The following is a 47567-nucleotide window of genomic DNA, read 5'->3' on the forward strand; positions in this document are numbered from 1 at the left end:
GGCGAAGTAAAGGAGGAGGTGTCGGCCGCAGGCCGACGCCGGGGGACATTCGCCGGAAAGGGTGTGGCGCCCCGGCGCTCGATCCACCGGCAGCCGCGTCTGCAGCGCGCGAAAAAAACCCCGCGGCATTGCCGCGGGGTTCTTTCAACCGGTGTAACGACCAACGGTATGCCCACCGGGGTGGGCACCCTTCGGGCCGTCGACAAGCGACGTTAGGGCCGGCTGCGCCGTCCCTTGCGTTACCTACCCGTGAGGTTCAGTTCCTTGAGCAGCTGCGGAGCGGGAGCCACTTCCTGCATGATCCACTGCATGTAGCGGCTGTCCACGGCGATCATGCGGGTCATCACCGGGTCGAACACCCAGTTGGAGCTGACCGATTCCCAGTTGCCGTCGAACGCCAGGCCGACCAGCTTGCCGTGCGCGTCGAGCACCGGCGAGCCCGAATTGCCGCCGGTGATGTCCAGGTTGGACAGGAAGTTGACCGGCACCGAGCCGATCCGCTTGTCTTCCAGCCCGCCGTAGCGCTTCGCCTTGACCGCGTCCAGCAGGGCCTTGGGCGAATCGAACGGATCTTCGCCGGTTTCCTTGGCCGCCACGCCTTCCAGCGTGGTGAACGGCGTGTAGTTCACCCCGTCCTTGCCATAGCCCATGACGTTGCCGAAGGTGATGCGCAGCGACAGGTTGGCGTCCGGGTACACGAATTCGCCCTTGCTCTTCTTGTAGTCCGCCACCGCCTGCAGGTAGGCCGGGCGGGCCAGCAGCGATTCGCCTTCGCGGGTCTTCTTCTGCTCTTCCTGCTTCAGCAGGGCCGGCATGCTGGCCACGGCGTACTGGATGACCGGATCGGTGCTGGCTTCGAAGGCGGCGCGGTCGGCCTTGAACCAGGTCAGGCGCTCGTCCAGGCTGCCCAGCTTCGTGCCGGACAGTTTCCTGACCAGCCCGTCGACAGCGGCGGCATCGCTGCCTGCCAGCCACTGGTTCAGCACCTCGTTGCTGCGCTGGGCCGGCGGCAGGGCCACGTACTGGCTCAGCCAGTACTGTTGCAGCTGCTGGTCCATGCCCGCAACGTAGCGGCGGTCCATCTGGCGCAGGTTGCCTTCGATGGTCGGCAGGTCGCGCTCCTGGTAGCCGGCCTCACGCTCGGCGTCGGGCTTGGCGCGCTCGATCGACAGGCGGTACAGGGCCAGCGCAGCGCCCACCGCCGAGGTGGAGTTGAACTGGCCCACGAACAGGTCGCGCTCGCGGGTGCTCCTGCTGGTGTCGAGGTGCTTGACCAGCTGCGCGTGCGCGGCCAGCGCCGGCTTGCCGGCGGCGCCCTGCTTCTTCAGCCAGGCCAGCACCGCCGCTTCCTCGGCCTGCTTCTGGCCGGCGGCGTCGATGCGCTTGAAGCCTTCCAGCTGGCCCACGTAGTTCTTGGCCACGTTGTTCATGCTGGCAGCGGTGGCGGCGTACTTCACCTTCACGTCCGGATCGGCCTTGCCGGCCTTGTCGATCAGGTCCAGCACCGCGTCGTAGTGGCGGGCGATGGTCGGGTAGGTGAAGCGGGCGGTTTCGTTGAACTCAGCCGCCAGCGCGTAGCGGTTGGTGCGGCCCGGGTAGCCGGCCACCATCACGAAGTCGTCGGCGCCCAGCGGCTGGTCGGCGAATTTCAGGAAGTGCTTCGGCTGGTACGGCACGTTGTCGGCCGAGAACGCCGCCGGCTTGCCGTCCTTGCCCACGTAGGCGCGGTAGAACGAGAAGTCGCCGGTGTGGCGCGGCCACATCCAGTTGTCGACGTCACCGCCGAACTTGCCGACACTGCCCGGGGGCGCGTAGACCAGGCGCACGTCCTTGATTTCCATGTTGCGGAACAGGCGGTAGGTGTTGCCGCCGGAGAAGCTGTACAGGCGGCAGCGGAAGCCGGCATCGGCCTCGCAGGCGGCGGTCTGCGCCTTGTCGAAGGCTTCCAGCGCGCGGGTGCGGGCCAGCGGATCCTTGCCGGCGGCCGCGATCGCGGCCTTGGCCTGGTCGGTGACGTCGGTGATCTGGTCGAGCACGAACACGCGGGCATTCGGGCCGGCGCTGAGTTCGTCCTTCAGGGTCGGCGCGTTGAAGCCGTCCTTGATCAGGTTCTTCTCGGCGGTCGAGTTGAGCTGGATCGCGCCGTACGCGCAGTGGTGGTTGGTCACCACCAGGCCCTGCGGCGAGACGAAGCTGGCGGTGCAGCCGCCCAGCGCCACCACCGCGCCCATCGGGTCGCCGGTCAGGTCGGAGATCTGTTCAGGCGACAGCTTCAGGCCCGCCTGCTTCAGCGGCCCGGCGATCTCCGGCAGCTGTTGCGGCACCCACATGCCTTCAGCGGCATGGGCGGCCTGGACCAGCCCAAGGCTGGCGACGACGGAGAAAGCAAGCAGGTTCGAGCGCATGAGCAGCCCCTGGTGAAAGAACCGCCGATTGTAGCCGGGCCAATGGTTGGTTTATCCGGATCCCGGTCGGCCCGTAATAATTCGTAGGTCCGGCCGTTGGCCGGACACCGCGCGCAGCGCGGCGCAAGCGTCCGGAACCGGTTGCCCACCCGATCAAGGCCATCCGTACGACGTTCAGACCCACCGAAGCCACCCGTCAGGCGTTCATGGCCCCTGAACGAAGAGCAGCCGGCCAACGGCCGGCGCTACCGGCAGGTACGGCAGGTACGGCAGCGCAACATATGAATCCCCCGCCCCGCCCTATAATTCCCCCTTTCCCCCCAGACGAGTTCCACCCCGATGGCGCAGCAAACAATGAAGGCCCTGGTCAAGCGCGAAGCCGCCAAGGGCATCTGGCTCGAAGACGTGCCGGTGCCGGTGCCGGGCCCGAACGAGGTCCTGATCAAGCTGGAAAAGACCGCCATCTGCGGTACCGACCTGCACATCTACCTGTGGGACGAGTGGAGCCAGCGCACGATCAAGCCGGGCCTGACCATCGGCCATGAGTTCGTCGGCCGCATCGCGGAGATCGGCCCGGGCGTGACCGGCTACGAGATCGGCCAGCGCGTGTCGGCCGAGGGCCACATCGTCTGCGGCCACTGCCGCAACTGCCGTGGCGGCCGCCCGCACCTGTGCCCCAACACGGTGGGCATCGGCGTGAACGTCAACGGCGCCTTCGCCGAATACATGGTGATGCCGGCCAGCAACCTGTGGCCGATCCCGGACCAGATTCCCTCCGAACTGGCGGCGTTCTTCGACCCTTACGGCAACGCCGCGCACTGCGCGCTGGAGTTCGACGTGATCGGCGAAGACGTGCTGATCACCGGCGCCGGCCCGATCGGCATCATCGCTGCGGGCATCTGCAAGCACATCGGTGCGCGCAACGTGGTGGTGACCGACGTCAACGACTTCCGCCTGAAGCTGGCCGCCGACATGGGCGCCACCCGGGTGGTCAACGTGGCCAACACCTCGCTCAAGGACGTGATGAAGGAACTGCACATGGAGGGCTTCGACGTGGGCCTGGAAATGAGCGGCAACCCGCGCGCGTTCAACGACATGCTCGACTGCATGTACCACGGCGGCAAGATCGCCATGCTCGGCATCATGCCGAAGGGCGCGGGCTGCGACTGGGACAAGATCATCTTCAAGGGCCTGACCGTGCAGGGCATCTACGGCCGCAAGATGTACGAGACCTGGTACAAGATGACGCAGCTGGTGCTGTCCGGCTTCCCGCTCGGCAAGGTGATGACCCACCAGCTGCCGATCGACGAGTTCCAGAAGGGCTTCGACCTGATGGAACAGGGCAAGGCCGGCAAGGTGGTGTTGAGCTGGAATTGATTCCGCGCCGTCACGACCAACGGTCGTGACCTACCGGATGCGCGCCGTCACGACCAACGGTCGTGACCTACCCTGGTTGCATGGTGGTAGGTACCGACCGTTGGTCGGTACGAAAAAGGCACCCCTCGGGTGCCTTTTTCTTTGGCGGCCAAACGCGCGTTACTGCCCGACGGCGACCGTGAACACCACGCGGTTGTCGGCGAGCTTGCCGGAATTGTCGCGGCCGTTGCCGTCGGTGCCGTAGTAGCCCAGGCCCAGGGTGAACAGGCCCCAGCTGCGGTTCACGCCAATGTTCCAGTCGGTGTAATCCTGCGCGATGCCATCCTCGAACGTACTGCGGCCCACGTTCGCGGTCAGGTTGAATTCGTTCGGCAGCGCCCACTCGGTGCCCGCCGCGAAGTACCAGCCGTCGGTGTCGGTGTTCCAGACATCGTTGGTGTAGGCCACGGTCACGTTGTAATGCTCGGCAAAGCTGGTCTTGGTGATCAGCTCGGTGTAGGCCAGCTCGCTCGACCCCGGGTAGCTGTAGTGGTTGAGCATCACGTCGAAGTTGACGCTGTCGGTGACATCCACGCCGTAGCCGATGAAGTAATCGACCTCGGCATCCGGGCCGCCGTCGCCGAAGTCGACGCCCGAGCCCCACACACCGGCGTACAGACCCACCGGCGAGGTATAGGTGAAGCCGGCCTGCAGGGTCGGATCCTCATCGGTCTGCGACACGCCGCGGAACACGTAATCGGAAACGGCCGTGACGTTCCAGCTGAACGGAGATTCCGCCTCGTCCTGGGCGCTGGCGGCAAACGGGGCAAGCAAGGCGGCGCAGAGCACAGCGGCGGCAGTACAGCGCGTGGCGTGGTTCATGCGGGGTCTCTCCGGGGACGTGGGGGTGGATGCAGCGCGGTTTACGGTTTTTTAACCTGATTGATATTGCGATGCAACAATGTCATGCGTAACCGATTTCCGGGCCCCGGCCGGCCAATGCGGCAATGAGCGCCCCCTGCCCTGCGACGACAGGTAAAATCCCGGTTTTCCCGTGCCGATGACCGCCTGCCATGACCGACGCCCCGAACGCCCCGCTCACCCAGCACTACGTTGAAGAACTGGAGGCGATCCGCGCCCAGGGCCTGTTCAAGTCCGAGCGCGTCATCACCAGCCCGCAGTCGGCCGAGATCACCCTGGACGACGGCCGCACCGTGCTGAACTTCTGCGCCAACAACTACCTGGGCCTGGCCGACCATCCGGACCTGATCCAGGCAGCCAAGGACGCGCTGGACAGCCACGGCTTCGGCATGGCCTCGGTACGCTTCATCTGCGGCACCCAAGACCTGCACAAGCAGCTGGAGCAGCAGATCGCCGGCTTCTTCGGCAAGCAGGACACCATCCTGTACGCGGCCTGCTTCGACGCCAACGGCGGCCTGTTCGAACCGCTGCTGGGCGAGAACGACGCGATCATCTCCGACGCGCTCAACCACGCCTCGATCATCGACGGCGTGCGCCTGTGCAAGGCCAAGCGCTTCCGCTACGCCAACTGCGACATGGCCGACCTGGAAGCCCAGTTGCAGGCCGCCGATGCGGCCGGCTGCCGTACCAAGCTGATCACCACCGACGGCGTGTTCTCGATGGACGGCTTCATCGCGCCGCTGGACGAGATCACCGCGCTGGCGAAGAAGTACAACGCGCTGGTGCATATCGACGAATGCCATGCCACCGGCTTCCTCGGCGCCACCGGCCGCGGCTCGGCCGAGGTCAAGGGCGTGCTGGAGAAGATCGACATCATCACCGGCACCCTGGGCAAGGCCATGGGCGGCGCCCTGGGCGGCTTCACCACCGCCAGCGCCGAGGTGATCGAACTGCTGCGCCAGCGCTCGCGCCCGTACCTGTTCTCCAATTCGCTGCCGCCGCACGTGGTCGCCGCCGGCATCAAGGCCTTCGACATGCTCGCCGCGGCAGATGACCTGCGCACCACGCTGCAGCAGAACACCGCCTATTTCCGCGAGAAGATGACCGCCGCAGGGTTCGACGTGAAGCCCGGCGTGCACCCGATCAGCCCGGTGATGCTGTACGACGCGCCGCTGGCACAGAAGTTCGCCCAGCGCCTGCTGGAAGAAGGCATCTACGCGATCGGCTTCTTCTTCCCGGTGGTGCCCAAGGGCCAGGCGCGCATCCGCACCCAGATCAGCGCCGCGCATACGCGGCAGCACCTGGACCGCGCGATCGATGCGTTCACCCGCATCGGCGTGGAACTGGGTGTGATCAAGGGCTGATGCCGACGGGGGGCGAAATGCCCCCTTGAACCGCAATTTCCGCGAGGAGCAGCCGACTGACAGTCGGCTCTACTTCTTTTTGCCTTTCCGGGTTTCCTTGCTGGCCACCACCACCGGCTTGGGCGCCACGGCCGCGTTGGGGTTGCCCTTGGCCACGCGGATGCCGTTGGCCTTCATCCAGGCGTCGAACTCGTCGGCGCTCATGCGCTTCTCGCCATTGCTCATATGGAAGCGATAGGCGCCGCGGCCATCGCGCTCGGAAGCCGGCAACTGCACCTCGACAACCTTGTCGGTCACCGGTGGCGGGGCCTTGGCCGCCTGTTTATGGCCACCGCAGGCACTGAGCAGCAGGGCCGGCAGCAACAGGCAGGCACCGCCCAGCAGGGGGCGGCGAAGGATGACGGTTTGCATGACACTTCTCCCGGTAGTGGTCGGTCAATGAACGACAGGCCATCCCTTGCCCGGTGGTGCGCCCGCTCCCCGGCAGGCCACGCACTATGGTGCGACCACGGCATGTCCAGCCGTGGCATAAAGCAGCTCCAGGTCCTGCGCGTGCAGTTCGCGCCAGGCGCCCTTGCCCAGCGTCCCCAGGGCCAGCTGGCCGATCCCGACCCTGACCAGACGTAGCACGTTGATCTGCAGGGCGGCCAGCAGGCGCCGGATATGCCGGTTGCGGCCTTCGTCCAGCACCACCTCCAACCAGGCGGTCTTTTCACCGCTGCGCAGCAGGCGCACCTGGCGCGCGCGCAGCAGCTGGCCTTCGTCTTCGATGCCGGCGCACAGCGCGGCGAGCTGGGCCGCGTCGGGAACGACATCCACCTGCACGTGGTAGGTCTTGTCCGGGCCGGTCTCCGGGTCGGTCAGGCGCGCCGCCCACTCGGGGTCGTTGCTGAACAACAGCAGGCCCTCGCTGGCCTTGTCCAGCCGCCCGACCGGGGCCAGCCACGGCAGCCCGGCGCCATCGAAGCAGCGGTAGACGGTATCGCGGCCCTGCTCGTCCTGCGCGGTGGTGACCAGCCCGCGCGGCTTGTTGAGCATGAGGTGGATGCGCCGGGCACTGCCCAGCGGCTGGCCGTCGACGCGCACTACGTGGCGGCCATCGACGATCGGGAACTCGGGGTTGTTGATGGTGCGGCCATCGACCGTGACCCGGCCGTCCGCGATCCAGCGTGCGGCTTCGGTGCGTGAACACAGCCCCGCCTTGGACAGCACCCGCGCCAGCCCGTGGCGCGGCGCGTCGGTGCTGCGCGCGGCCGGACGGGCCGGGGCCGACGCACGCCGCGGATCGCGGCGTGGTCGATTGCCGGGCGCTGCGGGGGGCCGACGGGTGCTCATCGGTCGCAGCGCACGGGTCTTACTTCTTGCCGTCCGGCTTGGTTTCAGCCGGTGCTGCTGCCGGAGCCGGTGCCGCGGCGGCGGCAGCCGGGGCGGGGCGCGCCTTGACCACGCGCACGCCCTTGGCCTTCATCCAGGCGTCGAACTCCTCGGCGGTCATGCGCTTGCCGTTCTGGCTCATGTCGAAGCGCCAGGGCGTATTGTCGAATTCGGTCTGCGGCTTGTACGCGGCTGGATCATTCGGCTTCACCGCGGGCGCGCCGGGCATGGCCTTGGCGATGTTCTGGCAGCCGTCGATGCGCAGGCGCTGCAGCACGCGATCCAGCGACTGCTGCTGGTCGAAGTTGGAGGTCAGCACGCCGGCAGGCATGCCCAGCTGCACGTTGCGGATGTACAGCTCGTTGGCCACCGGCGCGATCGCCGTGGCCGGCAGCGGCAGCGGAGCCACGCTGGTGGCCGTTGCCGAGCAATCCACGGCTGCGTAAGCGGTGGGAACCAGGGCCAGGCCGAGTGCGGCGGCCAGTGCGATACGCAGCATGGGATGCATCCAGGAATGAGGGCGACGCACCGAGTTTAACAGCGCCACAACGCCTTTCAAGATCCCACATTCAATGAATACGGCAACTCGTTGGATTTATTGTTGATTTTTGCCGGAGTGCCGACCAACGGTCGGCACCTGCCGTCAAAGAAAAGGGCCCGGCAATGCCGGGCCCCTTCTTTGACTGATGTTCCGGAACGATTAGTTCTGGACGTTCAGCTCGGTACGACGGTTCTTCTCGCTCTTGCAGGCCGGGAAGGTCTGCGGGGTCTGCTCCAGCGGACGGCTCTCGCCGTAACCGATCGGACCGGTGAGACGGCTGGCAGCCACGCCGTTCTGGGTCAGATAGTTGTACACCGCGGTCGCACGACGCTCGGACAGCTTCTGGTTGTAGTCGTCCTTGCCGCACAGGTCGGTGTGGCCAGCCACTTCGACGCGCAGGTCCGGGTAACGAACCAGGATCTGGGTAGCTTCGGACAGGATCGCCACGGCGTCCGGACGCAGGTTCGACTTGTCGAAGTCGAAGTTGACGCCCTTCAGGTCGATGGAGACCGGCACCGGGCAACCGTCCGGACCGATGGTCTGACCCGGCTGCGAATCCGGGCACTTGTCGTCGCAGTTGTTGACGCCGTCGCCGTCGTCATCCAGGTCGGCGCAGCTCGGAGCGGCCGGAGCCGGAGCAACGACAGCAGCAGTCGGAGCCGGGCCCAGCGGGATCACGACGCCGACCGAGGCCAGCACGTCGCCGAACCAGCTTTCGTCCGGAGCGGAAACGCTCTTGTCGTCGAAGTCACCGCGGTAGGCCACTTCGGCGCGAACAGCGACGCGCTTTTCGAAGGTGGTCTGCAGGCCGACGCCGAGCTTGGCGGCAAAGTTGCCGTCCTTGCGCTCACCCGGGCTGTCCGGCGACGGGAAGTTGTTGTATTCCTCTTCCGACTTCTGGTAACCCAGGCCCATCAGCAGGTACGGGTTCCAGCCGCGGCCTTCGGAGATGAAGTGGCGACGCAGGTCGATCGACGCGCCGTACTGGCTCCAGTTCAGGTCCTGGTTGTCGTCGAAGTTCGGGTTCTGATAGTTCAGCTCGCCGTCCAGCGACCAGTTGGGGCTGATGAACTTGCCGAGGCCCAGGGTAACGAACGGAGCGTCGTTGGTCAGGCGGTCGCTATCCTGGAAGTTGAAGCCGGCCGAACCGGTCAGGTACCAGCGGTCATCAAACGACGACTGCGCGGACGCTGCCTGGGCAAACGCCAGGCCGCCCAGCAGTGCGGCAGTGAGGATCTTCTTGTTCATGTAATACAGCTCCTATTTCGGGGGTATGAAACCGGTAGAGGCATGGGCCAGCACTACTGCGTCGTTTAAGACTGCCGATTCAGCACGCCACCGCCGCGAACATTATGCTCAGGGGAGTGAAGGCGATGTTAACGGTCACGTAACATGTGAAATCGACTACCGCGTCTCCGCCGGGACGGCTGGACGCACCCTATACAGGTTGGTGAATTTCCGCAAGAGCCAACAATGGCAAGGGTTTCAGCCACTTTCCCAAAGAATTCAACGACTCGCCACAGTATTTGATGCAATCCGACCCTGTGTCGCGATTCAGCTGAAAAACAGGTTTGAAAACGTCTTTATGATGAACGTGTTCGTCCCCCACAGGAGTCGATATGAATGCTGTTGGACTGACCCGTTACCTGCCCATCGACGACCCCGACGCCCTGCTGGACCTGCAGATTGCTGAACCGGGCGCGCCACAGGGACATGACCTGCTGGTGCGCGTCCAGGCGGTGTCGGTGAACCCGGTAGACACCAAGCAGCGCGTGCCGCGTGCCGGCGACGTCTCGCCGCCGCGGATCCTTGGTTTTGACGCTTCCGGCATTGTTGAAGCAGTCGGCGCGCAGGTGTCGGCGTTCGCGCCTGGCGATGAGGTGTATTACGCCGGCGACGTCACCCGCCCGGGCAGCAACGCGCAGCTGCAGTGGGTGGACGAGCGTATCGTCGGGCGCAAACCCACCACGCTGGATTTCGCCGAGGCGGCGGCGCTGCCGTTGACCGTGTTGACCGCCTGGGAACTGCTGTTCCAGCGCATGCCGCTGCATTTCGACGACCGCCGGCATGTCGGCCAGACCCTGCTGGTGATCGGCGGTGCCGGTGGCGTTGGCTCGATCGCGATCCAGTTGGCGCGGCATGCCGGCTTTACCGTGGTGGCCACGGCGTCGCGCGACGCGTCGGCCGAGTGGTGCCTGCGGATGGGCGCCGACCACGTGGTCGACCATCGCCAGCCGCTGCCGGCGCAGTTGCAGGCGCTGGGCATCGCGCAGGTCGAGGTGGCACTGAACCTGGCCGACACCGACCACTACTGGGAGGTGCTGGGGGAACTGCTTGCACCGCAGGGGCATGTCGGACTGGTGGTGGAACCGCGCGCTCCGCTGCGCATCGGCGACCCGTACAAGGCCAAGTGCATCGGCATCCACTGGGAATTCATGTTCGCGCGTTCGCGCTTCCAGACCGCCGACATGATCGAACAGCACCGCATCCTCAGCCGGGTGGCCAGCCTGGTCGATGCCGGCGAGCTGCGCAGCACCGCGCATACGTCGCTGGGCACCATCAACGCGCAGAACCTGCGCGAAGCGCACCGCCTGCTGGAAGGCGGTGGCGTCACCGGCAAGCTGGTGCTGTCCGGCTGGGACGATTGAAACGGCGTTGAACCGGGAATCCCCTTGCGTGCAGGGGCATTCCCGGGCACCCTTTGCGCATCCATACGCAAGCGTATCTTCATGTCGCCAGCCACTGATTCCACCGCCTACCCGCACCTGTTCGCCCCGCTCGACCTGGGCTTCACCACCCTGCGCAACCGCGTCCTGATGGGCTCGATGCATACCGGGCTGGAAGACCGTGCCAAGGACTTCCCGCGGCTGGCGGCGTACTTCGCCGAGCGCGCAGCGGGCGGGGTCGGGTTGATCGTCACCGGCGGCTATGCGCCCAACGTGGTGGGCTGGCTCAAGCCGTTCGGCGGCAAGCTGTCCTGGCCCTGGGAAGTGGGGCCGCACCGCCAGTTGACCAGCGCGGTGCACGCCCATGACGGCAAGATCTGCCTGCAGCTGCTGCACGCCGGACGCTACGCCTACCACCCCCTGTCGGTGGCGCCGTCGAAGAAGAAGGCCCCGATCAACCCGTTCACCCCGCGTGCGTTGTCGGCACGGGGCGTGGAGCGGCACATCGCCGATTACGCACGCAGCGCGCGGCTGGCCCGCGAGGCTGGCTACGACGGCGTGGAAGTGATGGGGTCGGAAGGCTACCTGATCAACGAGTTCATCGCGCCGCGCACCAACCTGCGCAGCGACCGCTGGGGCGGCGATGCCAACCGGCGCATGCAGTTCGCCGTGGAAATCGTGCGCCGCATCCGCGAAGCCTGCGGCCCGGACTTCATCATCATCTACCGGTTGTCGCTGGTCGACCTGGTCGAAGACGGCAGCAACTGGGAGGAGATCGTGCAGCAGGCCAGGGCGGTCGAAGCGGCCGGCGCCACCCTGATCAACTCCGGCATCGGCTGGCATGAAGCGCGGGTGCCCACCATCGCCACCTCGGTGCCGCGCGCGGCATTCGCCGGGGTCACTGCCAAGCTCAAGCCGCACGTACGGGTGCCGGTGATCGCCACCAACCGGATCAACATGCCGGACGTGGCCGAGCGCATCCTAGCCGGGGGCGGCGCGGACATGGTGTCGCTGGCGCGCCCGTTGCTGGCCGACCCCCAATGGGCGAACAAGGCCCGCGCGGGCCGTGCGCACGCGATCAACACCTGCATCGCGTGCAACCAGGCCTGCCTGGACCACGTGTTCGAGAACAAGACCGCCAGCTGCCTGGTCAACCCGCGCGCGGTGCATGAAACGGAGCTGGTCTACCGCCCTGCCCTGGTACCGAAGAAGATCGCCGTGGTCGGCGCCGGCCCGGCCGGCCTGGCCGCCGCGACCGTGGCCGCCGAACGTGGCCATGCGGTGACCCTGTTCGATGCCGGCAGCGAGATCGGCGGTCAGTTCAACGTGGCCAAACGCATTCCGGGCAAGGAAGAATTCCACGAGACCCTGCGTTACTTCCGCCACAAGCTGGAGGACACCGGGGTGACCGTGAAGCTGGACACCGTGGCGGACGCAGCCACCCTCGGCGGCTTCGATACGGTGGTGGTGGCGACCGGCATCACCCCGCGCCAGGTCGATTTTCCCGGTGCCGACCACCCCAAGGTGGTCACCTACCTGGATGTGTTGCTGGGCAAGGTGCAGGTCGGGGCCGAGGTCGCGATCATCGGTGCCGGCGGGATCGGCTTCGATGTCGGCGAATTCCTGGTCCACGAAGGCCCCTCGTCGGCGCTGGACCCGGCGCGCTGGATGGCCGAATGGGGCGTGGACCCGACCTTCGAGGCCCGCGGCGCCCTGGCCCGCCCGCAGCCGGAGGCCCCGGCACGGAAGGTCTGGCTGCTGCAGCGGAGCCCGGGCAAGCCGGGCGCGCGGCTGGGCAAGACCACCGGCTGGATCCACCGCGCCACGCTCAAGGCAAAGGGCGTGAAGATGCTCGGCGGTGTCGAGTATCTGGGCGTGGACGACAATGGCCTGCGGATCCGCATCGACGGCCAGGAGCAGACGCTGCCGGTCAGCCACGTGGTGATCTGTGCCGGCCAGGAACCGCGTCGCGACCTGCACGCTGCGCTGCTGGCGGCCGGCGTGGACGCGCACCTGATCGGCGGCGCGGACGTTGCCGCCGAGCTGGACGCGAAACGCGCCATCAACCAGGGCAGCCGCCTAGCGGCCGCCCTGTAACCCGTGTGCCGGCCAACGGCCGGCGCTACCTCGTGCGGTGAAATGTACCGGTCCTGGACCGGTAGCGCCGGCCGTTGGCCAGCCCTCGCAGACCCAATCACTGCACCTGAACAGGGCTTTCGGCATTCCTACTGAACCTGAATGTCAAGCCTTTCGATTCAGGATGCATTGCGAAATCCCCCCCTATCGTGCGCCGACTTTCCCGCTCACCACCCAGTTCGAGTGAGCGCGCGGCCCCCGACTTCTTTGGGTGCCGCTCCCGGGCGGCCCCGATGGCCGCCTCCCCATGACGCCAAGCAGTACCTTCACGCCCCCGTCCCCACACTCGGACGGAGCAGCCAGGTGCGGCCCATACGGAGCAAGGAGATTTATGAAACTGGCCTGGATACTCTGGCTGTCGCAGTTGTTGCCGCAGCCGGCCGCCGATTCGTTGTGCCTGAGCACGACCGTCTACCTCGAAGCGCGTGACCAGACCCTGCGCGGCCAGCAAGCCGTCGCGGAAGTGGCGTTGCGCCGCCTCGACAGCGGCCTGTGGGGCGACTCGATGTGCAAGGTGGTCACTGCACGCAAGCAGTTCGCGCCGACCATCGTCGCCCCCGGCACCCAGCTGGGCAACAGCGACGCCTGGGAAGAAGCCATGAGCGTGGCCTTCGACGCCGAGCGCAACTGGGCGCTGCCGGTGGGCGAGCGCAAGGAGATCGTGCCCGGCGCCAGCCACTTCGCCGCGCTGTCGATCGCCAGCCCCAGCTGGCGCAACGCCTACCAGGTGGCCACGATCGGCGACCACACGTTCTACCGCGTGCAGAAACTCAAGCCGCGCGCGTCGTAACGATCTGTTACGGGCATACCGTTGAGGATGCGGGGCCGGCTCTGGAATAGTGTGCCGTTGCCCAACCTTCCATCTTCACGGAGTTCCGCATGAAGCTGTACAGCAAGCCCGGTGCCTGTTCCACCGCCGACCATATCGCCCTGCAGTGGACCGGTCAGCCGTTCGAGGTCGAACTGCTCGACAAGGACACCATGAAGGCCCCGGCCTACCTGGCGATCAATCCAAGCGGCGCGGTGCCGGCGATCGTCGACGGCAGCTTCGTGCTGACCCAGAACGCGGCGATCATGGGCTACATCGCCGACAGCTTTCCGCAGGCCGGCCTTGCCGGCGACGGCAGTCCGCAGCAGCGCGCCGAAGCCAACCGCTGGCTTGCCTTCGTGAATTCGGACCTGCATCCCGCATTCACCCCCCTGTTCGGACCGGGCCGCTTCATCGATGATGAAGGCCAGTACGATGCGGTGCGCGATGCAGCACGCAAGCGCCTGCGCGGCCTGTTCGAAACCGCCAACCGCCAGCTCGCCGACAAGCCCTGGCTGGCCGGCTTCCGCAGCTACGCCGACCCGTACTTCTACATCACCCTGCGCTGGGCGGCGGGCGCAAAGATCGACCTGAGCGGCCTGGACAACCTGGCCGCGTTCAAGACCCGCATGGAAGCCGATGCCGGCGTGCAGGCGGCCCTGAAGGCCGAAGGCCTGCACTGAGAATGGCGTAGAGCCGGGCTCTGCCCGGCTTGCGCTTCAGCGCATGGCGTAGAGCCGGGCTCTGCCCGGCTGGCGTTTCAGCGAATGGCGTAGAGCCGGGCTCTGCCCGGCTGGCGCTTCGCCCGGCATCGCGCAGCCACGCAGGGCGTGGCTCTACGTTTTCCCGATGGCGGTCAGACCGCTTCGGGCTGGCTGCTGAGCAGGGCGCGGGTCTCTTCGAGCCAGCGGTTGGCCAGCGCCGGGCTCTTGGCCTTGGACACCGCGGCGGCCATTTCCGGCCACAGTTTCTCCAGCCCGGCCGCGTCGGTGCAGCGTTCGATCTTGAGCTGCATGAAGTAACCCTTCAGGCCAAGGTGCCTGCGCACCGATTCGCTCATCCAGTCATACAGCTGCTTGTACAGCGCCGGGTCCTGTTCGCGCCCGGCGGTCAGCGCGCGCGGCGCCGCCGGTGCCAACGCACCGCCGACGATCTCGATCAGCCCCATCTCCTGCAGCTGTGCCAGCGCGTCGTCCGGCGCGCGCAGCCCGGGCAGCATCGCGGTCAATTCATTGTCATCGCGCTGACCATCGACCATCAGCAGGATGGAGCGCAGCCCCGGCAGCAGCCGGCGCGCGCGGTCTTCGATTTCCTGACGGCCAGCGGCCGTCTTGGCATGGATGTACGCCATGTTTGTTTCCCCTGTTGCCTTTGCTGCACGCAGGATCGCCTGACATCGCGGCAGCCCCTGCGCCCCCTTGCGTTCGTTGCCCGCGCGCGCCATCCCCGGCGCATCCCGCGTCCTGCAACGATAACCCGCCCAGCTTACCCGAGCCGCCCCCCGGCCTGTAACGCACTGCAGCATCCGCCGCCAGCGGCCGCGGAGCGGCCCCTCGACGGCCAGGACCGCGGCCCTGCGGCCCGGCAGAGGCGTGCCGCCTCTTGAATCAGGGTCCGGATCAGCGCGGGTAGGAGGTAAACCGTACATCGCTCAACCGCGGTGGATCAGCTGCCAATTCTCCCTGTCAACGAGTACAGCGGCTCTAATATCCACTCATAGATTCGGCGCCGCTCTCCCATGATGTCAGCCTCAAGCCTCATCCCCGGCTTGAGCGCTTCAGGCTTTCCATACGCGAGTACGCTCTGACGGTTTAGCGAGACTATCACCCGATATACCGGATCCCCTGGTCCACTATCGGTCGAGAGAGCGCTATGGGAAACCAGTACGACGACTCCCTCGTGACTTCCGAACCTCTGGTAAGGGTAAGCCTGATATCGCAACAGCACACGATCGCCAGGTTTGACGAACCCCACAGCAGCGCTTGGTACAAGCAACTGTGCCCGCAACGAGGAACCTCTCGGCAGCAAGGTGAGTATTGGCTGTCCCGCTTGCACTGACCGTCCCGCTTCGACGAGATGACTTGCAACAAGACCAGCAACAGGGGCGCGCAGCAGCAACTCGCCCTGCGCCTCAATCTGCACCGCCTCCTGTCTAAGTGCAGCCTCTTCGCGCGCGGCTGCAGCTCGAGCCGCACGACGTGCCTCTGGAACCTCCGCCAAAGCCTGCTCCAACTGCATGAGGTTCCGTCGCATAGAGGCTTCCTGCCGCTGCAGTGCTTGTTTGGCATTGAGCAGCTCGAGCACGGCCTGCTCCTGCTCGTCTCGTTGAACCAAGCTCACGTACTGCTGATCCGCCACCAGCCGATAGCGCTGTAAAGTTTCACGGGCGATGCGGACCTGCTCGCCACGTGTGCGGACCTCGCGCTCAATCTGAGAAATCTCACGAATCAGAGCGTTACGCTGCTTCCATATTCCCGACTGCTGCACTCGAAATTGCTGGTCCTGAGAGTCCTGCAGAGCCTTATGGCTATCTAACCGCAGGTGCTGGCCACTGCGCATTTCCTTCAACGCATCATCTCCAGCAGCCGTGACGCGAGGAGACTGGAAAAGAAGAAGCGATGCCTCACGCTCAACGCGATCCCCTTCCTGCGCATACAGTGCCGCAACTATGCCCGACGATGGCGCAAACACAGTTGAAAGGCCAAGATCCGGCACCAGCACTCCAGATACCCGCGACCTGCGCGTGTAATCGCCAAACGCTATGAAACCCAAAACTGTGGCTGCGGCAATGCCCCCGAGAATGGCCAACACCCATAGCCGCACAGGTTGCGCCAGCGCAATACCGCCCAGCCAGCTAGCCCGCTTTGCCTCGACAGCCTCACGACGGAACAGTCCGTTCATGCCAGTACACACTCATCAAAGGAGCTTCCGGTCCTCAGCTCCTGAATGATTTCACCGGAACGCATCACCAGTACTCGATCGGCACTGGCGATTGTCTCCGGCCGGTGTGCAATGATCACGCATGTTAGCCCCAGTCCCCGGACTGCGTCATTAACCAGCCGCTCGCGCTCCACGTCGAGATGACTCGTAGCCTCGTCCAGGAACAGCAATCGAGGGCGCCGATACAACGCCCTAGCAAGCATCACACGCTGCTTCTGACCACCCGATAAGCTGGTACCCATGTCACCAATAAGGCTGTGGTAACCCATTGGCAATGCGGAAATGTCGTCGTGCACTTCGGCTAACTTCGCGACTTCCTGAACGCGCACTTCGTCCGGACCGTCTTCCGCGAAGGCAATGTTGTCACTAATGCATCCCGCGAACAATTGATCATCCTGCATGACAGCACCGATGACGCGCCGGTACTCGTCCATGCCGATCCGCGTCAGAGGCCTGCCTCCAACCCAGATCTCACCCTCAGTTGGCAGAAGCAAACCCAGCAGCAACTTCAGCAGCGTGGTCTTTCCGCAGCCAGAGGCGCCAACTATAGCGATTGACTCTCCAGGCTCAACTACCAGATTACAATTGCGAATTACCCATGGATCACTCGACGAGTAGCGAAATCCCAGCCCGCGCACCTCGATGCGCAAGACTGCGGGCAAGGGCTCTCGTGGTTTGAGGTCATGACCAGCTTCTGGCTCCGTCAGCACTATGTCCGACAATCGTTCAGCGTGCAGTCGCAGCATTCTGAATTCCACCCATCTGTCAATGAGGCCAGCGATACGTTTGGAAAATTGATCCTTATATGCCAGATAGGCGATGAGCATGCCGACCGAAAACACGTTCTGCATCGCCAGCGCCGCCCCGATCCAGACAACCACAAGCCGCTCGACGCCGAATATCATCTGATTCGCACTTCCAAATGCGAGTCCGAGGCGCGCCAGCCGCACGTCATGATTGACGGTCTCATTCACGAGGTTGAAGTAGCCGCATCGCCGAAGCGTCTCTCGCCCTGCAAGCTTTATCGACTGAGCCCCTCGAATAGACTCGAGAAGATGGCTCTGCTGGTGAGCGGCCGCCACGAGCTGCCGTTCCGATCCATCTCGGAGCTCACGGAATGCTACGGTGCGCAGGAGCAGGTACAGCCCAACGGCCAGCGACGTCACCAGCGCCAACTTCCAGCTATACAGCAGCATCATTGCCAAGGTGACCAGAGCCATTAGGCCGTCGACAATGGCCTCTATGAAGCTAGTCGTCAGCGTGTGTTGAATCGCCTGCACACTACCCATTCGCGAACTGATGTCTCCAAGGTGGCGCTTTCCGTAGAACTCCATGGGCAGCCGAATGAGATGGAAAAACACATTTCCGGTCCATTGCACCCCAAGGCGACTGGATAGATGGATAACCGCCCAACCTCTAACCGCCCCAATGCCCAGCTGAAGAACGAGCGCAAGACCAAAACCAAGGCAGAGCACGGTGAGCAGATCGCGGTCCGCCGCGACCAGTACTTGATCCACAACCCACTGAATGAAGAAGGGCGCCATCAGCACGAACACCTGCAGAGCCAGCGAAAGAATCAGAATCAGACCGATTGCGCGCCGCAACCCACCCACCTTTCCGGTAAGTCGGGAAATCGCGACAGCTGGCGGACGGCGCGAACGGCGAAAGTCCGCGCCCGGAATCAACTCCAATGCGACACCCGTAAAGCTTCTGGAGAACTCACCCATCTTCATCTTTCGTTCGCCCACAGCTGGATCGAAGACGGTTACCACCTTTCTTCCAACGGCTCGAAGCACGACGAAGTGGTTTAGATCCCAGTGCAGGATGCACGGCAACTGCAGATTCCGAATATGCTCGAGGTCGAGTCGCAGAGGACGACACACGAGACCCATTTTCCCACCAATTTCCATGACCTGGGCCAACGTAGAGCCGTTCAATGAAATGGAAAAGAGACGTCGAAGTTCGCTGAGCCGCGTTCGATGTCCGTGGTGAGTGGCAACCATAGCAAGGCATGCAAGTCCGCACTCCGCGGCCTCGGATTGAATGAATGCTTCCATGCATCTTCCTTGCAAAAATGGAGCGCGAATCTACGCCGCCGAATACTCACTTACAAGCAGCGACATCACGAAAATCCACATTTGTCCGAGCTTCCGGCCGCTTGTGGTCATTTGCTGTCGCGTCCAACACACAGCTGGACTGAAGCCTCGCCAGGTCCAAACACAAACATGCATTCAAGCCGACTCGCTCGCTCGCGAAACTTGCGCTTACCACGCCGGCGCCTTCAAACAGAAGTTGGACAACGAACTACTCTCTGCAGACCATTGGCATCGATACGTCGAACAGCGTCGCATGTGGCATGCGCATACCTTCGCTGGCGAGCAACTGAGACGTCGCGCACACTTGACCCGTCACCGCAGCGAGTAAATTCCAACCCCCCAATTCGGGGATCACAAGGAAAAATTCAATGCGTGAAATGAGCAACGAAGAAGTGATGCAGGTATCGGGTGGAGGCATCTACAACAGCGGGAACCGGCAGCAACTTCGGGATATGGCGGTTGGTGCCATCGCTGGCGGCATCATGGGCGGCCCAATTGGGGCTGCAGTTGGGCTGATCGCAGGCTCCATTACGGGCTTCAGGCGACAGACGAGCGCCAAGTAATCTGCGGAGCGCCGCTCATTCGAGCGGCGCTCCCGGGCCACCATTCCAACATCGCTTTGAGCCACTCATGAAGCATCCAGCACACATACTTGCGACCTTGGTGTTCGAAAGGCTCGCAAGACCAACTACAGACCACTCCACCGCGCCAACTTTCAGCATCAGATGGATCGTTCATGCACTTAGTTTCTTCGTGACGTGGGGATCTGCAGTGATGCTGGCATGGACTTGGCTTGGCACTTATCTTTCGCCTTTCGGAATAGCATTCGTGGCAATCCTTTCAATGCTGTATGGAGCTATCACGGCGGGCTCGCGACAGCGTTGAATGGATCACATCATCTGCGTCTCTAGGTAGCCAGCTTTCAGGATCATGGCGATGCATGGGAATGCGTCGCTACTTCCTCGCTCTATGACTGCCGCCCGAGCGCTCTTCGGATCTCATCCAGTGCCCCTGGATCATCCAAGGTGGACAGGTCGCCCGGGTCGCGCTGTTCCGCCAGTGCCTGCAGCGAGCGCCGCAGCAGCTTGCCCGAGCGGGTCTTGGGCAGGGCGTTGACCAGGTGGATGTGCGCCGGGCGGGCCACGGCGCCGAGGGTCTCGGTCACGCGCTTCATCATCTCGGCCACCACCGCGCTGCCATCGCCGTCGACCGCCTGCCTGAGGGTGACGAACACCAGCGGCACCTGGCCCTTCAGCTCGTCCTTGACCCCGATCACCGCCGCTTCGGCCACCAGCGGGTGGCCGGCGATGCACTCCTCGATTTCGCGCGTGCCCAGCCGGTGCCCGGCGACGTTGATCACGTCGTCGGTGCGGCCAAGGATGAAGGTGTAGCCGTCCTCATCGCGGATTGCCCAGTCCAGCGAGCTGTACAGCAGCTCCTTGAAGTGGCTGAAGTAGCTCTGCAGGAAACGCGCGTCGTCGTTCCACACCGTGCTCATGCAGCCCGGCGGCAGGGGCGGCACCATCACCAGCACGCCCTTCTGCCCGGGCTGTACTTCTTCGCCTGTATTCTCGTCGATCACCTTCATGCGGTAACCGAGGTTGGGGAACCCGGGCGAGCCGAAGCGGACCGGCTTGAGGTCCACGCCCGGCAGCAGGGTCAGCGCCGGCCAGCCGGTTTCGGTCTGCCAGTAGTTGTCGATGATCGGCTTGCCCAGCGCATCGTTGATCCAGTGCGCGGTGGGCTCGTCGAGCGGTTCGCCGGCCAGGAACACGTACTTCAGCGCGGCCAGGTCGTGGCGCTTGATGAAGTCGGCGTCGTGTTTTTTCAGGACGCGGATCGCGGTGGGCGAAGAGAACAGCGTGCGCACGCCGTACTGTTCGCACAGCGCCCACCAGATGCCCGGATCCGGGTGGGTCGGCAGGCCTTCGTACAGCAGCGAGGTGCAACCGCCGATCAGCGGGCCGTACACATTGTAGGAGTGCCCCACCGCCCAGCCCACGTCCGAGGTGGAGAACATCACCTGGCCAGGCTTGCAGTCGAACACGGTTTCCATCGACTGCGCCATCGCCACCGCGTAGCCGCCGACATCGCGCTGCACGCCCTTGGGCTTGCCGGTGGTGCCGGAGGTGTAGAGCAGGTAGCTGGGTTCGCTGGATTCCAGCCACACCACCGGTACGTCCTGGTCGCCCACTTCCTCGCGCAGCGTGGCGTAGTCCACATCGCGCCCCGGCACCTTCGGTTCGGCCGGGTCCAGGCCGCGCGAGACGATCAGCACGTGCGGCGGCGGCGACTGCGCTTCGGCGCAGGCGGCGTCGACCATCGCCTTGTACGGAATCACCTTGCCACCGCGCTTGCCGGCGTCGGCGGCGATCAGCAGTTTGGGCGCGGCATCATCGATGCGCAGCGCCAGGTTGTGCGCGGCGAATCCGCCGAACACCACTGAATGGATCGCGCCGATGCGCGCGCAGGCCAGCATCGCGAACACGGCCTCGGCCATGTTCGGCATGTAGATGACCACGCGGTCGCCGCGCTGCACGTCCAGCCGCTGCAACACCGCGGCAAAGGCGTTGACCTCGCGGTAGAGCTCCCGGTAGGTGATCTCGCGGGTGACGTTGGTTTCGGTGGAGATCGCCACCAGGGCGAGCTGGTCCGGCCGGTCGACCAGGTGGCGGTCGACGGCGTTGTAACACAGGTTGGTCTGGCCGCCGACGTACCAGCGCCGGAATGGCGGGTTGCTGTAGTCCAGCACCTGCGCGGGGGGAACGTGCCAGTAGATGCGGTGCGCTTCCTCGGCCCAGAAGGCTTCGGGTTCCTCGATCGATCGGCGGTAGACCTCTTCGTAACGCATGCCAGCCCTCCCAGACAAAGACATGGGTCCGAGCATAGTCCGATGCCGGGCCGCGGGCCGTCCGACCTTGGTCGTACGCGCAGCCGTGGGCTAGAACGGCACCGTCGAGTCGAAGCGCATGGCCTGCCCGCTCCGCGGATGGATGAACTGCAACCGGCACGCATGCAGGTGCACGCGTGCCGCCGGCGCCGCCCCGTACAGCACGTCGCCCACGATCGGATGGCCCAGGCTGGCCATGTGCAGGCGCAACTGGTGGCTGCGCCCGGTGACCGGCTCCAGCTCCACCCGGGTGCGCCGGCCGTCGAGGTCGCGGGCCAGCACCTGCCAGCGGGTCAGGGCCGGCTTGCCGGCGAGCAGGTCCACGCGCTGCTTCGGACGGTTCGGCCAGTCGACGATCAGCGGTAGGTCGACCTCGCCCGCATCGGCATCCAGCAGCCCCTCCACCACCGCCAGGTAGCGCTTGCCGACCTGGCGCTGCTGGAACTGCACCGACAGCGCGGCTTCGTTGGGCTTGCCGCGTGCATGCAGCAGCAGTCCGGAGGTGACCTGGTCGAGCCGATGCACGGTGAGTGCGTCGGGATACAGCGCCTGCAGGCGCGCGATGACGCAGTCCTGGTTTTCCGGAAGGCGACCGGGAACGGACAGCAGGCCGGCGGGTTTTTCCGCGACCAGCAGCGCGTCATCGATGTAGTGCAGCTGGATCATGGTGCCATGGTATGACGGATGCGAAACGGGGACGCCGAAGCGTCCCCGTCCAATGCGCGGTAGGCGATGACCGTTGGTCATCGCATGCGGTCAGCCCAGCAGGTGGGCGACGCCGGCGCGCTCTTCTTCCAGCTCGGCCAGGGTCTTGTCGATGTACTTCTGGCTGAAGTCGTCGACCGGCAGGTCCTTGACCAGGGTGTACTCACCGTTCTCGGTGGTCACCGCGAAGCCGAAGATCACGCCTTCCGGAATGCCGTAGGAACCGTCGGACGGCACGCCCATGGTGACCCACTTGCCATTGCTGCCCAGCACCCAGTCGCGCACGTGGTCGATGGCTGCGTTGGCGGCCGACGCAGCCGAGGACGAGCCGCGGGCTTCGATGATCGCCGCGCCGCGCTTGCCCACGGTCGGGATGAAGGTGCTGGCGTTCCATTCCTGGTCGTTGATCGCATCGGCGATCGAGGCGCCGTCGGCGGTGGCGAAGCGGTAGTCCGGGTACATGGTCGGGCTGTGGTTGCCCCACACCACCAGCTTCTCCATGCCACCGACCGGCTTGCCCAGCTTGGACGACAGCTGGCTCAGCGCACGGTTGTGGTCCAGGCGCAGCATGGCGGTGAAGTTGCGCGGGTTCAGGTCCGGCGCCGACTTCATGGCGATGTAGGCATTGGTGTTGGCCGGGTTGCCGACCACCAGCACCTTCACGTTGCGGCTGGCCACCTTGTTCAGCGCCGCGCCCTGCGCGGTGAAGATCTTGGCGTTTTCCAGCAGCAGGTCCTTGCGCTCCATGCCCGGGCCGCGCGGACGCGCGCCGACCAGCAGGGCGATGTCGGCATCCTTGAATGCCACTTCGGCGTCATCGGTACCGACCATGCCGGCCAGCAGCGGGAACGCGCAGTCTTCCAGTTCCATCATCACGCCGCGCAGCGCGGCCTGGGCCTTGTCGACCGGCAGCTCGAGCAGCTGCAGGATGACCGGCTGGTCCTTGCCCAGCATTTCGCCGGAGGCGATGCGGAACAGCAGGGCGTAGCCGATCTGGCCGGCGGCGCCGGTCACGGCAACACGAACAGGTGCTTTCATGGGGATTTCCTCTGCTAAGAAGCGGTGTGGGAGTGGCCACCGGGCGGGGAGAAACCTGGCGGGGCGGCCGTAAACGCGAAACGGCCTCCCGTCGAGGGAGGCCGTTATAGGGAATTACTGGGCCGGGATCAGCTTGTTCCACTCGGCCACGCGCTCGGCCTGGGCGGCCAGCACGGCGTCGGTGTCGCCTTCCAGGGTGATCGAGTGGATCACGTCGCCCTGCTTGACCGAGTCGACGATCGCCTGGCCGTCCAGGACCTGGCCGAACACGGTGTGCTTGCCGTCCAGCCAATCGGTCTTGATGTGGGTGATGAAGAACTGGCTGCCGTTGGTGTTCGGGCCGGCATTGGCCATCGACAGCGAGCCGACCTGGTGCTTCACGCCATTCTTCTCGTCCTCGAACTTGTAGCCCGGGCCGCCAGTACCACGACCCTGCGGGCAGCCGCCCTGGATCATGAAATCGGGGATGACGCGGTGGAAGATGAGGCCGTCATAGAAGCCCTTCTGGACCAGGTTCACGAAGTTGGCGACGGTCAGCGGCGCCTTGTCGGCGAACAGCTCGACCTTGATCGGGCCCTGCGTGGTGTCGAAAGTGGCGATGAGGGACATGTGGATCCTTGATTTTCGGGGGTTGTCGTCAGCCCATAAGGATACACCGGAGGGCCACGCCGGGCCCGCCTGACCATGGTCGAACCCGCCCGGTAGCGCCGGCCGTTGGCCGGCCCTCAGGTAGCCCCGGGCCACCCAGCGGCCGGCATTACCTGAATGGGCGAAAGGGAGTTTTCGCGTTTGGTCACGTTGCCCGTATAATGTTGGACTTCTTTTTCCAAATCCGGCGCCGACTGGCCCCCTTTCGCATGTCTATCGAAAATCTTCGCAACATCGCCATCGTCGCCCACGTCGACCACGGTAAGACCACCCTTGTGGACCAGCTGCTGAAGCAGTCCGGCACCCTCTCCGAGCGCACCGTGCTCGCCGAGCGCGTGATGGACAGCAACGACCAGGAAAAGGAGCGTGGCATCACGATCCTGGCCAAGAACACCGCCATCACCTGGGAAGACAAGCGCACCGGCGTCAAGAACCGCATCAACATCGTCGACACCCCCGGACACGCCGACTTCGGCGGTGAAGTGGAGCGCGTGCTGTCGATGGTCGACACCGTGCTGATCCTGGTCGACGCGATGGACGGCCCAATGCCGCAGACCCGCTTCGTGACCCAGAAGGCGTTTGCGATGGGCTTCAAGCCGATCGTGGTGGTCAACAAGGTCGACCGCCCGGGTTCGCGTCCGGATTGGGTGATCGACCAGGTCTTCGACCTGTTCGACAAGCTCGGCGCCACCAATGAGCAGCTCGACTTCCCGATCGTCTACGCCTCGGCCCTGAACGGTTACGCCGGCCTGGAAGACACCGTGCGCGAAGGCGACATGACCCCGCTGTACGAAGCGATCATGCAGCACGCGCCGAAGCCGGAAGTGGACCCGGAAGGCCCGTTCCAGATGCGCATCAGCCAGCTGGACTACAACAACTTCGTGGGCGTGATCGGCATCGGCCGCGTCCAGCGCGGCACCCTGAAGAAGAACATGCAGGTCGCGGTCATCGACCGTGAAGGCAAGAAGCGCAACGGGAAGGTCGCGCAGGTGCTGGGCTTCCTGGGCCTGGAGCGCATCGAGCAGGACAGCGCCGAAGCCGGTGACATCGTCGCCATCTCCGGCATCCCGGAGCTGACCATCTCCGACACCCTGTGCCACCCGGACACCCCCGAAGCGCTGCCGGCGCTGACCGTGGACGAGCCGACCATCTCGATGACCTTCCAGGTCAACAACTCGCCGTTCGCCGGCAACAAGGACCTGTCCGGTGGCAAGTTCCTGACCAGCCGCCAGATCAAGGACCGCCTGGACCGCGAACAGGTCCACAACGTGGCCCTGAAGGTCGAACAGCTGGAAGACGCCGACAAGTTCCTGGTCTCCGGCCGTGGCGAACTGCACCTGTCGGTGCTGATCGAGAACATGCGTCGCGAAGGCTATGAACTGGCCGTGTCGCGCCCGGAAGTGATCATCAAGCAGATCGACGGCCAGGCCATGGAGCCGATCGAGCAGCTGGTGGTGGACATCGAGGAAATCCACCAGGGCGGCGTGATGGAAAAGCTGGGCACCCGCAAGGGCGCGCTGAAGAACATGGAGCCGGACGGCAAGGGCCGCGTGCGCCTGGAATACATGATCCCGGCCCGTGGCCTGATCGGTTTCCAGAACGAGTTCAAGACCCTGACCCAGGGTTCGGGCCTGCTGTTCCACGTGTTCGACCACTACGGTCCGAAGGAACAGGGCGCGATCGCCAAGCGCATCAACGGCGTGATGATCGCCAATGCCCCGGGCGCCACCCCGGCGTACTCGCTGGGCCCGCTGCAGGAACGCGGCAAGCTGTTCGCTGCTGAAGGCGACAACGTGTACGAAGGCCAGCTGATCGGTATCCACTCCAAGGACAACGACCTGACCGTCAACGCGATCAAGACCAAGCCGCTGACCAACATGCGCGCTTCGGGCAAGGACGATGCGATCCAGCTGTCGCCGGCGATCAAGTACTCGCTGGAACAGGCCCTGGACTTCATCGAAGACGACGAGCTGGTCGAGATCACCCCGAAGGAGATCCGCCTGCGCAAGAAGTTCCTGACCGAAAGCGACCGCAAGAAGGCGTCGCGCGGCGGTTGATCGGACACTCGTGACCGACACTGCCTACAACCCGGATCCGCATCGGCATCCGGGGCTTCACCTGATCGCCTTGCTGGAAGCCAGCAAGGCGGTCCTGGCGCTGTTGGCTGCGACCGGGCTGGAAGTGCTCGGCCCGCAGCCCCTGCGCGATGGGGTCAATGCCCTGATCCGGCGTTTCAGCCTGGACCCGGATCACGGCACCCTGCCCTCGCTGCTCAACATGATCAGCCCTGATGCCGTCCACCTGGCCGCTGCGGCCATGGTTGCCTACGGCATCCTGCATCTTTTCGAGGCCTGGGGCCTCTGGCGCGCCAAGGCCTGGGCCTCCTGGCTGGGCTGCGTCACCGCCGGCATCTACCTGCCGTTCGACATCTACGCGATCATCCGCCACCCGGGCTGGGCCTCGTGGTCGGTGCTGGTGATCAACCTCATCGTGGTCGGGGTGCTCGCCCGCGACATCCGCAAACGCCATGGCCCGGCCGCACCGCTGGCCTGATAGTTGCCAAGCGCGGCGGACGCTGGTTAGCCTGAGCGCGGGTACCGGGGATACACGGATGCGCGTACCACTGACATCGCTTGCACTGGGCCTGGTTCTACTGGGCTGCACGCCCTCGCCTGGGCGGCTGTTCAACCAGGCGCACGCGGCCGCGCCGGCCGGGACGCCCTTCGTCTATGCAGAAACCGACATCACCCAGCTGCAGGCGGCCATGGCCGCGGGCGAGCTGGACAGCGTCACCCTGACCCGCGCCTACCTGGAGCGGATCGCCAGCCTGGACCGTGCCGGACCGCGCCTCAACGCGGTGCTGGAGCTCAACCCGGATGCGCTGAAGGAAGCCGCCGCGCTGGATGCCGAACGCCGCCGTGGGCAGCTGCGCGGCCCCCTGCACGGCATTCCGCTGCTGCTCAAGGACAACATCGGTGCCCGCCCGATGGGGACCAGTGCCGGCGCGCTGGTGCTGACCGGGTTCCGCCCCGACGATGCCTTCCTGGTCACCCGGCTGCGCGCGGCCGGGGCGCTGATCCTGGGCAAGGCCAACCTCAGCGAGTGGGCCAACTTCCGCTCAAGCGCGTCGGTGTCCGGCTGGAGCGCACGCGGTGGCCAGACCCGCAACCCTTACCGCCTCAATTACAGCCCCTGCGGTTCCAGCAGCGGCAGCGCGGTGGCGGTGTCAGCGAACCTGGCCGCGGCGGCGGTAGGTACCGAAACCGACGGCAGCATCGTCTGCCCGGCGGCGATGAACGGCGTGGTGGGCCTGAAGCCCACCGTGGGGCTGGTCAGCCGCGATGGCATCGTGCCGATCTCCTTCAGCCAGGACACCGCCGGGCCGATTGCACGCAGCGTGGCCGACGCCGCCGCGCTGCTGACCGCGATGGCCGGCCGCGATGATGCGGACCCGGCCACCGCGACCATGCCCGGTCGCGCGGTATACGACTACACCGCGCGCCTGACCCCCGATGGCCTGCGCGGCGCCCGCATCGGCGTGCTGCACGGCCCGCTGGACCAGCAGCCCGGCGTGGCGCCGGCCCTGCAGCACGCGATCGGCGTGCTGCGCGATGCCGGTGCGGTGGTGGTGCCGGTCGAACTGCCGACGCAGGGCCAGTGGGAAGACGCTGAACGCGTGGTGCTGCTGCATGAGTTCAAGGCCGGCCTGCAGCGCTACCTGGTCCGCCACCAGGCGCCGGTGCGCGACCTGGACGCGATCATCGCCTACAACCGTACGCATGCCGACAAGGAGCTGGTGCTGTTCGGCCAGGACCTGATGGAAAGCGCCGCGCAGGCCGACGGACTGGGCAGCCCGGCGTACATCGCCGCGCGCACCCAGGCGCGCCGGCTGGCTGGACCCGAGGGCATCGACGCGGTGCTCAAGGCCGAACGGCTGGACGCGCTGGTGGCGCCGACCACCGGCGCCGCGTGGCCGATCCGTGCCGGCAAGGGCGATGATTTCCCGGGTGGAAATTACAGCGCCGCCGCGGTGGCAGGCTACCCGAGCCTGACCGTGCCCATGGCGCACGTAAACGGTCTGCCGCTGGGGTTGCTGTTCATGGGCACGGCCTGGAGCGAGCCCAGGCTGATCGAACTGGCCTACGACTACGAGCAGCGCACGCGGGCCCGGCGGCCGCCCAGGTTCGGGACCGAGGCGTCGTTGCCGTAGCAATGCGTACCGACCAACGGTCGGCACCTACCGCATGTCGCCGACATCTTCGGTCGCGCACGACCGATGGTCGCCGACCTCGTCGATCGCCCACGGCCATGGGTCGCCGATACCTCGGTAGCGCACGACCGTTGGTCGTGCGCCGCATCAACGCACGGGTTCCTCCGTCGCCACCACTGCCGGCGGACCATCTTCGGCACCCGGCGAACGCACGTCGTCGGCCGGCTGCGACCGCGGACCGCGGGTGGCCGGGTCGGGGCGATCCAGTATCTCCGCCCGCGTGCGCGGCAGCGCCTGCGGGTACTCGCGGGCGAGGAAATCGAGCATGCGCTCGCGCACGATGCAGCGCAGGTCGAAGGCGTCGCCGGAATTGCGCGCGCTGACCAGCAGGCGCACCTGCAGTGTGTGTTCGCTGGTTTCGGTCACCTGGGTCACGCAGACGCGGCCATCCCACAGGCTTTCGCCTTTGCAGATGCGCTCGAGCTCGGCGCGGATGGCCACGATCGGGGCGCGGTAGTCCAGCCACAGGAACGCGGTGCCCAGCAGGTCGGCGCTCCGCCTGGTCCAGTTCTGGAACGGGTTCTCGATGAACCAGGTCAACGGCACCACCATGCGCCGTTCGTCCCAGATCCGCACCACTACGTAGCTGCTGCCGATCTCTTCCACCCGCCCCCACTCGCCTTCGACGATCACCACATCGTCCAGCCGGATCGGCTGGGTCAGCGCGATCTGCAGGCCGGCGATCAGGTTGCCGAATACGGGCTTGGCCGCGATGCCGGCCACCAGGCCGATGATGCCGGCCGAGGCCAGCAGTGCGGTACCGATCTGGCGCACCATCGGGAAGGTCAGCAGCACCATCGATGCGCCGACCAGGATGATCGCGCCCATCAGCACGCGACTGAGCACGCGGGTCTGGGTCTGGATGCGACGCGCGGCCAGGTTGTCGGCCACTTCCATCGGGTTGTCGCGCAGGATGGCCTGTTCGCCGGCGGCGACGGCACGCACCAGCAGCCAGATGAAGCACGCGGTCAGGCCGATGTGCAGGAGGCGCAGCGACTGGTCGAGCCAGCGGCCCTCCAGGGGCGTGGCTTCGAGTGCCGGGATCAACACCAGCAACGGCAGGGCGAAGGCCAGCGGCCGACTGATCACGCGCGCGATGCGCGCGCGGCGGTAGTCGCGCCCCTTGAGCCGGCGGGTGAGCAGCATCAATGCCCACCACCCGCTGATACCGATCGCAAGCGCGATCCCGATCGGCCACAGATACGCGGCCGCCATCTGCCAATCCACGTGCATGCACGCTCCCGTGTTGATCACAAAGGGAGCCCTAGCGTGCCAGACACGACATGACCGGAGCGTAGAGCCAAGCCCTGCGTGGCTGCGCGGCGCCGGAACGGAGAGCAGCAACGCAGGGCGTGGCTCTACGCTTCGTTCTGGCACCGCGGGGACACGCATGGCGTGTCGCTACGGCACGAAGACCTTACCCGGTCAGCCGCCCTGCTTGCGCACGATGGCCATGGCGATCTCAAGCGACTGGTCGTAGTTCAGGCGCGGATCGACCGAGGAACGGTAGGCGCGCTCCAGGTCGCGCTCGGTCAACTCGCGTGCGCCACCGGTGCACTCGGTGACATCCTCGCCGGTCAGCTCCAGGTGCACGCCACCGAGACGCGTGCCTGCGGCGGCGTGCAGGTCGAAGGACATTTCCACTTCGCTGCGCACGTTGTCGAAGCGGCGGGTCTTGAAGCCGTTGCTGGTGCTTTCGGTATTGCCGTGCATGGCGTCGCAGACCCACAGCACGCGCCGCCCGTCGCGCTTTACCGCGTCAAGCAGCGGCGGCAGTTTCTCGGCGATCTGGGCGGCGCCCATGCGGTGGATGAAGCTTAGGCGGCCGGGCTCGTCATCGGGATTGAGCACGTCGATCAGGCGCAGCAGCTGGTCGGGCTGCACGGATGGACCGACCTTGATGGCGATGGGATTGCGCACGCCACGCAGGTATTCAACGTGGGCGCCATCGAGCGCGGCGGTACGCATGCCGATCCACGGGTAGTGCGTGCTCAGGTTCAACCAGCCATGCTGGCGCGGGACCTGGCGGGTCAGCGCCTGCTCGTACGGCAGCAGCAGGGCTTCGTGCGAGGTGTAGAAATCGATCCGGTTGAGGTTGTAGACCTGGGCGCCGGACAGGGTTTCCATGAAGCGCACGGCATCGCCGATGGACGAGACCATCTTCTGGTAATCGGTGGCCAGCGGCGAATGCCGCACCCACTCCAGGTTCCAGTACTCGGGGTGGTGCAGGTCGGCGAACCCGCCATCGATCAGGGCGCGCACGAAGTTCATGGTCATGGCCGAGTGCGCGTGGGCCTGCAGCATGCGCCGCGGGTCGGGCAGGCGCGCGGCTTCGGTGAACTCGGGGGCGTTGATCACGTCGCCCCGGTAACTGGGCAGGGTCACGCCATCGCGGGTCTCGGTGTCGGCCGAGCGCGGCTTGGCATACTGGCCAGCGAAGCGGCCGACGCGGATGACCGGTTTGCGCATGCCATGCACAAGGACCAGGCTCATCTGCAGCAGGACTTTGAGCCGGTTGGAGATGGTGGTCGATTCGCAGTCGCTGAAGTTTTCGGCGCAGTCGCCGCCCTGCAGCAGGAAGCGCTTGCCCTCCTGGGCGTCGGCGAGCTGCTGCTTGAGCGAGAGGATCTCCCAGGACGTCACCAGCGGCGGCAGGCGCTTGAGCTCATGCAATGAGGCATCGAGCGCGACCGGATCCGGGTAAGTGGGCATCTGCAGCGCGGGCCGGCCGCGCCAGCTCTCGGGCGACCAGTCGGTCGGCACGGAAGCGTTGGGGGTGGCGCGGTCGGAGGCAGTCATCGGAATATCCAGGAGAACAACGGAAAGGAATCAGTGGCGACGGGCAGGACGGCGGAACGAGACCACCAGCGCCCACAGGCCCAGCAGCGAGAACCACACCAGGCTCCACATCGGCATGGTCAGGCCGAGGAAGGTCCAGTCGATGTTGCCGCAGTTGCCGGTACCGGTAAGCACGGTGCGGAACACTTCGAACGGCCCCATGGTCTCACTCAGGAACGACAGCGGCGGGCCGCAGCTGGAGCCCATGTCCTGCGGCAGCATCTGCACGTACACATGGCGCCCGGCGATGCCGATGCCCACGGCGGCGGCAATGAAGGCCAGCACGCCATAGGTGATGCGCCCAGGCCGGTCGCGCGGCCCATGCAGGGCGCCGATCAGGAACAGCAGGCCCAGCGCGGCGAAGGCGATGCGCTGGAAGATGCACAACGGGCACGGTTCCAGCCCCATCTTCAGCTGCAGCCAGATGGCATAGCCAAGCAGTGCGGCACAGACCAGGAACCCCAGCAGGAACTGGGCGCGGTAATTCCAGCGCAATGGATTCATTGCCAACACTCGTGAAAGTCCAGGAAGCAAGATTAACAGGGTGCCGCGCGGTTCATGCTGCGGCGGGTGGCCGTATATCGGCCCGGTGGGCCATACGGTCTGTTTCAAACACCGGGGTGAACTACCGGTCGTATCGCCGGGCTCCGCCCGGCTGCTGTTGGTTTTGGGCGAACAGCCGCGCAGCCGAAGCGTCCACTGCCCGGCCGTGCCGGGTGCGGGTTTGCGGGGTCGCCGCAAGTACGTCCTTGTAGGCTAAGCAGCGCCATCCATGGCGCCGATTCCCCCGCAAACCCGCCCCCGCCACGGCCCCGAAGTAGCGTCGGTATGCACAGGGCCCATCGACCGGGCGTGGGAGGTCGCGGCCTGATGGATGCCGGGCACGCCCGGCCCTGCTTCGATGACGAACAGCCGGCGGCGAAGCGGCAACCGGGACCAAGACCAACACCGGGATCGGTACCGGGACTGTGACTGGACTTGCGACTTCGATTCGGGGAACGACGCTGACTGGGACTGCGAAGGGACCTGACAACCGGGAACCGGCGCCGGGCATCGCGAGAACGCGAGAACGCAAATCCGCGAATCCCAGAAAACCCCACCAAGTAGCGCCGGGCTCTGCCCGGCTGCCTGCCGAAGACGAAGGCGGGCGCAGCCCGAGCCTCCGCCAGATTGCGGCCTCCCCTGCCCGGCCATGAGGCCCTATGCGCACCGACCAGCTTGAGGGTCCCGGCCGGGGCGGGTTTGCGGGGGAATCAGCGCCATGGATGGCGCTGCTTAGCCTACATGGACGTACTTGCGGCGACCCCGCAAACCCGCACCGGCCGGGGCCGGGCCAGGGAGTCGTCGCCGCGCGGCTGTTCGCCTGAAAGCCAGAGCAGCCGGGCAGAGCCCGGCTCTACGCAGGCCTGCTAGTCCCGCCGTTTGCCACAAAAGAAAAACCCGGCGCAGGGCCGGGTTCTTCAGCAAAACTTGGGGTGCAGCGCGTCGATTATTCTTCGACGGCTTCAGCCACGGCGGCCGGACGGTCGACCAGTTCGACGTAGGCCATCGGCGCGTTGTCGCCGGCGCGGAAACCGCACTTCAGCAGGCGCAGGTAGCCGCCCGGACGGTTCGCGTAACGCGGGCCCAGGGTGGTGAACAGGTTGCCGACGGCTTCGTTGTCGCGCAGGCGGGCGAAGGCCAGACGACGGTTGGCGACGGAGTCGACCTTGGCCAGGGTGATCAGCGGCTCGGCGACGCGGCGCAGTTCCTTGGCCTTCGGCAGGGTGGTCTTGATCAGCTCGTGCTTGAACAGCGACGCGGCCATGTTCTTGAACATTGCTTCGCGGTGGGCGCTGGTGCGGCTGAACTTGCGGCCGGACTTCATGTGACGCATGGGACTATTCCTTCAAAAATAATGTTGGATCGGTTGGGTTTCGCTGTCGCCTTCCCGGCGTTGCTGCTTGGACTGCGGATGGTCCGGTGCCGGCCCTCCTGGCCGACCGTCACCGCAGGCTGGTGCCTGTCGGTGCGAGGTGCTGCGGGTAAAGCCCCCGCACCCGAAGGTGCGGGGTGAAACGTCTGCTTCGCTGGATCAGCCGAGCATGCCGTGCTGGGCGACACCGGCCGGCGGCCAGTTCTCCAGCTTCATGCCGAGCGAAAGACCGCGCTGGGCGAGGACTTCCTTGATCTCGGTCAGCGACTTCTTGCCGAGGTTCGGGGTCTTGAGCAGTTCCACTTCGGTCTTCTGGATCAGATCGCCGATGTAGTAGATGCTCTCGGCCTTCAGGCAGTTGGCCGAACGCACGGTCAGTTCCAGGTCGTCGATCGGGCGCAGCAGCACCGGATCCACGCCGTTGTTGGCCGGCTTGGCCGCACCGCGGTCGCGGTGGGTGAAGTCACCGAAGACCGACAGCTGATCGCTGAGGATGTCGGCGGCGGTGCGCACGGCTTCCTCGGCATCGATCGTGCCGTTGGTTTCGATGTCCAGCACCAGCTTGTCCAGATCGGTACGCTGTTCGACGCGGGCCGCTTCCACCGAATAGGCGACGCGACGGACCGGCGAGAACGAAGCGTCCAGGACCAGACGACCGATGGCACGGGTTTCTTCATCCGGACGACGACGCGCGGCGGCCGGCTGGTAGCCGAAACCACGCTCGATCTTCAGGCGCATGTTGACTGCCGTGTCCTTGGTCAGGTGGCAGATGACATGATCCGTGTTGAGGATCTCGACGTTGTGGTCGACCTTGATATCGGCAGCGGTCACGACACCCGGACCCTGCTTGGACAGCGACAGCGTCGCGCTGTCACCGGTGTGCATACGGATCGCCACGTCCTTCAGGTTGAGCAGGACTTCAAGCACGTCCTCCTGCAGACCTTCAAGGGTGGTGTACTCGTGCAGAACGCCGTCGATCTCGACTTCCGTGATGGCGAAGCCCGGGATGGACGACAGCAGCACGCGACGCAGGGCATTGCCCAGCGTATGCCCGTAACCACGCTCCAAGGGTTCGATAACGACCTTGGCGCGGGTGTCGGTAAGGCGTTCGATCTGCGGACCACGAGGACGCAGAACCTGGTTGGCGGTAACCGTCATGTTGCGGGTTCTCCTAGTGAACCCCCGGCCGTCGCCGGGGGCTCTCCAATGTGAATTACTTCGAATACAACTCGACGATCAGCGCTTCGTTGATATCCGCAGGCAGGTCCGAACGATCCGGCACGGCCTTGAAGATGCCGGCGAACTTGCCCGCATCCACTTCGATCCACGACGGGCGCAGGTCATGCGTGCTGGACACGGTCAGCGCTTCCTGCACGCGAAGCTGCTTGGCAGCCTTCTCGGACAGGGCAACAGCATCGCCAGCCTTGACCTGGTACGAAGCCAGGTTGACCGACTTGCCGTTGACCGTGACACCGCGGTGCGAGACCAGCTGACGGGCAGCCGGACGGGTCACAGCGAAGCCCATGCGGTAGACAACGTTGTCCAGGCGGGTTTCCAGCAGCTGCAGGAGGTTCTCGCCGGTGTTGCCCTTCTTGGTCGAGGCCTTCTTGTAGTAGTTGCGGAACTGACGCTCCAGCAGACCGTAGATACGCTTGACCTTCTGCTTTTCACGCAGCTGGGTGGCGTAGTCGGACAGCTTGCCCTTGCGGGCGGTCGCGCCGTGCTGGCCGGGCTTCTGCTCCAGCTTGCACTTGGAGTCCAGCGCACGGGCCGGGCTCTTGAGGAAAAGGTCGGCGCCTTCGCGGCGGGCGAGCTTACAGGTAGGACCGATATAACGAGCCATTTCTTATCGCTCCTTTAGACGCGACGCTTCTTCGGCGGACGGCACCCGTTGTGCGGGATAGGCGTCACGTCGATGATGTTGGTGATCTTGTAGCCCACGTTGTTCAGCGAGCGCACGGCCGACTCACGACCCGGACCCGGGCCCTTGATGCGGACTTCCAGGGACTTGACGCCGTAGTCGAGCGCGGCGCGGCCGGCCTTCTCGGCAGCCACCTGGGCAGCGAACGGGGTGGACTTACGCGAACCGCGGAAGCCAGCGCCACCGGACGTCGCCCACGACAGAGCGTTGCCCTGGCGGTCGGTGATGGTCACGATGGTGTTGTTGAAAGAAGCGTGGACGTGGGCAACGCCGTCAGTGACGACGCGCTTGATCTTCTTCTTGGTCTTAGCGACGGGCTTAGCCATTTCTTAGGTCCCTTACTTCCTGATCGCCTTGCGCGGGCCCTTGCGGGTGCGGGCGTTGGTACGGGTGCGCTGACCACGCAGCGGCAGGCCGCGACGGTGACGCAGACCGCGGTAGCAGCCCAGGTCCATCAGGCGCTTGATCGCGATACCGATTTCACGGCGCAGATCGCCTTCCACGATGTACTTGGCCACTTCCGAGCGCAGACGCTCGATTTCCGGCTCCGACAGATCGCGGATCTTGGTGGTCGAGGTCACGCCTGCAGCGTCGCAGACCTTCTTCGAACGGGTACGGCCGATGCCGTAAATGCTTTGCAACCCGACCCAGACGTGCTTCTGGGCTGGCAGGTTGACGCCTGCAATACGCGCCATGACGCGGTTCTCCAGCTGAGTGATGGCCGACAGCGCACCCGGGGGGCGCCGATCCGGCAGGATGTATCCAAAAGTGAACTAGCGATACTAACAAGGTTCCGGTTTACATGGAAGCCCGTGAAACCTGAAAGGTTTCATGGACCCGGCCCAGGGAGTGTGCCCAGGCTCCGGCGCCGGACCAGGTTGACCGCGGTGAAAAGGCCCTTGCGAGCCTTTCCCCGGTGTCGCCCGCGCTACTCCAGCGCGGAACCACCCGATCTCACCCCCACCCGGAACCGCTGCAGGGGCCGCCCTTCGTTTGTGTGGCCAGGTCCGCGAAGCGGAGGACCATCACGTCAGGAAGACGAAAGTATAACAGGCCAATCAGCCGCGGGCAAAACCGCCGCGGTTGCCGCCCTTCAGGTTGGCCTTCTTCAGAAGGCTCTCGTACTGGTGCGACATCAGGTGCGCCTGGATCTGCGCAATGAAGTCCATCACCACCACCACCACGATCAGCAGCGAGGTGCCGCCGAAGTAGAACGAGGCATTCAGCTGCGTGCGCATGATTTCCGGCAGCAGGCAGACGATCACCAGGTAGGCCGAGCCGGCCGCGGTCAGGCGGGTCAGCACGCCGTCGATGTAATCAGCGGTGGCCTTGCCCGGACGGATGCCCGGGATCAGCGCGCCCGACTTCTTCAGGTTGTCGGCGGTTTCCTGCGAGTTGAACACCAGCGCGGTATAGAAGAACGCGAAACCGGTGATCAGCGCCGCGAACACGATCATGTGCAGCGGCTCGCCCGGACCCAGGGCGTTGGCGACCTTCTGCAGCCAGGTAGCCGAGCTGGCCTGGCCGGACCACATGGCCAGGGTGGTCGGGAACGCCAGGATGCTGGAGGCGAAGATGGCCGGGATCACACCCGCCATGTTCAGCTTCAGCGGCAGGAACGAGGTCTGGTTCATGTACGCGTTGCGGCCGCCCTGGCGACGTGCGTAGTTCACCGTGATGCGGCGCTGGCCGCGTTCGACGAACACCACGAAGAAGGTGAAGGCCAGCACCACCAGCGCGATCAGCAGCAGCTGGATGAACTGCAGGTTGCCTTCGCGGAACGCATCGAAGGTGTGGATGACCGCGCCCGGCAGGCCGGCGACGATGCCGGCGAAGATGATCAGCGACACACCGTTGCCGATGCCACGCTCGGTGACCTGCTCGCCAACCCACATCAGGAAGATGGTACCGGCGGTCAACGCGACCACCGCGGTGAGCACGAAGCCCATGCCCGGGGCGTAGACGACCGGCGCACCGGTCGGGGACAGCTGGTTCTGCAGCGCCAGCGCAATGCTGCCGCCCTGCACCACCGCCAGCAACACGGCGCCGATGCGGGAATATTGGGTGATCTTGCGGCGACCGGACTCACCTTCCTTCTGCATCGCCTTGAGCGCGGGGAAGATGTGGACGGCCAGCTGCATCACGATGGACGCCGAGATGTACGGCATCACGTTCAGCGCGAAAATGCTGAAGCGGTGCAGGGCGCCGCCCGAGAACATGTTGAACATGTCCACGATACCGCCGCCCTGCGCCTCCATCAGCGCAAGCATGGCATCGGGATTGACGCCCGGCACCGGCACATAACAGCCGATGCGGTAGACGATCAACGCCCCGACGACGAACAGCAGACGCTGGCGAAGTTCCGTGAACTTGCCGAGCCCGCCGCCCAGGTTACCAATGCCCGCTTGCGCCATGTCTTACTCCTGTACGCTGCCGCCGGCAGCTTCGATCGCGGCCTTGGCACCGGCCGTTGCTGCGACGCCCTTCAGGGTGAAGGCCTTGGTCAGGCCGCCCTTCATGACGATCTTGGCCTTCTTGGCCGTGCTCGGGACCAGCTTCGCAGCGCGCAGCGCGGCGAAATCGATCTCACCGGCTTCCAGGCGATCCAGCTGGTAGGACAGCACTTCCGCGGTGTCCTTGGCCATCTTGGAACGGAAGCCGATCTTCGGCAGACGGCGCTGCATCGGGGTCTGGCCGCCTTCGAAGCCAGCCTTGATCTTGCCGCCACCCTTACGGGCGAACGAGCCCTTGTGGCCGCGGCCGGCAGTCTTGCCCAGGCCAGAGCCGATACCGCGGCCGACGCGGGTGCGTTCGGTGCGGGCGCCCGGTGCCGGGCTCAGTTCATTGAGACGCATGGTCATTGGATTATTCCTCAACCTTGACGAGGTAGTGGACCTTGTTGATCAGACCGCGAACCTGCGGGCTGTCCTTCAGTTCACGCACATCGTTGAGCTTGTTCAGGCCCAGCGCCTTCACCGACAGGCGGTGACGCGACTGGGAGCCACGCAGGCCACGCACCAGGCGGACCTTGACAGTCTTGACGGTGTCATTAGCCATGGTTGAGATCCTCCACCTTCTTGCCGCGCTTGGCCGCGATGCGGGCCGGCGACTGCATTTCGGACAGACCCTTCAGGGTGGCACGAACCAGGTTGATCGGGTTGCGCGAACCGACGGCCTTGGCCAGCACGTTCTTCACGCCCACCGCTTCCAGCACGGCGCGCATGGCACCACCGGCGATCACACCGGTACCTTCCGAGGCCGGCATCATGAACACGCGGGCTGCGCCGTGGCCGGACTTCACCGGGTGCCACAGGGTGCCGTTGTTCAGATCGACGTCGGCCAGGTTCTTGCGGGCCTGCTCCATCGACTTCTGGATGGCGACCGGCACTTCGCGCGCCTTGCCATAACCGAAACCGACCTTGCCTGCGCCGTCACCGACCACGGTCAGTGCGGTGAAGGTGAACTGGCGGCCGCCCTTGACGGTCTTGCTGACGCGGTTGACCGCGACCAGCTTTTCGATCATGCCGTCGTCGACTTTCTCTTCGCGGTTACGGTCGCGATCGCGACCCCGCTGATGACGTTCTTCTGCCATGTTGATTCCTTGATTGATTGGGTATGTACGGCTCGGGGCCGCTTATAGCTGTGGAATGAAGCGGTGGATCGAGCGCCCCTGCAGAAGAAGGACGTCGCCCGGCACAACCCGTGCCGGCAGGCAGGCGGAAGCGGGGACCAGCCCCGCTTCCTTATCCCTTAGAACTGCAGGCCGCCTTCGCGGGCTGCATCGGCCAGTGCCTTGATGCGGCCGTGGTAGCGGTAGCCCGAGCGGTCGAACGCGACCTTCTCGATGCCCGCAGCCTTGGCGCGCTCGGCAACCAGCTTGCCGACCTTGGCGGCGGCGTCGCTGTTCTTGCCGTTCTTCAGGCCTTCCTTGACGTCGGCCTGGGTGGTGTTGGCAGCTGCCAGCACCTTGGAGCCGTCGGCGGTGAAGACCTGGGCGTACAGGTGCTGACCGGTGCGCAGCACCGACAGACGCGGCACGCCGAGGACACGGATGTGTGCGCGGGTGGACTTGGCGCGACGCAGGCGAGCAATGTTCTTGTTCATGATATTTATCCTTGAAAGCTGAAGACGTGGCTACTCCCCCATCAGGGGACTCGCGCTTAGGCCTTCTTGGCTTCCTTACGAATGATGACTTCGCCGGCGTACTTCACACCCTTGCCCTTGTAGGGCTCCGGCGGACGGTAACCACGGATCTTGGCGGCGACTTCGCCGACCAGCTGCTTGTCGGTGCCCTGGACCAGGATTTCGGTCTGGGTCGGGGTCGACAGCGTGATGCCTTCCGGCGCCACGTACAGGACCGGGTGCGAGAAACCGAGCGACAGGTTCAGGTCCTTGCCCTGCATGGCGGCACGGTAACCGACGCCGACCAGCTCGAGCTTGCGCTCGAAGCCTTCGGTGACGCCCTTGACCATGTTGGCCAGGATGGCGCGCACGGTGCCGGTCAGGGCAACCAGGTCGTCATTGCTGGCGGACAGGGTGGCAACGCCGTCGGCGACGGAGATTTCGATACCGGCGACCTTCGGCAGCGACAGGGTGCCCTTCGGGCCCTTCACGCTGACGGATTCCGGCTGGATGTTCAGTTCAACGCCCTTGGGCAGGTTGACCGGCTTCTTGGCTACGCGGGACATAGGTTTCTCCTTCTCGCCTTAGGCCACGAAGCACAGGACTTCGCCGCCGACGCCCAACTGGCGCGCCTGCGCATCAGTCATGATGCCCTTGGAGGTGGAAATGATTGCGATGCCCAGGCCGTTGAGGACCTTCGGCAGCTCGGACTTGCCACGGTACTGGCGCAGACCCGAACGCGAGAAGCGCTTCAGGGTCTCGATGACCGGCTTGCCCTCGAAGTACTTCAGGACGATTTCAAGCTCGGCCTTGTTGTTCTCGGTCTTGGTCACGCGCAGGTCGGTGATGTAGCCCTCGGCCTTCAACACTTCTGCGATTGCAACCTTGATCTTGGAGGACGGTGCCTTCACCGTCTGCTTGCCAACCGCGGCCGCATTCTTGATGCGTACCAGCAGGTCGGCGATGGGATCAGTCATGCTCATAGTCGATACCTTTGAGTGCACCGATATCCGCTTTCGCGAAAATCTTGCTGTTTTTTTGAATGCCTGGATGGGCCAGGACCCTGTGTAACGTGAATCGGCCGACCAGAGGCCAGCCCACCCCCTGCCCCTGACGAGGCAAGACCGGGAGTATACGACAAAAAGAGCCCGACTTGCGTCGGACTCTCTTTTTCGGGATGAACCTGAACAGCCGGCCCATCCCCTGCCCCGCGCCGTGAGGCGCGGTCCAGGTGGAAGGGATTACTCCCTTACCAGCTTGCCTTGCGCAGGCCCGGCACGTCGCCGCGCATGGTGGCTTCGCGCAGCTTGTTGCGGCCGAGGCCGAACTTGCTGTACACGCCACGCGGACGGCCCGACAGTTCGCAACGGTTGCGGTGGCGGCTCGGCGACGAATCGCGCGGCAGCTTCTGCAACTTGATCACGGCCTGTTCCTTCTCTTCGTACGAAGCGGTCGTGCTGGAGATGATCTTCTTCAGCTCTTCACGCTTGCCGGCGTACTTGACGGCCAGCTTCGCACGCTTCAGGTCGCGGTTGACCATGGAGGTCTTTGCCATTTCGGAATCCTCGACGTATCAGTTACGGAACGGGAACTTGAACGCTGCGAGCAGCGCCTTCGCTTCCGCGTCGGTCTTGGCGGTGGTGGTGATGGCGATATCCATGCCGCGGATCGCGTCGACGGCGTCGAAGTCGATTTCCGGGAAGATGATCTGTTCCTTCACACCCATGTTGAAGTTGCCACGACCGTCGAAGGAACGACCCGAGACACCACGGAAGTCGCGCACGCGCGGCAGCGAGATGTTGATCAGGCGGTCCAGGAACTCATACATCTTGGCGCGACGCAGCGTGGTCTTGCAGCCGATCGGCCAACCATCGCGGATCTTGAACGAAGCCACCGAGACACGGGACTTGGTCACGATCGGCTTCTGGCCGGAGACCTTGGCCATGTCGGCGACGGCATTTTCCAGGATCTTCTTGTTGGTCGCCGCTTCGCCGACACCCATGTTCAGGGTGACCTTGACCAGCTTCGGGACCTGCATCGGATTGGTGTAGCCGAACTGCTTCATCAGCGCCGGCACCACTTCTTCCTGGTAGAACTTTTCCAGACGGGAAGTCATCTTCTCATTCCTCAGGCGTCGAGCGCCTCACCGCTGGAGCGGAACACACGCAGTTTGCGTCCATCCTCCAGCACCTTGAAGCCAACGCGCTCGCCCTTGCCCGAAGCCGGGTTGAGCACATTCACGTTGGAGATATGGATCGACGCTTCACGCTCGACCACGCCGCCGGCAACGCCTGCCTGCGGGTTCGGCTTGGTGTGGCGCTTGACGATGTTCACGTTGGCGACGATCACACGATCGCCGTCGACGCGGACGACTTCGCCCTGCTTGCCCTTGTCCTTGCCGGTGTTGACGACGACCTGGTCGCCCTTCTTGATACGGTTAGCCATGATTATCTCCTGTCGCTCACAGCACTTCGGGAGCGAGCGAGACGATCTTCATGAACTTCTCGGAACGAAGTTCACGGGTCACCGGCCCGAAGATGCGGGTGCCGATCGGCTCTTGCTTGTTGTTGAGCAGGACCGCGGCGTTGCCGTCGAAACGGATCAGCGAGCCATCGGCGCGACGCACACCCTTGCGGGTACGCACCACGACGGCGTCATACACTTCACCCTTCTTGACCTTGCCGCGCGGAATTGCATCCTTCACGGTGACCTTGATGATGTCGCCGATGCCGGCGTAACGGCGCTTGGAACCACCCAGCACCTTGAAGCACATCACCTGCTTGGCACCGGAGTTATCCGCGACATCAAGGTAGCTCTGCATCTGGATCATGATTCAGATCTCCTTATTGAGCCGCACGCGTGATGACTTCCACCACGCGCCAGTTCTTGGTCTTGGACATCGGAGCAATTTCGGTCACGCGCACGACATCACCTTCGTTGCAGGTGTTGTCGGCATCGTGAGCGTGCAGCTTGGTCGAACGCTTCAAGTACTTGCCATACAGCTTGTGCTTGACCAGGCGTTCCACCAGCACGGTGACCGTCTTGTCCATCTTGTTGCTGACGACACGGCCTTCGACCGTGCGCAGCGCCTTGTTTTCAGTATTGTCGCTCATCGCGGCCATCCTTACTTTTTGCTGCCGAGCAGGGTCTTGACGCGAGCAATCTCGCGGCGGACCCGGCGGGTTTCGTGAGTCTTCGGCAGCTGCCCGGTGACCTGCTGCATACGGAGCGAGAACTGCTCCTTACGCAGGTCGGTCAGGTGGGACTTCAGATCGTCAGCCGACTTTTCGCGAAGTTGTTTGATATCCATCACATCACCGTCCGGGTCACGAAAGTGGTGGTCACGGAGAGCTTGGCTGCTGCCAGGCGGAACGCCTCGCGTGCCACGTCTTCTGCCACACCCTCAATTTCATAGATCATGCGGCCGGGCTGGATCTGGGCGACCCAGTATTCCACGTTGCCCTTACCAGAACCCATTCGGACTTCGATGGGCTTCTTGGTGATCGGCTTGTCCGGGAACACTCGGATCCACATCTTGCCACCGCGCTTGACGTAGCGGCTGATCGAGCGGCGGGCCGCTTCGATCTGGCGCGCGGTCAGCTGACCGTGGGCGGTTGCCTTCAGGCCGTATTCGCCGAAGCTGACAGCGTTGGCGCTCCAGCTCAGGCCATCGTTACGGCCCTTGTGTACCTTGCGGTACTTGGTTCGCTTGGGTTGCAACATTGTCGTTACCTCGCTTCACGGGCCGGGCGCTGACGGTCACCGCGGTCGCCGCGATCGTTACGATCGTTGCGCGACGGGGTGTCGTCCTGCTTTTCCTGGCCAACCTGGGAGAAATCGAAAACCTCGCCCTTGTAGATCCAGACCTTGATGCCGATGATGCCGTAGGTCGTCTTGGCTTCAGCGAAGCCATAGTCGATGTCGGCACGCAGCGTGTGCAGCGGCACGCGGCCTTCGCGGTACCACTCCGAACGGGCGATTTCAGCACCGTTCAAGCGGCCACCGACGTTGACCTTGATGCCCAGGGCACCGAGGCGCATCGCGTTGCCGACCGAGCGCTTCATGGCGCGGCGGAACATGATGCGACGCTCCAGCTGCTGCGCGATCGACTCGGCAACCAGCTGTGCGTCCAGCTCGGGCTTGCGCACTTCGGTGACGTTGATGTGCGCCGGGACGCCCATCATTTCGCTCACTTCCTTGCGCAGCTTCTCGATGTCCTCGCCACGCTTGCCGATCACCACGCCCGGACGGGCGGTGTGGATCGTCACGCGGGCGGTCTTGGCCGGACGCTCGATGAGGATCTTGCTGATGCCGGCCTGCGCGAGCTTCTTGCGCAGCATGTCCCGCACCTTCAGGTCGGCCGCCAGGTAACCAGCGAACTCGGCCTTGTTGGCGTACCACTTGGAGTTCCAGTCCTTGGAAATGCCGAGGCGGATACCAATCGGATGAACTTTATGACCCATGGTGTTTTCCTTTCCGCTTACTTGCCGGCGCCCACAACCACAGTGATGTGGCTGGTGCGCTTGAGGATGCGGGTGCCGCGGCCTTTCGCCCGCGCCATGAAACGCTTCAGGGTCGGACCTTCATCAACCATGATGGTCTGAACCTTCAGCTCGTCGACGTCGGCGCCCTGGTTGTTCTCGGCATTGGCAATAGCCGACTCCACCACCTTCTTGATCAGGTGGGCAGCCTTCTTGTCCGAGAACTTCAGCAGGTTGACCGCACGCTCGGCCGGCAGGCCGCGCACCTGGTCAGCGACCAGGCGGGCTTTCTGCGCAGAGATGCGCGCGGAGCGCAGGATTGCTTTCGCTTCCATTGTCATCTCTCCTTACTTGCCCGACTTCTTGTCACCACCGTGACCCTTGAAGGTCCGGGTGATGGCAAATTCGCCGAGCTTGTGGCCGACCATGTTCTCGTTGACGAGCACCGGAACGTGGTTCTTACCGTTATGAACGGCGATGGTGATGCCTACCATTTCCGGCAGGATCATCGAACGGCGCGACCAGGTCTTGATCGGCTTCTTGCTACCCGCAGCGGCCTCCACCTTCTTGACGAGGTGGTGATCGACGAACGGGCCCTTCTTGAGTGAACGTGCCATGGTCGATTAGCCCCTACGATCGCGGACGATGAATTGCTGGGTGCGCTTGTTCTTGCGCGTCTTGTAGCCCTTGGTCGGGACACCCCACGGGGTGACCGGATGCGGGTTACCCTGGCCGGCCTTCGCCTCACCACCACCGTGCGGGTGGTCAACCGGGTTCATGGCAGCACCACGAACGGTCGGGCGGACACCGCGCCAGCGCTTGGCGCCAGCCTTGCCCAGCTTTTCCAGGTTGTGCTCGTCGTTACCGACTTCACCGATGGTGGCGCGGCACTCGACGGGGACCTTGCGCATTTCACCCGAGCGCAGGCGCAGGGTGGCGAACTGGCCTTCGCGAGCGACGAGCTGCACGGCAGCGCCGGCGGCACGCGCGATCTGGGCACCCTTGCCCGGCTTCAGTTCGATGCCGTGGACAGTGGTACCGACCGGGATGTTACGCAGCGGCAGGGTGTTACCGGCCTTGATCGGCGCATCCGAACCCGCGATCACCTGGTCACCGGCCTTCAGGCCCTTCGGTGCGATGATGTAGCGGCGTTCGCCGTCGACGTAGCACAGCAGGGCGATATGGGCGGTGCGGTTCGGATCGTATTCGATGCGTTCCACGCGCGCCGGAATGCCTTCCTTGTTGCGCTTGAAGTCGATCAGACGGTAATGCTGCTTGTGACCACCGCCCACGTGACGGGTGGTGATGCGACCGTGGTGGTTACGACCACCGGAATTGCTCTTCGGCTCCAGCAACGCTGCGTGCGGTGCGCCCTTGTGCAGATCGGGCGTAACCACGCGCACGGCCGAACGGCGGCCGGGGGAAGTGGGCTTGAATTTCATCAATGGCATGGGATGTACCTCAGGCCTTGGCCGTTACATCGATGGACTGGCCATCGGCGAGACGCACGTATGCCTTGCGCCAATCGCCGCGGCGGCCGTTGCGGTTACGGAAGGACTTGTTCTTGCCCTTCACGTTCAGCACGTTGACCGCTTCGACCTTGACGTCGAACAGCTGCTCGACCGCGGCCTTTACATCGGCCTTGGTGGCTTCGTTCGAGATCTCGAAGACATACTGGTTGGAATGTTCCTGCAGGCGCGCGGTCTTTTCGGAGACTCGCGGGGCACGCAGCACGCTGAAGACTTTTTCGTTGCTGTTCATGCCAGCCACTCCTCGACCTTCTTGACCGCATCCGCGGTGATGACGACCGTGTCGGCACCGACCAGCGACACCGGGTCCAGGCCCTGCACGTCACGCACTTCCACGTAGGGAACGTTGCGCGCCGACAGGTACAGGTGCTCGGAGGCTTCCTCGGTGACGATCAGCGGGCGCTTGCCCACTTCCAGGCCGGCCAGCTTGGCGATCAGACCCTTCGTGCTGGTCGCTTCGACGTCGAAGGACTCCACGATGGTCAGGCGGCCCTGGCGGTTCAGCTCGGACAGGATCGCGCACATGGCGGCACGGTACTGCTTGCGGTTGACCTTCTGCTCGAAGCTGCGCGGCTTGGCCGCGAAGGTGACACCGCCGCCGACGAAGATCGGAGCCGTCAGCGCGCCATGACGCGCACCGCCGCCCTTCTGCTTCTTCGACTTCTTGGTGGTACCAGCCACTTCAGAGCGAGTCTTCTGTGCCTTGGTGCCGGCGCGACCGGCGTTGCGATAGGCGACGACGACCTGGTGGACCAGATCTTCGCTGAAATCGCGACCGAACACGGCATCGGAGACCGAGACCTTGTTGTTGCTACCCGTGATAACGAGTTCCATCGTCATCTCTCCTTATGCCTTGCTAGCCGGACGCACGATCACGTCACCACCCGCAGCGCCAGGCACGGCGCCACGAATCGCGATCAGACCGCGCTCGACGTCGACCTTGACAACTTCCAGGTTCTGCGTGCTCTGCTGCACGGCACCCATGTGGCCCGACATCTTCTTGCCCGGGAAAACGCGACCCGGGGTCTGGCGCTGGCCCAGCGAACCCGGCGCGCGATGCGACAGCGAGTTACCGTGGGTTGCATCGCCCATACGGAAGTTGTAGCGCTTGATGGTGCCCTGGAAGCCCTTACCCTTGGTGACACCCTGGACGTCGACCTTCTGGCCAACTTCGAAGATGTCCGCCTTGACTTCGCCGCCAACGGCGAAATCGCCGAGCTGCGCGTCTTCAACGCGGAATTCCCACAGGCCACGACCCGCTTCCACCTTCGCCTTGGCGAAGTGGCCGGCTTCCGGCTTGTTGACCAGGGCAGCGCGACGCGCGCCGACGGTCACCTGCACGGCGCTGTAGCCGTCGGCTTCGACGGTCTTGATCTGCGCGATGCGGTTCGGGGTTGCCTCAATCAGGGTCACCGGGATGGCGCGGCCATCTTCGGTGAACACGCGGCTCATGCCAGCCTTGCGGCCCACGAAGCCCAACGAATATTTCTTCGTCATGGTCGTAGTCCTCAGGTCAGCTTGATCTGAACGTCGACGCCGGCAGCCAGTTCGAGCTTCATCAGCGCGTCCACGGTCTTGTCGTTGGGGTCGACGATATCGAGCACGCGCTTGTGCGTGCGGGTCTCGTACTGGTCACGCGCGTCCTTGTCGACGTGCGGGGAAACGAGAATGGTGTAACGCTCGATCTTGGTCGGCAGCGGGATCGGGCCACGCACTTGCGCGCCGGTCCGCTTTGCCGTTTCTACGATCTCGCTGGCCGAACGGTCGATCAAACGATGATCGAACGCCTTCAACCGAATCCGGATCTTTTGGTCCGCCATGACGGTGGGTTCCTTCGTTAAAAGAGCGACGGACAAGGCCTCTGGGTTGCCTTGTCCCATGAATATCCTGAATGCGGACGCCGCGCATTCCTGCGCGGCGACAAGATCTTTCCGTAGACCTCAAAAATCGAGGCAGACCGGTCTCCCGATCTGCCCAGACAAAAAGTATAGCGCGCATGCAACACAGCGGTCAACAGGGGTCCTGTTGACATGCCTGAATGGCGCGACCCTTCCTGGTCTGGGGAACACGAGGTGCGTCCTGCGCCTCTTTTCCCGTTTTGATACGCCCCGATGCCCTACCCAGGCAACATCGGGGCGCAGATTCTAGCAGATTACGCGACGATCTTGGAGACCACGCCGGCGCCGACGGTACGACCGCCTTCGCGGATCGCGAAGCGCAGGCCTTCGTCCATGGCGACCGGGTTGATCAGCTCGACGGTCATCTTGACGTTGTCACCCGGCATCACCATTTCCACGCCTTCCGGCAGGTTGGCCTTGCCGGTGATGTCGGTGGTGCGGAAGTAGAACTGCGGGCGGTAGCCGTTGAAGAACGGGGTGTGGCGGCCGCCTTCGTCCTTCGACAGCACGTACACTTCGCCTTCGAAGGTGGTGTGCGGCTTGATCGAACCCGGCTTGGCCAGGACCTGGCCACGCTCGACGTCGTCACGCTTGGTGCCGCGCAGCAGCAGACCGGCGTTGTCGCCTGCCTGGCCCTGGTCCAGCAGCTTGCGGAACATTTCCACGCCGGTCACGGTGGTCTTCTGGACCGGACGGATACCGACG

At 64.7% G+C, this 47567-nt stretch carries 54 protein-coding genes; 10 read left to right on the plus strand and 44 right to left on the minus strand.

The genetic code is table 11. The annotated features are described in order from the left end of the window. Positions 1-239: 239 nt before the first annotated feature. Positions 240-2405, minus strand: coding sequence for a S46 family peptidase (locus FSZ13_RS17790; protein ID WP_145481763.1), 2166 nt, complete (start codon positions 2403-2405; stop codon positions 240-242). 354 nt (positions 2406-2759) lie between these two features. Here FSZ13_RS17790 and tdh point away from each other — a divergent pair, with 354 nt between their 5' ends. Beyond that, a complete protein-coding gene (tdh, locus tag FSZ13_RS17795) occupies positions 2760-3782 on the plus strand; it encodes an L-threonine 3-dehydrogenase (protein ID WP_145481764.1) in 1023 nt (340 codons plus the stop codon). A 159-nt stretch (positions 3783-3941) separates the two neighbouring features. On the opposite strand, the gene FSZ13_RS17800 is transcribed toward tdh, so the two are convergent. Further along, a complete protein-coding gene (locus FSZ13_RS17800) occupies positions 3942-4643 on the minus strand; it encodes a TorF family putative porin (RefSeq protein ID WP_145481765.1) in 702 nt (233 codons plus the stop codon). Positions 4644-4834: 191 nt separating this feature from the next. On the opposite strand from FSZ13_RS17800, the gene kbl reads away from it, so the two are divergent. Then, the gene (kbl, locus tag FSZ13_RS17805; protein ID WP_145481766.1) at positions 4835-6046 is read left to right on the plus strand and encodes a glycine C-acetyltransferase; all 1212 of its coding nucleotides are present in this window, start codon (positions 4835-4837) and stop codon (positions 6044-6046) included. 69 nt (positions 6047-6115) lie between these two features. On the opposite strand, the gene FSZ13_RS17810 is transcribed toward kbl, so the two are convergent. The 4 genes from FSZ13_RS17810 to FSZ13_RS17825 form a co-directional block, all read right to left on the minus strand. Then, the gene (locus FSZ13_RS17810) at positions 6116-6457 is read right to left on the minus strand and encodes a hypothetical protein (RefSeq protein WP_145481767.1); all 342 of its coding nucleotides are present in this window, start codon (positions 6455-6457) and stop codon (positions 6116-6118) included. Between the two features lie 84 nt (positions 6458-6541). Continuing rightward, entirely contained in the window at positions 6542-7381 is an 840-nt protein-coding gene (locus FSZ13_RS17815; RefSeq protein WP_145481768.1) for a pseudouridine synthase, read from the minus strand. A 19-nt stretch (positions 7382-7400) separates the two neighbouring features. Next, positions 7401-7919 (minus strand): hypothetical protein, encoded by a 519-nt coding sequence (locus tag FSZ13_RS17820; protein ID WP_145481769.1) that lies wholly within the window; start codon positions 7917-7919, stop codon positions 7401-7403. Between the two features lie 201 nt (positions 7920-8120). After that, positions 8121-9209: an OmpA family protein gene (locus FSZ13_RS17825; RefSeq protein ID WP_145481770.1), complete on the minus strand. Its 1089-nt coding sequence runs from the start codon at positions 9207-9209 to the stop codon at positions 8121-8123. Between the two features lie 371 nt (positions 9210-9580). Between FSZ13_RS17825 and FSZ13_RS17830 the strand changes: the two genes are divergently transcribed. The 4 genes from FSZ13_RS17830 to FSZ13_RS17845 all read left to right on the plus strand — a co-directional run bounded on the left by FSZ13_RS17830 (position 9581) and on the right by FSZ13_RS17845 (position 14254). After that, a complete protein-coding gene (locus FSZ13_RS17830) occupies positions 9581-10609 on the plus strand; it encodes a zinc-binding alcohol dehydrogenase family protein (RefSeq protein WP_145481771.1) in 1029 nt (342 codons plus the stop codon). A gap of 81 nt (positions 10610-10690) precedes the next feature. Then, positions 10691-12724 (plus strand): NADPH-dependent 2,4-dienoyl-CoA reductase, encoded by a 2034-nt coding sequence (locus FSZ13_RS17835; RefSeq protein WP_145481772.1) that lies wholly within the window; start codon positions 10691-10693, stop codon positions 12722-12724. Between the two features lie 370 nt (positions 12725-13094). Continuing rightward, on the plus strand, positions 13095-13553 hold the full coding sequence (locus FSZ13_RS17840; protein ID WP_145481773.1) for a cell wall hydrolase: 459 nt from the start codon (positions 13095-13097) through the stop codon (positions 13551-13553). Between the two features lie 89 nt (positions 13554-13642). Then, complete coding sequence (locus FSZ13_RS17845; protein WP_145481774.1) at positions 13643-14254, plus strand: glutathione S-transferase N-terminal domain-containing protein; 612 nt, start codon at positions 13643-13645, stop codon at positions 14252-14254. A 173-nt stretch (positions 14255-14427) separates the two neighbouring features. Here FSZ13_RS17845 and FSZ13_RS17850 read toward each other — a convergent pair whose 3' ends face one another. The 3 genes from FSZ13_RS17850 to FSZ13_RS17860 all read right to left on the minus strand — a co-directional run bounded on the left by FSZ13_RS17850 (position 14428) and on the right by FSZ13_RS17860 (position 18568). Beyond that, complete coding sequence (locus tag FSZ13_RS17850) at positions 14428-14922, minus strand: hypothetical protein (RefSeq protein WP_145481775.1); 495 nt, start codon at positions 14920-14922, stop codon at positions 14428-14430. A 314-nt stretch (positions 14923-15236) separates the two neighbouring features. Then, positions 15237-16472 carry an HlyD family secretion protein gene (locus tag FSZ13_RS17855; RefSeq protein ID WP_145481776.1) on the minus strand — a complete coding sequence of 412 codons (1236 nt, stop codon included), beginning with the start codon at positions 16470-16472 and terminating at the stop codon, positions 15237-15239. Beyond that, positions 16469-18568, minus strand: coding sequence for a peptidase domain-containing ABC transporter (locus FSZ13_RS17860; RefSeq protein WP_145481777.1), 2100 nt, complete (start codon positions 18566-18568; stop codon positions 16469-16471). The genes FSZ13_RS17855 and FSZ13_RS17860 overlap by 4 nt, the downstream gene beginning before the upstream one ends. Positions 18569-18975: 407 nt before the next feature. Between FSZ13_RS17860 and FSZ13_RS17865 the strand changes: the two genes are divergently transcribed. Next, positions 18976-19170 carry a Blp family class II bacteriocin gene (locus tag FSZ13_RS17865; protein WP_145481778.1) on the plus strand — a complete coding sequence of 65 codons (195 nt, stop codon included), beginning with the start codon at positions 18976-18978 and terminating at the stop codon, positions 19168-19170. Between the two features lie 404 nt (positions 19171-19574). On the opposite strand, the gene prpE is transcribed toward FSZ13_RS17865, so the two are convergent. From prpE to FSZ13_RS17885, 4 genes are all read right to left on the minus strand, one after another. After that, positions 19575-21458, minus strand: a complete 1884-nt coding sequence (gene prpE, locus FSZ13_RS17870; RefSeq protein ID WP_145481779.1) for a propionate--CoA ligase — start codon at positions 21456-21458, stop codon at positions 19575-19577. A 90-nt stretch (positions 21459-21548) separates the two neighbouring features. Next, the gene (locus tag FSZ13_RS17875; RefSeq protein ID WP_145481780.1) at positions 21549-22163 is read right to left on the minus strand and encodes an RluA family pseudouridine synthase; all 615 of its coding nucleotides are present in this window, start codon (positions 22161-22163) and stop codon (positions 21549-21551) included. 90 nt (positions 22164-22253) lie between these two features. Then, on the minus strand, positions 22254-23240 hold the full coding sequence (locus FSZ13_RS17880) for a malate dehydrogenase (RefSeq protein WP_145481781.1): 987 nt from the start codon (positions 23238-23240) through the stop codon (positions 22254-22256). 114 nt (positions 23241-23354) lie between these two features. Next, a complete protein-coding gene (locus FSZ13_RS17885) occupies positions 23355-23849 on the minus strand; it encodes a peptidylprolyl isomerase (protein WP_145481782.1) in 495 nt (164 codons plus the stop codon). Positions 23850-24097: 248 nt separating this feature from the next. On the opposite strand from FSZ13_RS17885, the gene typA reads away from it, so the two are divergent. Genes typA through FSZ13_RS17900 form a run of 3 tightly spaced genes read left to right on the plus strand, consistent with a single transcriptional unit; the run spans position 24098 to position 28098 of the window. Next, positions 24098-25945 (plus strand): translational GTPase TypA, encoded by a 1848-nt coding sequence (gene typA / locus FSZ13_RS17890; protein WP_145481783.1) that lies wholly within the window; start codon positions 24098-24100, stop codon positions 25943-25945. A 10-nt stretch (positions 25946-25955) separates the two neighbouring features. Then, positions 25956-26441 carry a DUF2127 domain-containing protein gene (locus FSZ13_RS17895; protein ID WP_145481784.1) on the plus strand — a complete coding sequence of 162 codons (486 nt, stop codon included), beginning with the start codon at positions 25956-25958 and terminating at the stop codon, positions 26439-26441. A gap of 58 nt (positions 26442-26499) precedes the next feature. After that, positions 26500-28098 carry an amidase gene (locus tag FSZ13_RS17900; protein ID WP_145481785.1) on the plus strand — a complete coding sequence of 533 codons (1599 nt, stop codon included), beginning with the start codon at positions 26500-26502 and terminating at the stop codon, positions 28096-28098. 147 nt (positions 28099-28245) lie between these two features. On the opposite strand, the gene FSZ13_RS17905 is transcribed toward FSZ13_RS17900, so the two are convergent. The 31 genes from FSZ13_RS17905 to FSZ13_RS18055 form a co-directional block, all read right to left on the minus strand. Beyond that, complete coding sequence (locus FSZ13_RS17905; protein WP_145481786.1) at positions 28246-29391, minus strand: mechanosensitive ion channel family protein; 1146 nt, start codon at positions 29389-29391, stop codon at positions 28246-28248. A 192-nt stretch (positions 29392-29583) separates the two neighbouring features. Continuing rightward, the gene (locus FSZ13_RS17910) at positions 29584-30957 is read right to left on the minus strand and encodes a class II 3-deoxy-7-phosphoheptulonate synthase (RefSeq protein WP_145481787.1); all 1374 of its coding nucleotides are present in this window, start codon (positions 30955-30957) and stop codon (positions 29584-29586) included. A gap of 30 nt (positions 30958-30987) precedes the next feature. After that, positions 30988-31500, minus strand: a complete 513-nt coding sequence (locus FSZ13_RS17915; RefSeq protein WP_145481788.1) for a disulfide bond formation protein B — start codon at positions 31498-31500, stop codon at positions 30988-30990. A 985-nt stretch (positions 31501-32485) separates the two neighbouring features. Next, positions 32486-32872 carry a 50S ribosomal protein L17 gene (rplQ, locus tag FSZ13_RS17920; RefSeq protein WP_068849483.1) on the minus strand — a complete coding sequence of 129 codons (387 nt, stop codon included), beginning with the start codon at positions 32870-32872 and terminating at the stop codon, positions 32486-32488. Between the two features lie 198 nt (positions 32873-33070). Further along, positions 33071-34069 (minus strand): DNA-directed RNA polymerase subunit alpha, encoded by a 999-nt coding sequence (locus tag FSZ13_RS17925; RefSeq protein ID WP_068849481.1) that lies wholly within the window; start codon positions 34067-34069, stop codon positions 33071-33073. Between the two features lie 55 nt (positions 34070-34124). Beyond that, on the minus strand, positions 34125-34754 hold the full coding sequence (gene rpsD, locus FSZ13_RS17930; RefSeq protein ID WP_145481789.1) for a 30S ribosomal protein S4: 630 nt from the start codon (positions 34752-34754) through the stop codon (positions 34125-34127). 14 nt (positions 34755-34768) lie between these two features. Further along, positions 34769-35158: a 30S ribosomal protein S11 gene (rpsK, locus tag FSZ13_RS17935; RefSeq protein ID WP_017355427.1), complete on the minus strand. Its 390-nt coding sequence runs from the start codon at positions 35156-35158 to the stop codon at positions 34769-34771. Positions 35159-35170: 12 nt separating this feature from the next. Then, positions 35171-35527 (minus strand): 30S ribosomal protein S13, encoded by a 357-nt coding sequence (gene rpsM / locus FSZ13_RS17940; protein ID WP_017355426.1) that lies wholly within the window; start codon positions 35525-35527, stop codon positions 35171-35173. Positions 35528-35890: 363 nt separating this feature from the next. Further along, a complete protein-coding gene (gene secY, locus FSZ13_RS17945) occupies positions 35891-37246 on the minus strand; it encodes a preprotein translocase subunit SecY (protein WP_145481790.1) in 1356 nt (451 codons plus the stop codon). 3 nt (positions 37247-37249) lie between these two features. Then, entirely contained in the window at positions 37250-37693 is a 444-nt protein-coding gene (gene rplO / locus FSZ13_RS17950; protein WP_102944243.1) for a 50S ribosomal protein L15, read from the minus strand. Between the two features lie 4 nt (positions 37694-37697). Beyond that, positions 37698-37889, minus strand: a complete 192-nt coding sequence (gene rpmD, locus FSZ13_RS17955) for a 50S ribosomal protein L30 (protein ID WP_145481791.1) — start codon at positions 37887-37889, stop codon at positions 37698-37700. Continuing rightward, positions 37882-38424, minus strand: coding sequence for a 30S ribosomal protein S5 (rpsE, locus tag FSZ13_RS17960; RefSeq protein WP_145481792.1), 543 nt, complete (start codon positions 38422-38424; stop codon positions 37882-37884). Before rpsE ends, rpmD begins: the two co-directional genes overlap by 8 nt. A 158-nt stretch (positions 38425-38582) precedes the next feature. Next, on the minus strand, positions 38583-38936 hold the full coding sequence (rplR, locus tag FSZ13_RS17965; protein ID WP_019186158.1) for a 50S ribosomal protein L18: 354 nt from the start codon (positions 38934-38936) through the stop codon (positions 38583-38585). A 56-nt stretch (positions 38937-38992) separates the two neighbouring features. Beyond that, the gene (gene rplF, locus FSZ13_RS17970; RefSeq protein WP_145481793.1) at positions 38993-39520 is read right to left on the minus strand and encodes a 50S ribosomal protein L6; all 528 of its coding nucleotides are present in this window, start codon (positions 39518-39520) and stop codon (positions 38993-38995) included. A gap of 18 nt (positions 39521-39538) precedes the next feature. Beyond that, positions 39539-39937: a 30S ribosomal protein S8 gene (rpsH, locus tag FSZ13_RS17975; RefSeq protein ID WP_145481794.1), complete on the minus strand. Its 399-nt coding sequence runs from the start codon at positions 39935-39937 to the stop codon at positions 39539-39541. 266 nt (positions 39938-40203) lie between these two features. After that, positions 40204-40509 (minus strand): 30S ribosomal protein S14, encoded by a 306-nt coding sequence (gene rpsN / locus FSZ13_RS17980; RefSeq protein ID WP_068849472.1) that lies wholly within the window; start codon positions 40507-40509, stop codon positions 40204-40206. Positions 40510-40527: 18 nt separating this feature from the next. Then, entirely contained in the window at positions 40528-41070 is a 543-nt protein-coding gene (gene rplE / locus FSZ13_RS17985) for a 50S ribosomal protein L5 (RefSeq protein WP_145481795.1), read from the minus strand. Between the two features lie 11 nt (positions 41071-41081). Next, a complete protein-coding gene (gene rplX, locus FSZ13_RS17990) occupies positions 41082-41399 on the minus strand; it encodes a 50S ribosomal protein L24 (protein ID WP_017355416.1) in 318 nt (105 codons plus the stop codon). Positions 41400-41415: 16 nt separating this feature from the next. Beyond that, positions 41416-41784: a 50S ribosomal protein L14 gene (gene rplN, locus FSZ13_RS17995; RefSeq protein WP_010483978.1), complete on the minus strand. Its 369-nt coding sequence runs from the start codon at positions 41782-41784 to the stop codon at positions 41416-41418. 13 nt (positions 41785-41797) lie between these two features. Further along, positions 41798-42067 carry a 30S ribosomal protein S17 gene (rpsQ, locus tag FSZ13_RS18000; protein WP_145481796.1) on the minus strand — a complete coding sequence of 90 codons (270 nt, stop codon included), beginning with the start codon at positions 42065-42067 and terminating at the stop codon, positions 41798-41800. An 11-nt stretch (positions 42068-42078) separates the two neighbouring features. Next, entirely contained in the window at positions 42079-42264 is a 186-nt protein-coding gene (gene rpmC / locus FSZ13_RS18005; protein WP_145481797.1) for a 50S ribosomal protein L29, read from the minus strand. Continuing rightward, positions 42264-42677, minus strand: coding sequence for a 50S ribosomal protein L16 (gene rplP / locus FSZ13_RS18010; protein ID WP_070209008.1), 414 nt, complete (start codon positions 42675-42677; stop codon positions 42264-42266). Before rplP ends, rpmC begins: the two co-directional genes overlap by 1 nt. Positions 42678-42682: 5 nt before the next feature. Next, positions 42683-43417 carry a 30S ribosomal protein S3 gene (gene rpsC, locus FSZ13_RS18015; protein ID WP_068849461.1) on the minus strand — a complete coding sequence of 245 codons (735 nt, stop codon included), beginning with the start codon at positions 43415-43417 and terminating at the stop codon, positions 42683-42685. Between the two features lie 17 nt (positions 43418-43434). Continuing rightward, positions 43435-43770, minus strand: a complete 336-nt coding sequence (gene rplV, locus FSZ13_RS18020) for a 50S ribosomal protein L22 (RefSeq protein WP_017355410.1) — start codon at positions 43768-43770, stop codon at positions 43435-43437. Positions 43771-43782: 12 nt separating this feature from the next. Continuing rightward, positions 43783-44052: a 30S ribosomal protein S19 gene (rpsS, locus tag FSZ13_RS18025; RefSeq protein WP_017355409.1), complete on the minus strand. Its 270-nt coding sequence runs from the start codon at positions 44050-44052 to the stop codon at positions 43783-43785. Between the two features lie 6 nt (positions 44053-44058). Continuing rightward, a complete protein-coding gene (rplB, locus tag FSZ13_RS18030; protein ID WP_145481798.1) occupies positions 44059-44886 on the minus strand; it encodes a 50S ribosomal protein L2 in 828 nt (275 codons plus the stop codon). Between the two features lie 10 nt (positions 44887-44896). Next, a complete protein-coding gene (gene rplW / locus FSZ13_RS18035) occupies positions 44897-45196 on the minus strand; it encodes a 50S ribosomal protein L23 (RefSeq protein ID WP_145481799.1) in 300 nt (99 codons plus the stop codon). Beyond that, complete coding sequence (gene rplD, locus FSZ13_RS18040) at positions 45193-45798, minus strand: 50S ribosomal protein L4 (protein WP_102944279.1); 606 nt, start codon at positions 45796-45798, stop codon at positions 45193-45195. The genes rplW and rplD overlap by 4 nt, the downstream gene beginning before the upstream one ends. 12 nt (positions 45799-45810) lie before the next feature. Next, entirely contained in the window at positions 45811-46461 is a 651-nt protein-coding gene (rplC, locus tag FSZ13_RS18045; RefSeq protein WP_102944250.1) for a 50S ribosomal protein L3, read from the minus strand. 11 nt (positions 46462-46472) lie between these two features. Then, positions 46473-46784, minus strand: a complete 312-nt coding sequence (gene rpsJ, locus FSZ13_RS18050; protein WP_010341589.1) for a 30S ribosomal protein S10 — start codon at positions 46782-46784, stop codon at positions 46473-46475. A 332-nt stretch (positions 46785-47116) separates the two neighbouring features. Further along, positions 47117-47567 (minus strand): EF-Tu/IF-2/RF-3 family GTPase (locus FSZ13_RS18055; RefSeq protein ID WP_260844236.1); only part of this gene is annotated, 451 nt, incomplete at its 5' end.

This window comes from Stenotrophomonas rhizophila (assembly GCF_007667275.1).
Classification (GTDB): Bacteria; Pseudomonadota; Gammaproteobacteria; order Xanthomonadales; family Xanthomonadaceae; genus Stenotrophomonas; species Stenotrophomonas maltophilia_AE.

Coding starts and splice junctions, on each gene's coding strand:
- tdh (WP_145481764.1), top strand. CDS start 2,760: ATGAAGGCCCTGGTCAAGCGCGAAGCCGCCAAGGGCATCTGGCTCGAA.
- rplB (WP_145481798.1), bottom strand. CDS start 44,886: ATGCCATTGATGAAATTCAAGCCCACTTCCCCCGGCCGCCGTTCGGCC.
- FSZ13_RS17880 (WP_145481781.1), bottom strand. CDS start 23,240: ATGAAAGCACCTGTTCGTGTTGCCGTGACCGGCGCCGCCGGCCAGATC.
- rpsK (WP_017355427.1), bottom strand. CDS start 35,158: ATGGCTAAGCCCGTCGCTAAGACCAAGAAGAAGATCAAGCGCGTCGTC.
- rpsN (WP_068849472.1), bottom strand. CDS start 40,509: ATGGCAAAGACCTCCATGGTCAACCGCGACCTGAAGCGTGCGAAGCTG.
- rplX (WP_017355416.1), bottom strand. CDS start 41,399: ATGGCTAACCGTATCAAGAAGGGCGACCAGGTCGTCGTCAACACCGGC.
- rplO (WP_102944243.1), bottom strand. CDS start 37,693: ATGACCATGCGTCTCAATGAACTGAGCCCGGCACCGGGCGCCCGCACC.
- rplF (WP_145481793.1), bottom strand. CDS start 39,520: ATGTCCCGCGTAGCCAAGAAGCCGGTCAACCTGCCCAAGGGCGTTGAA.
- FSZ13_RS17825 (WP_145481770.1), bottom strand. CDS start 9,209: ATGAACAAGAAGATCCTCACTGCCGCACTGCTGGGCGGCCTGGCGTTT.
- rpsH (WP_145481794.1), bottom strand. CDS start 39,937: ATGAGCATGACTGATCCCATCGCCGACCTGCTGGTACGCATCAAGAAT.
- rplR (WP_019186158.1), bottom strand. CDS start 38,936: ATGAACAAGAACATTGCTCGCCTGCGTCGCGCCAAGTCCACCCGCGCA.
- rplQ (WP_068849483.1), bottom strand. CDS start 32,872: ATGCGTCACATGAAGTCCGGCCGCAAGTTCAGCCGCACCAGCGCCCAC.
- rpsE (WP_145481792.1), bottom strand. CDS start 38,424: ATGGCAGAAGAACGTCATCAGCGGGGTCGCGATCGCGACCGTAACCGC.
- FSZ13_RS17840 (WP_145481773.1), top strand. CDS start 13,095: ATGAAACTGGCCTGGATACTCTGGCTGTCGCAGTTGTTGCCGCAGCCG.
- FSZ13_RS17860 (WP_145481777.1), bottom strand. CDS start 18,568: ATGGAAGCATTCATTCAATCCGAGGCCGCGGAGTGCGGACTTGCATGC.
- rpsC (WP_068849461.1), bottom strand. CDS start 43,417: ATGGGTCATAAAGTTCATCCGATTGGTATCCGCCTCGGCATTTCCAAG.
- FSZ13_RS17865 (WP_145481778.1), top strand. CDS start 18,976: ATGCGTGAAATGAGCAACGAAGAAGTGATGCAGGTATCGGGTGGAGGC.
- rplV (WP_017355410.1), bottom strand. CDS start 43,770: ATGGAAGCGAAAGCAATCCTGCGCTCCGCGCGCATCTCTGCGCAGAAA.
- rplE (WP_145481795.1), bottom strand. CDS start 41,070: ATGACTTCCCGTCTGGAAAAGTTCTACCAGGAAGAAGTGGTGCCGGCG.
- typA (WP_145481783.1), top strand. CDS start 24,098: ATGTCTATCGAAAATCTTCGCAACATCGCCATCGTCGCCCACGTCGAC.
- FSZ13_RS17830 (WP_145481771.1), top strand. CDS start 9,581: ATGAATGCTGTTGGACTGACCCGTTACCTGCCCATCGACGACCCCGAC.
- FSZ13_RS17905 (WP_145481786.1), bottom strand. CDS start 29,391: ATGCACGTGGATTGGCAGATGGCGGCCGCGTATCTGTGGCCGATCGGG.
- FSZ13_RS17910 (WP_145481787.1), bottom strand. CDS start 30,957: ATGACTGCCTCCGACCGCGCCACCCCCAACGCTTCCGTGCCGACCGAC.
- rpmD (WP_145481791.1), bottom strand. CDS start 37,889: ATGGCTAATGACACCGTCAAGACTGTCAAGGTCCGCCTGGTGCGTGGC.
- rpsS (WP_017355409.1), bottom strand. CDS start 44,052: ATGGCACGTTCACTCAAGAAGGGCCCGTTCGTCGATCACCACCTCGTC.
- FSZ13_RS17850 (WP_145481775.1), bottom strand. CDS start 14,922: ATGGCGTACATCCATGCCAAGACGGCCGCTGGCCGTCAGGAAATCGAA.
- secY (WP_145481790.1), bottom strand. CDS start 37,246: ATGGCGCAAGCGGGCATTGGTAACCTGGGCGGCGGGCTCGGCAAGTTC.
- FSZ13_RS17855 (WP_145481776.1), bottom strand. CDS start 16,472: ATGAACGGACTGTTCCGTCGTGAGGCTGTCGAGGCAAAGCGGGCTAGC.
- rplP (WP_070209008.1), bottom strand. CDS start 42,677: ATGTTGCAACCCAAGCGAACCAAGTACCGCAAGGTACACAAGGGCCGT.
- rplN (WP_010483978.1), bottom strand. CDS start 41,784: ATGATCCAGATGCAGAGCTACCTTGATGTCGCGGATAACTCCGGTGCC.
- FSZ13_RS17915 (WP_145481788.1), bottom strand. CDS start 31,500: ATGAATCCATTGCGCTGGAATTACCGCGCCCAGTTCCTGCTGGGGTTC.
- FSZ13_RS17885 (WP_145481782.1), bottom strand. CDS start 23,849: ATGTCCCTCATCGCCACTTTCGACACCACGCAGGGCCCGATCAAGGTC.
- rplD (WP_102944279.1), bottom strand. CDS start 45,798: ATGGAACTCGTTATCACGGGTAGCAACAACAAGGTCTCGGTCTCCGAT.
- FSZ13_RS17820 (WP_145481769.1), bottom strand. CDS start 7,919: ATGCTGCGTATCGCACTGGCCGCCGCACTCGGCCTGGCCCTGGTTCCC.
- rpsJ (WP_010341589.1), bottom strand. CDS start 46,784: ATGGCGGACCAAAAGATCCGGATTCGGTTGAAGGCGTTCGATCATCGT.
- FSZ13_RS17925 (WP_068849481.1), bottom strand. CDS start 34,069: ATGACGGTTACCGCCAACCAGGTTCTGCGTCCTCGTGGTCCGCAGATC.
- rplW (WP_145481799.1), bottom strand. CDS start 45,196: ATGAACAGCAACGAAAAAGTCTTCAGCGTGCTGCGTGCCCCGCGAGTC.
- rpsD (WP_145481789.1), bottom strand. CDS start 34,754: ATGGCTCGTTATATCGGTCCTACCTGTAAGCTCGCCCGCCGCGAAGGC.
- rpsQ (WP_145481796.1), bottom strand. CDS start 42,067: ATGAGCGACAATACTGAAAACAAGGCGCTGCGCACGGTCGAAGGCCGT.
- kbl (WP_145481766.1), top strand. CDS start 4,835: ATGACCGACGCCCCGAACGCCCCGCTCACCCAGCACTACGTTGAAGAA.
- FSZ13_RS17900 (WP_145481785.1), top strand. CDS start 26,500: ATGCGCGTACCACTGACATCGCTTGCACTGGGCCTGGTTCTACTGGGC.
- FSZ13_RS17790 (WP_145481763.1), bottom strand. CDS start 2,405: ATGCGCTCGAACCTGCTTGCTTTCTCCGTCGTCGCCAGCCTTGGGCTG.
- FSZ13_RS17875 (WP_145481780.1), bottom strand. CDS start 22,163: ATGATCCAGCTGCACTACATCGATGACGCGCTGCTGGTCGCGGAAAAA.
- FSZ13_RS17845 (WP_145481774.1), top strand. CDS start 13,643: ATGAAGCTGTACAGCAAGCCCGGTGCCTGTTCCACCGCCGACCATATC.
- FSZ13_RS17810 (WP_145481767.1), bottom strand. CDS start 6,457: ATGCAAACCGTCATCCTTCGCCGCCCCCTGCTGGGCGGTGCCTGCCTG.
- FSZ13_RS17835 (WP_145481772.1), top strand. CDS start 10,691: ATGTCGCCAGCCACTGATTCCACCGCCTACCCGCACCTGTTCGCCCCG.
- prpE (WP_145481779.1), bottom strand. CDS start 21,458: ATGCGTTACGAAGAGGTCTACCGCCGATCGATCGAGGAACCCGAAGCC.
- FSZ13_RS17800 (WP_145481765.1), bottom strand. CDS start 4,643: ATGAACCACGCCACGCGCTGTACTGCCGCCGCTGTGCTCTGCGCCGCC.
- FSZ13_RS17815 (WP_145481768.1), bottom strand. CDS start 7,381: ATGAGCACCCGTCGGCCCCCCGCAGCGCCCGGCAATCGACCACGCCGC.
- rpsM (WP_017355426.1), bottom strand. CDS start 35,527: ATGGCGCGTATTGCAGGCGTCAACCTGCCAGCCCAGAAGCACGTCTGG.
- rpmC (WP_145481797.1), bottom strand. CDS start 42,264: ATGGATATCAAACAACTTCGCGAAAAGTCGGCTGACGATCTGAAGTCC.
- rplC (WP_102944250.1), bottom strand. CDS start 46,461: ATGACGAAGAAATATTCGTTGGGCTTCGTGGGCCGCAAGGCTGGCATG.